This window comes from Janthinobacterium sp. 61, assembly GCF_002846335.1.
Lineage (GTDB): Bacteria > Pseudomonadota > Gammaproteobacteria > Burkholderiales > Burkholderiaceae_D > Janthinobacterium.
Map to the genome: position 1 here is coordinate 3,142,571 of NZ_PJMQ01000001.1, position 56,816 is coordinate 3,199,386.

Below are 56,816 nucleotides of genomic sequence, written 5' to 3' on the forward strand. Positions count from 1 at the left end.
GCCGATTTCACGCGCGACATCCTGGCGCAACTCGGTGACGTGGCCTTCTGGCAAATCAATATGCGCCCCGGCCGTCCCATGGCCTTTGGCCGGATTGCCAGCGAGGGCGACACGGCCTTGCTGCTGGGCTTGCCCGGCAACCCGGTGGCCGTGATGGCGGCGTTTTACTTCCTCGCGCGCCCCACCTTGCTGCGCCTGATGGGCGCCGATGCTGACACTTCCATCCTGCCCCTGCTGCAGGTGGCGGCGCAGGCACCCATCCGCAAGAAACGGGGACGCACGGAGTACCAGCGCGGCATCGTCGAACGGGCCGCGGATGGCCGCCAGCACGTGCGCGTGACGGGTGCGCAAGGCTCCGGCATCCTGCGCTCGATGACGCAAGCCAATTGCATGATCGTGCTGCATGAGGGGCAAGGCCACGTGGCGGCCGGCGATCTCGTCGATATCGTGCTGTTCCATGGACTGACCTGATGCTGCACCACCGGCCAGGCTGACGCGCTGGCCGGGGCGCATACAAAGCGCCACCATCTGCTTCCCCTTCCTCTTCACGACGGCCCGCCCTGCGCGGGCCGTTCGCATTGCCCCTTCCAATCAATTTTCGTCTACGGCAACTGTCAGCCCATCAAGATAAAAATCTTGATTACCTCCCTAAAAAAATATAAATAAACACAACAAAATTGTAATAATTTTATTTATTTGTTGATATCAGAGTTTCTTCGGTGATAACATCTCAACTCGCATAAAATTCAATTTTGATATTTTTTTTCACCGGGATACTAATAATGAGACACCGCTCATGGATCGCAGGCGCCAGCATGCTGGGGGCCGCAAGCCTGCTTGGCATGCTGTCACTGGCACCGCTGCCCGCCTATGCCAAAGGGGCCCCACGGGCCGACGTGCTGGAGCATTGCAGCTGGAACCGTCCCGGCGCCGACCCGTTCATGGGCGATGTCGTGGCAGCCGTGGACAGATACCCGGACATCGCGCCGCAGGTGCGCGAACAATTGAAGGCGCGCATGCGCGCGCGCCAGTACGATGAAATCGTCGTGATCAGCCGCGACGCGATCCGCGGCAAGGGCAATTACGATGCACGCATCAGCGACATGCATTTCGGGCCGGGCCGCGTGTGCCGCAATGTCACGCGTGCAGGTTGGAGCGAGCAGATGCAGGAAAGGGGGCTCGTGTACTGCGTGCAGGGCGCATGCATCCTGGTGCCCACCGTGTGCCGCAATGTCAGCCGCATCACGCAGGTGGCGGCGGCCGGGCCGCGCGGCGCAGGAGCGGCGCCAGCTGTGGCAGCCGCACCTGCGGCGGCGCCATACGCTCCCGTCATCGACAATCCCGGCACCGCGCATGGCGGTTCGCTCACAGGTTCGGCGCCGCCGGCCGTGCTGGCCAGCCTGCCCGTACAGGCCTTCGATGTCGTACACACCAGCAGCAACACGGTGTGGCCATCGAGCATAGGCGATGGGCGCAACGGCGGCGGACCGCCACCGCGCGGCAGCAGCATCATCGAGTCGCTTGTGCCGCCCCCCGACCTGTCCGTCCTGCCGGCCGTGCCGGAACCGCACACCTGGGCCATGCTGCTGGCGGGACTGGCGCTACTGGTCTGCGGCGCCAGAAAAACCGTGCCCACAAGCATGGCGCCTGAGGCGTAGCCACCCGCGTGCGGACTTGCTACTATGGTGCATTCCAGACAAGGATCGCCATGCCCGACATCGATAACCGTTTGACACGCATGTCTGCGCTGCGCAGGGAAGGCCGGCATGCGGAAGCGCTGCCGCTGTTGCAGCAACTGTTCGCCGATGCCGGGCAGGCAATGAAGCCGGCAAGGTCTAGCCATTTCATCATCATGTTGGAGTGGAAGTTTTTGGCCGATGCCTACGCGCCGGCGCGTGCCGCACTGCAGGCTGAACGTGATGGACAAATACGGCTGCTACTGGCAGGCGAGCATGCGTTCGGACGCCACGACAGCGGCAGGACGCAGGCCGGGGACATGTCGCGCTTCTCGCTCATCGTCGAGATGAACGACACCTTGGGCGAGGCCCGTTCCACCGCCGACCTGTTCGCCCAGCTGGACAGCAGCGCCCCCGAACTGGCGCGCCAGTACGCTTGGCAAGCCCTGCCAGCCATCGTCGAGGCGGGCAATTTCGTGCTGGCGGACCGCTATCGCCGCGCCCCGCTGGAACACCTCGAAACGGTCAATGCCCTGGCCGCCAGCCAGCCCCTGTTTCCTGCGCCGGGCATGGCACCGCGTCTGGCGACGGAGTTGATGAATCTGGTGAAAGACGTGCGGATCGCCGCTGCCGTACTGCGCGGCCGGGAACAAGCCGCCGAGGCCGACGCGCTGTACGCCGCCTTGCTGGCCGGCCTGGCAAATGACGCCATGCGCGCACTGGCGCTGCGCGAGCTCGATGTGCCAGGCAGCATCACCGCTGACATCGTCAAGCGCCAGATGGAGCAGGAACAGCTAAGCTAGCCGGCAGTGACGGCAAACAAGGCGGCCCTAGTCGCCGTCCGCCTCGGCGGACGATCCCGCGTCCGCTGCCCCCAGCAGCAAGGCGGCCGCCTCGCCCGGCAAGGCTTCCACGGATTTCAGCTTGCGCGCCATCTGCCGGCTGCGCACTTCCGCGCTTTCAATATTCTTTGCCGCTTTTTCCAGGGTCAGCCGGGTTTGCGACAGCACGTCGCCAAACTTGCCGAATTCCGTCTTGACGGCGCCCAGCACCTGCCACACTTCCGACGAACGCTTTTCCAGCGCCAGGGTGCGGAACCCCATCTGCAGGCTGTTGAGCAAGGCCGTCAGGGTGGATGGACCGGCGATGCTGACGCGGTGCACGCGCTGCAATTCGTCGGCCAGGCCTGGCCGGCGCAGCACTTCCGCATACAAGCCTTCCGTGGGCAGGAACAAAATGGCGAAATCCGTGGTCTGCGGCGGCGCCAGGTATTTCTCGGCAATGGTTTTCGCCTCGCCCCGCACGGCCCGCTCCAGCTCGCGGCCAGCCAGGGCCACGCCGTCGGCATCAGCCCGCTCGGCCGCTTCGACCAGGCGCTCGTATTGTTCTTTCGGAAATTTCGCATCGATAGGCATCCACACGGGCGGCCCGCCGTCGCTCATGCCCGGCAACTTCAGGGCGAATTCCACGCGTGCGCCGCTGCCCGGCACCGTTTCCACGTTCTTTGCATACTGGTCGACAGTGAGTACCTGCTCCAGCAGCATTTCCAGCTGCACTTCACCCCACGTTCCACGTGTCTTGACGTTGGTGAGCACTCGCTTCAGGTCGCCCACGCCCAGCGCCAGCTGCTGCATTTCGCCCAGGCCCTGGTGGACTTTTTCCAGCCGCTCCGACACTTGCTGGAACGAGGCGGAAAGCCGCGTTTCCAGGGTAGCGTGCAGTTTTTCATCGACCGTCTTGCGCATCTCTTCCAGGCGCGCGCCATTGTCAGCCTGCAAGTCGCGGATCTTGTTCTCCAGCGTGGCGCGCACTTCCAGCATGCGCTGCGCATTCGATTCCGTCAGCTGGGACAGGGTCTGGTTCGTGCTCTCGGCAAAGCGCGCCAGGCTTTGCGCCTGCTCTTCGCGCCCGACTTTCCCCTGCGCCTGCATCTGCGTGCGCAGGCTGTCGAGCTGTTGCAATGTCGCCGCCTGGAATTGCGCCAGGCCGGCCGCCAGGTCCTGCCGCGTGGCTTGCGCCGACGCCTGCAACTGCAGCCGCACTTCCCGTTCGACGCGGTCGATGCGTTCCAGGCTTTGCTGCTGGTGCTGCTGCACCAGCGCCAGCGTGGTGGCGCCATCGCCGGCAACGCCACGCGGACGCACCAGGATCAGGATCAATAGGACGATGGCGACGGCAGCGGCGCCCAGCAGGCTATAAAACTCGATTGGGCTCATGGGATCAGTCAGGTTTGTTGCGCATCCAGTCGGCTGTCTGATAGAACGATTCCATCAGGCGCACGCGCAGGGACTCTTCGATGCCCGTGTCTTCCATGGCCCAGGCCATGGCGCGCAGCCACTGGTCGCGCTCGCTGGTGCCGATGGCGTAGGGCAAGTGGCGAGCGCGCAGGCGCGGGTGGCCGAATTTCTCGATATACAGGTCCGGGCCGCCCATCCAGCCCGTCAGGAAGAAATACAGCTTGTCGCGCGAGCCGTCCGTCGAGGGAGGATGCATGACGCGGATGCCGGCGAACTCGGCTTCCAGTTCCATCAAGTCGTAAAAACGGTCGACCATTTCACGCAGCACGGTAGCGCCGCCGATGGTCTCGTACAGGGTAGGGGCAGTGGTATCAGTCATGGCCGCCATGATAGCGCAAGCGTCGCCGGCCCACGCAGCCCACGCTGCCAATGCCACAATATATGGCAATATACTTGACCACTCAAGCTTATCTCAACTACTATGCCAATTTTAAACACGGACAATACCGACCATGCCAACCACGACAGAGTCTCCTTTGCTGCGCAATAGCAACTTCCGCTGGCTGCTGGGCGGCGGCCTGGTCTCCATGCTGGGCGACCAGTTCAGCATGCTTGCCCTGCCCTGGCTGGTGCTGAGCCTGACCGGCGATAGCCTCAGCCTGGGCATCGCCGTGGCCATGATGGGCGCCCCGCGCGCCGTGTTCATTTTGTTGGGCGGCACCATCGCCGACCGCTATTCACCCCGACGCGTAATGCTGCTGAGCAAATATGCGAACGCCGCCATCCTGCTGTTGCTGGCAGCACTACTGTTGCTTGACCACGCCAGCTTGGCGCTGGCGTATGCGGCCGCGTTAGCGCTGGGCATCGCGTCCGCTTTCGGCATCCCGGCCGGCACGGCCATTCTGCCGCAGGCTGTGCCGCTGCAATCGTTGCAAAAAGCTAATGGCTTGCAGATGGGCGCGCGCCAATTGTCCTTGCTGGCCGGCCCCCTGCTGGCGGCGCTGGTCCTCAGCGCTCACGATGGCGCGCAGCAAACCGGCATGGCGGCGTTGGCTGCCGCCTTTGCCATCGATGCGTTGACGTTTCTGTTCTCCGCCTGGACCTTGCGGCAAGTCAGCCTGCGGCCACTGGCAGCGGCCGGCGCGGCACAGGGCATCTGGCGCGACACGGCGTCGGGCCTGGCCATGGTGTGGCGCGACATGCCCTTGCGCAGCTGCTATGCCTACTGGGCGGTGGTGGCGTTCTTCGTCATGGGACCGCTGCAGGTGGCCTTGCCCGTGCTGGCCAGCGAACGCCTGCACGGTGCCGCAGCGCTGGGCCTGCTGATGGGCGCGCACGGCGCCGGCACACTGGCCGGCATGCTGGCATCAAGCCTGGGCGGCGCCTGGCTGCAGCGGCGTTTCGGCGTCACCTTGCTGCTCCTCGACGCCATCGTGGGCTGCCTGTTGATGGCGCTGGGACAAATCAGCACAGCCTGGCAAGGCGCAGCCTTGTTGGCCGTCACAGGCATGCTGGGCGGCTACTTGCAGGTCGCCATCTTTACGTGGATACAGCGGCGCGTGGCGCCCGCCATGCTGGGCCGGGCCATGGCCCTGTTCATGGGCATCTTCCTGGGCCTGGCTCCGCTGTCCGCAGCGGCCACGGGGGCGCTGCTACGCCACCTGAGCGTGGGTGAGCTGTTCTGCGGCGGCGGCGCCCTGCTGCTGGCGGCAGCCGTGGTAGCCGCACTTTTCAGCGCCATCCCGCGCATCGTCGGGCCAGAAACGATTTAAACAAACGACAGGAGAAATACAATATGGACAAGACACGACAGGCAACATTGAAAGCCCACTACCGGCAACAGCCGCCGCCGCTGGGCATCATCGCCCTGCGGCACCTGCCCAGCGGACAGACCTTGCTCGAATGCAGCCGTAACGCGCCCGGCTCGCTGAACCGGCACCGTTTCGAGCTGAATCTGGGCAAGCACCGCAATGCCGCGCTGCAGGCGGATTGGCGGCGCGACGGCGCGGCGGCCTTTTCCTGCGAAATCATCGACACCGTCAGGCCGTCCGACGACCCCGCCTTCGATGCGGACGCCGAACTGGACGCCCTGCTGGCACTGCACCGTATACTGTGGCAGGAACAGGGGCAGCCACTGTATTGAGCACGATTGCTTTACACTTGCGCACTCAAGCACTTCGCAGCGAATACAATGGCAGCCATGAACGATCACACTCCCCCGTCGCCGGACAGCGATGGCGCGCTGGACTTTTGCCTGCGCCTGGCGCGCGCCCAGGCACTCATCGTGCGCCGCTTCGACAGCGCCCTGGGTAATTTGCATGGCCTGAGCTTCAGCGATTATCAATTGCTGTATCAGCTGCAGCGCGCACCCGGTGCGCGCCTGCGCCGCATCGACCTGGCCGAGCGCCTGGCGCTGACAGCCTCGGGCGTCACGCGCTCCCTGATGCCGCTGGAAAAAATCGGCCTGGTAGCACGCCAGGCGGACCAGCGCGACGCGCGCGTCGGCTATGCCGTGCTGACTGCCGCCGGCCAGGAATTGCTGGACCATGCCAGCGCCACCGCGCATGCGGTGGGCCGCGAATTGCTGCAGGACGCACCGGCAGACCAGCTGGGAGCGCTGTCCGCCGTCCTGGGCAGACTGGCCGGCTGACGCTGCCCAACGGCTGGCGCCGGCCCGCGTACCAGACCTACACCAGCGCCAGCTTGCGCAGGCGCCGCGTTGACGGCCAGTGTTCCACACCTGCTTCGGCGCGAACCGCCGCGCAAGCGGCCAGCAGCCGTGCGATGCCCGTCTCGTCGAGTCCCGCGTTGAGGGTCAGGCGCACGAGGGCGCGGTTCTTCGCCGTCGCCGGGGCACAAAACATGGCGCCATAAATGCCGTGCCGTTCCAGCGCCTGGCGCAGCGCCAGGGTGGCAGGTTCGCCGCCCGCTTCCAGCGCCACGATCTGTTCCGTGCCATCGCTGACGTTATAGCCGAGCGCGCTCAATCCCTCGCGCACCTGCACCGTGTGGCGCCGCAAAATGGCGCGGCGCGCGTCGGCGGCCATGATGAAGTCGAGCGCCGCGCCCAGCCAGGCCAGCTCGTGGGCCAGCAGGCAGGAGCTGAAGATGGCGGGACGTGATTCGGACAAAAAATACCCCTTGAAGCGGCTGGAACAGCTGATGAAACCGGCCCGGCCCGCAAACGCCTTGGCCAGCGACGCTGTGCGGAAATGCACGCGGTGGCCCAGGCCCCAGGCTTCCACCAGGCCCGCGCCCTGCGGGCCATGCGTGCCCAGCGAGTGCGACTCGTCAACCACCACCACGCAGTCGCTGCGCTCGGCGATATCGAGCAGTTCCAGCAGCGGCGCCAGGCTGCCGTTGGTACTGTAGAGGGCGTCGACGACAATCACGCCGCGGCCCTGCTTTTCCACTTGCCGCCGCAGGTGCGCCATGTCGTTGTGCAGGAAGGCGACGGCCTGCGCTTGCGCCGACAGCACGCCTTCCCACAGCGAGGCGTGGGCCTGCATGTCCAGGTAGACGGGGATGCCGGGGCCGGCGATGCACTGGATCAAACCCACGTTGGCGGCCATGCCGGACTGCGCCAGGATGCCATCTTCGCAGCCCATGAAGCGGGCCAAGCGGCTTTCCAGCCGATGCTGTTCGCTGCCTTCCTGCAAGTACACGGCCGACATCAGCATGCCGCCCGCGGTCGCCTGCAGGGAAGCCACCTGGGCCGCCACCAGCGCGGGTTCGGCGGCGATGGAAAGATAGTCATTACCCGCCAGAAAAATGGCATGGGCAGGTGTCGGTTGCCAGGCATGGGGATGCTGGCCGCCCAGCAGTTTTTCGATGCGCGTGATGTGATGCGCATCCATGCGCCGCGCGATGTAGTCTGGCAGGCGGTGTTCGGCGCGGCCGAAGGATGGGGTGTGCAAGCTGGTAGCGATGGTCATGAGTTTTCTCCTGGGGAAAGGTTTGTTGCAAATTAAAACCTTGACCGTGTCGCTAACCCATCCATTGACGTATATCAATGTCCGGCGAGATAACCGTTCAACCAGGAAAATTTACGCGATGATCGTGTTCTGAAGAGGATCAGGGCAGAGTCATGACGCAGCAATGGCAAGGACGATGGACACACTGGCGCAGGCGCCTGCTCCATTCGCTGCTGCATGAGCGCGTGCCCCATGAAAACCTGGCGGGCAGAGTCGCCATGCTGGCCGCCGTGGGCACGGTGGCGATGCCGCTGTACTACCTGCTATGGCAATTTTTTTTCCCACAGTCTTATGAAAACCTGATCCTGCGCCTGACGGGCGTGGGCATCTGCGTGGCGGGCCTGTTTGCGCGCCGCTTCTCGGCCCGCTGGCTGTCGCGCTACCTGCTGTTCGCGCTCAGCTACATCCTGCCCTTCTTCTTTACCTTCATGTTTCTGATGAATCATGCCTCGTCCATCTGGAGCCAATCGCTGCTGATCGGCCTGGTAGTGCTGTTTCATTTCGAAACGGGACTGGCTTGCCGCGCCTACCTGATCGGCACGGGCGCCGCCTGTCTGGCCGTCGTGCTGCAAGGGGAAGGCGCTTACGTGCTGCAGCGTGAAGTGCTGCAGCAATTGCCCGTGCACTGGTTCACCATCGCCGCGCTATCCGTGGTGAAAGTGGGCAGCAAAGTGCTGGAACGGGAACGCCTGGCGGGCATGGCGGCCGGGCTCGGTTCCGTGGCGCACGAACTGCGCACGCCGCTGACCAGCGTGGAAGCGAATGTGCGGGGCATGCGCCGGCTGCTGCCGCAGCTGGCCGGCCAGGCGGACACCATACCGCCGCTGCAGGATGCCCTGTCGCGCATCCAGTTTGAAGTGCGCCACATGCAGCACATGATCGATTTGTTCCTGATGAGCGCCAGTGCCGTGAACCGCAACCTGCAGCCCAGCCAGTCGCTCTCGATGCTGGCGATGGTGAACGCCGTGCTCAAGCGTTACCCGTTTACCGGCAGGCTGCAGCGGGTCAGCGTCACGGTGGATGTGCGCGCCGACTTCCAGTTTGCTGGCCAGGACGAACTGTGCGTGGTGATCCTGCTGAACCTGCTGAGAAATGCGCTGAAAGCCATCCAGCGGGCCGGCAAGGGCCGCGTGCGCATCATCGTCGACGGCGCCCGCCCCACGCCCAGGCTGCTGTTCATCGACACGGGCTGCGGTATCGCGAAGAATCGCCTGCCGCTGATCTTCGAGCGTTTCTATTCCTATCCCGTGCATAACGGCAGCGGCATCGGCCTGGCACTGTGCCGGCAGATCGTCACCGCCTGGCAGGCGCACATACGCTGCGTGTCGCGCGAACATGCGTATGCGATTTTCATCCTGGAGTTTCCCCAGCCCTGCCTGCCCGCTTCCGCCCCTCTTCTCCCGCAAGGTGATGCATGCAACTGCCCGTCTACACCCATCCGACCCTGACCGTATTGATAGACGACAGCGATTCCTTCCTGAAAAGCCTGGCGTTCCAGCTCGATCCCGGCTTGGCGCGCAAGACTTTCCGCGACACCAGCAGCGCGCTGCACTGGCTGCGCCACAGCACGCAGCCGGGCGAGACGCCGCTGCACGTCAATTTCGACACGCAAAACCTGCCGCCCGACCAGTGCAATGTGGCGCTCGATCTCGAACGCATCTGGCGCATCAGCGGCCAGGCACAGCGCTTTGCCGTGCCCTCCGTGCTGGTAGTCGATTATTCGATGCCGCAGATGAATGGCCTGGAATTCTGCCAGGCCGTGCGTGACTTGCCGTGCAAGAAGATTTTATTTACGGGCGCGGCCGATGAGAAGGTGGCCGTGACGGCCTTCAACCGCGGCTTGATCGACCGCTACATCAAGAAGAGCGACGACGATGCGCTCGACATCCTGGAACAGGAAATCCATGCCCTGCAACGCGAATTCTTCCTGCAGCAATCGGACACCGTGCGCGACTTGCTATTGCTCCACGACTACAGTTTCCTGCAAGACGAAGCCTTGGCCGCCGTCGTGTACGAGCTGTGCCAGCGCCAAGGCTACGTCGAGTTTTACATCTTTCCCAATCCCAGCGGCATCCTGTTCTTCACGCGCGACGGCCACGCCAAGCTGATGATCATCGAGACGGAACGCAGCTTGCACACGCAGTACGAAATGGCGCGCGACAGCGACGCACCGGCGTCCTTGCTGCTGGCCCTGCTGGAACTGCGCGTGATCCCGTACTTTTCCGACGCCGACAGCGACGGCATGTATGCGGCGCACATCGGCGAAAACTGGTTCCGCTACTGCGCCGCGCCCACCATCTGCCTGGGCCAGGTGACGTATTTCTGGGCCTTGTTCGACGTGCCGCCGCACCAGCTGGGGCAGCCGGTCATGTCCTACGCGCAATTTTTACGCGCCCAGGCGGGCGAGAGCGTGGGCGCTTAGCTTTCGCGCAGCGTTTGCAGCGGCGGATGTTTCAAGACATTGCGCAAGCCCAGCCAGCCGCCGGCGATGGCGCACAGGGCGCCGGCCAGTAAACCAAAGGCCCACACGCCCGGCGCGAAGCTCCAGGCGAACTTGAACTGGTATGTGGCCAGGGCCCAGCCCATGGCGGCCGCGCCCGTGGCCGCCAGCAAGCCGGCCAGCGCGCCCACGAGGGAAAATTCGATCAGCTGCGCCTGCGCCAGCTGGCGCCGCGTGGCACCCAGCGCGCGCAGCAGGCCCGCTTCGCGCGTGCGCTCGTCCTGCGACCCCATCAAGGCCGCATACAGCACCAGCAAGCCCGAGGCCAAAGTGAACGCGAAGAGAAATTCGACAGCCGTGACCACCTGGTCCAGCACGCCCTGTATCTGTTTCAGCACGCCGCCCACGTCGACCACCGTCAGGTTCGGGTAGTCGCGCAGCAAGGCATTGCCCAGGTCGGCCTGCGCGGGCGGCAAGTGAAATGCCGTGATCCACGTCTGCGGCGCGTCCGCCATGGCGGCCGGGTTGATAATGACAAAGAAATTGACGCGCATCGAGCCCCATTCCAGCTTGCGCAGGCTGGTGATCGCCGCTTCCACGGGCTGGCCGGCGATGTCGAAGCGCAGCTTGTCGCCCAGTTTCAGCTTCAGTGTCTTGGCGATCCCCTCTTCCACCGACGCTTCGGCCGGCGCACCGGGCGCATTGCCGAACCACTTGCCCGCCACCAGCTTATTTTCTGCCTGCATGGTGAGCATCCTCGACAGGTTGAATTCGCGGTCAGCCAGGCCCTTGGCGCGGTCATCCTCGTAAGTTGCTTCCGTGATGGTATTGCCATTCACGGCCACCAGGCGCCCCCGTATCATCGGATACAAAGGTGCGTTGGCCACGCCGGCCTGCGCCAGGCGCGCGGCGATGGGGTCTTTCTGTTCCGGCAGGATATTGATCATGAAGCGGTTCGGCGCATCGGGCGGCGTAGCGTTGCGCCAGGCCACCATCAAGTCGCCGCGCACCACCGTCAGCAGCAGCAAGGCCATCAGGCCCAGTGCCAGGGACACCACCTGGATGACGGTGGCGCCCGGACGGCGCTGCAAGGACGTGACGGCAAAGCGCCAGCCTTGGTGCTTGAAGGCGCCACGCAGGCTTTTCAGCGACTTGATGCCCAGCCAGCCGGCCAGACCGAACAGGGCGAAGCCGCCGAGGAAGCCGGCCGCCGTCAGCAGCGCCAGTTTCACGTCGCCCGCCTGCCACAAGAGCAGCACGACGAAGGCGACGATGCCCAGGCCATAGGTCGCCAGGGCCAGCGCCTGCGGCGGTTCCTGCTCACGGCGAATGACGCGGTTATGGGGAACATTGCGCAGTTGCAAAATCGGCGGCAGGGCAAAGCCCAGCAGCAACAGCATGCCGGTGGCCACGCCCTGCAATGCGGGCAGCATGGACACGGGCGGCAAGTCGCTCTGCACCAGCTTGCCCAGCAATTCCAGCAGCACCAGATGGCCAGCGAAACCGACGGCAACGCCTATCAGGCTGCCGGCCAGGCCGACGAGCAGGAATTCGATCACGTACATGGCCGTGACCTGGTTTTGCGTCAGCCCCAGGCAGCGCAGCATGGCGCAGGCATCCAGGTGACGCAGCATGAAGCGGCGTGCCGCCATCGCCACGGCGACGGCGGCCAGCATGGCCGACAGCAAGCCGACCAGCGACAGGAAACGGTCGGCCCGGTCCAGGGTCGATTGCATCTGCGGGCTGCCCGATTCCAGCGATTCGATGCGCACGCCCTTGATGGCCTGCGTCTTGATCTGGCTTTCCAGCCAGGCTTGATATTGCGCAAGCTCGGCCGCCTTGGCGGGTGGCGCCGACAGCAGCAAGCGGTACGATACGCGCGAGCCGTTCTGCACCAGCGCCGTGGCAGCCAGGTCGCTCAAGGGCAGCATCACCCGGGGGGCGAAATTGAGGAAGGAGGCACCGCGGTCCGGTTCGCTGGCGATCAGTTGCGTCACCGTAAATGCCTTGTCGCCCAGTGTCAGGGTGTCGCCCAGCCTGGCATTCAGGCTGGCCAGGATCGCCGCATCGACCCACAGGGTGCCCGGTGCCGGCACCTGGCTGGTTGGCTGGCCCACGGCATCCTGCGCCTCGCTCAGTTTGGTCGTGATTTTCAGCTTGCCCCGCTGCGGGTAGCCGGGCGAGACTGCCTTGATGGACGCCAGCTGCGACAGCGATTGCTCGCCCTCGCCCGCCTGCGCCATGCTGGGGAAGGTCACCGTATCGGCCAGGGTAAAACCGCGCTTGACGGCTTCGGCGCGCCAAACGGCATTGACGGGCTGGTCGGCGCTGATGACCAGGTCGGCCCCCAGCAGCTGGTGCGCGTCGCGGTTCAGGCCCGCGCGCAGGCGGTCGACAAAGAAGCCCACGGCCGACAGGGCCGCCACGGCCACGATCAGGGCGACGAGCAGGAAACGCAATTGCCCGGCGCGCCAGTCGCGGCCGGTCATTTTCAGGGAGAGGCGGAGCATGGGCGGCGGGTCTTTATGCGAATTGATTGTGATGCGTTATTGCGCGATGCCATAGGCGGCCGCGTGCTGCGCGAAATACGCATCGACGGTAGCGAGGAAGGCATCTTTTTGCGCCTGCGGCAGGAAGGCGGCGATGAAACCGTTGCGCGCCAGGCGCTGCGCATGGGACAGGCCCAGCGGCAAGGCATCGAAAATGGCGTCGAAGTTGTCGTTCATGTAGCCGCCGAAATAGGCGGGATCGTCCGAGTTGACCGTCACCAGCAGGCCCGCGTCGAGCAATTGCACCAGGTTATGGTCATGCATCTGGTCAAACACGCGCAGCTTGGTGTTCGACAAGGGGCAGACGGTCAGGGCGATCTGTTCGCGCGCCAGGCGGGCCGTCAGTTCCGCGTCTTCCAGGCAGCGCACGCCATGGTCGATGCGTTCAACCTGCAAATCATCGAGCGCCGTGCGGATGTAGGCTGGCGGGCCTTCTTCGCCCGCATGGGCCACCAGGTGCAGGCCCAGCTCGCGGCAACGGGCAAACACGCGCGAGAATTTCTCGGGCGGGTTGCCCACTTCCGAGGAATCGAGGCCAATGCCGATGAATTTGTCGCGGTGCGGCAAGGCGTCTGTCAGGGTGTCAAATGCTTCATCCTCGCTCAGGTGGCGCAGGAAACACAGGATCAAGGTCGCGCTGACAGGGCTGTCCTGGCAGGCGCGGTGTATGCCATTAATAACATCAGCCATCGCCACGCCGCGCGCCGTATGCGTTTGCGGGTCGAAGAAGATTTCCGTGTGCAAGACGTTATCGGCTTCGGCGCGGCGCAGGTAGGCTTGCGTCATGTCATAGAAATCCTGCTCTTTCAAGAGCACGCTTGCGCCAGCATAATAGATGTCGAGAAAAGACTGCAAATCCGTAAAGGCATAGGCGCTGCGCAAGTGTTCCACCGATTCATAGCCCAGCGGTACGCCATTGCGCTCGGCCAGTGCGAAAATCAGTTCGGGTTCCAGCGAACCTTCGATATGGATATGCAGCTCGGCCTTCGGCATGCCGCGGACGATCGCGCGCAATTGGGGGTTCATCATGGGTGTTCCTTATAGGGTGACGATAAAAGTGCTGGCACGCACACGCGCGGTGCGCAGGGCCATCAGACATGCAGGCATCTTAGCGCAAGATGGCCGGCCTCACCGGCGCCCGGCCGCCACGGCGCTGGCGGGTGCGGCGCCATGGCCCGCACCGGCACGCGCTGGCGAATTGTCGTATGATGATTTAAAAGGTACAAAAAGGCGCATTGAAATGGATCAAAAATTTGTTGATTTATTTAATTAAATCAAAAACTTACAACCAAGTATTAAGGATATGCTGACATATCTTTTGACTTCCTGATCCTTTAGAGCAATAATTAATTTCATGGGGTAAAGGTAGGTGCAACAAGCGCTATCAACAGTGAAAAAAAAGCCGGCTGGCCACGTCAGCGTACGGCATCAAGCGCCAGTTTTTTGGTCCGGGCAATCCGGACTCGCAAAGACAGCCGGGCTTGAAACAACAATAAAAATCGGTACGGGGTACAGGAAAAGTTCAGACGGCAAGCCCAGGCGAGTGCCAGGCGGGCGGCCATGGTGACTGGCAGTTCAGGTTTACATTAAAGGACATTGACATGACCATTTTTGATAACTATGCAGCACGCTACGAGCGCACCCGTGAAGAGGAAATGTCGCTCACCGAATACCTGGCCCTGTGCAAGAAGGACAAGCTGACGTATGCCAGCGCACCCGAACGCATGCTGGCCGCCATCGGCGAGCCGCAACTGGTCGACACGCGCAACGACACGCGCTTGTCGCGCATCTTCGCCAACAAGGTCATCAAGATCTATCCCGCCTTCCGCGAGTTCTACGGCACCGAGGAAGTGATCGAGCAAGTCGTCTCGTATTTCCGCCACGCAGCGCAAGGACTGGAAGAACGCAAGCAGATCCTGTATCTGCTGGGGCCTGTCGGCGGCGGCAAGTCGTCCATCGCGGAAAAACTCAAGTCGCTGATGGAACACGTGCCTTTCTATTGCCTGAAAGGCTCGCCCGTCAACGAATCGCCGCTGGGCCTGTTCAACGAGGAAGAGGACGGCACCATCCTGGAAGAGGATTACGGCATACCGCGCCGCTACCTGCGCAACATCCCCAGTCCGTGGGCCGTCAAGCGCCTGCATGAATACAATGGCGACATCAACCAGTTCCGCGTCGTCAAACGCTATCCGTCCGTGCTGAAGCAGATCGCCATCTCGAAAACGGAGCCGGGCGACGAGAACAACCAGGATATTTCCTCGCTCGTGGGCAAGGTCGACATCCGCAAGCTGGAAGACTACGCACAAGACGATCCGGACGCCTACAGCTATTCGGGCGGCCTGTGCCTGGCCAACCAGGGCCTGATGGAATTCGTGGAAATGTTCAAGGCCCCCATCAAGGTCTTGCACCCCTTGCTGACGGCCACGCAGGAAGGCAATTACAAGGGTACGGAAGGTTTCGGCGCGATTCCGTTCGACGGCATCATCCTGGCCCACTCGAATGAGTCGGAATGGAAGACCTTTAAAAACAACCGCAACAACGAGGCCTTCCTTGACCGTATCTATATCGTCAAGGTGCCGTACTGCCTGCGCGTGACCGATGAAATCAAGATCTACGACAAGCTGGTGGCCAACTCCTCGCTGGTCAAGGCCCCGTGTGCGCCCGGCACCCTGCGCATGATGGCGCAGTTCGCCATCCTGTCGCGCCTGAAAGACCCGGAAAACTCCAGCATTTTCTCGAAGATGCTCGTCTACGATGGCGAAAACCTCAAGGATACGGACCCGAAAGCCAAGTCCATGCATGAATACGTGGATTACGCGGGCGTGGACGAGGGCATGAACGGGCTGTCGACGCGCTTTGCCTTCAAGATCCTGTCCAAAGTGTTCAACTTTGACAATTCCGAAGTGGCCGCCAATCCCGTGCACCTACTCTATGTGCTGGAGCAGCAGGTCGAGCGCGAGCAGTTCGCGCCGGAACTCGAACAGCGCTACTTCTCCTATATTAAAGAGCACCTGGCGCAGCGCTATGTGGAATTCATCGGCAAGGAGATCCAGACGGCTTACCTGGAAAGCTATTCGGAATACGGTCAGAACATTTTCGACCGCTATGTGACGTTTGCCGATTTCTGGATACAGGACCAGGAATACCGCGATCCTGACACGGGCGAAAGCTTCGACCGCGAATCGCTGAACAATGAACTCGAGAAGATCGAGAAGCCGGCGGGCATTTCCAATCCGAAGGATTTCCGCAATGAAATTGTGAACTTCGGGCTGCGCGCGCGGGCGTCGAACGGCGGCAAGAATCCCGCCTGGACCAGTTATGAAAAGTTCCGCACCGTGATCGAAAAGAAAATGTTCTCGAATACGGAGGAATTGCTGCCCGTGATTTCCTTCAATGCCAAGGCCAGTGCCGACGACGCCAACAAGCACGCCGACTTCGTGGCCCGCATGGTGGAAAAAGGCTATACGGCCAAGCAGGTACGCCTGTTATGCGAATGGTACTTGCGCGTACGCAAGTCGTCATAGCGCGGACAGCAAAGGCGCGCTCCCGCCCGGTGACTGGCGGGGCGCGCAAGACGAGAGGCAAGGAGGCACCCTTTGACATACCTCATCGACAGGCGCTTGCAAAGCAAGAATAAATCCGCCGTCAACCGCGAGCGTTTCCTGCGGCGCTACAAGGGCCAGATCAAGGATGCCGTGGGGCGCGCCATCAAGGGGCGCTCGATCACGGACGTCGAGAATGGCGAGAAAGTCAGCATCCCCGTCAAGGATGTGGGCGAACCGTCGTTCGGCCACGCGCATGGCGGCGTATGGGAAGTGGTCAATCCCGGCAACAAGGAATACCTGAAGGGCGACCAGATTGCCCGGCCGAAAGGCGGTGGCGGCGGACGGGGCAAGGCGGGCAATAGCGACGAGACGACGGAAGACGACTTCATCTTCGAATTGTCGCGCGAAGAGTTCATGAATTATTTCTTCGAGGACCTGGAATTGCCGCACATGGTGAAAACCCAGTTGACGGCCACCACGGAATTCAAGAACCAGCGCGCCGGCTACAATATGTCGGGCACGCCATCGAACATCCATGTGCTGCGCTCCCTGCGCGGCGCGCTGGGACGTCGCATCGCCGTGGGCGGCGGCGCCCGCAAGCAATTGGCGCAGGCCGAGGAAGACCTGGCGACCCTGCTGCTGGAAGGCGTGCCCGAGGACGACATACTGGTGCAGGAACTGCGTCGCCAGATCCACCACATCCACACGCGCCTGCTGGCGATTCCCTTCATCGACCCGTTCGACTTGCGCTACAGCAATCGCATCAAGGTGCCCAAGCCGATGACGCAAGCGGTGATGTTCTGCATCATGGACGTCTCCGGTTCCATGGACGAGTCGCGCAAGGACACGGCCAAGCGCTTCTTCATCCTCTTGTATCTGTTCCTCAAGCGCGCCTACGACAAGATCGAGGTGGTCTTCATCCGCCACCATACGGCGGCGGCGGAAGTGGACGAGCATGAATTCTTCAATTCGCGCGAGTCCGGCGGCACCGTGGTGTCTTCGGCCCTGCACTTGCTCAATACCATCATCGACGAGCGCTATGGCGCGGGACAATGGAACAGCTATGTTGCGCAGGCGTCCGACGGCGATAACTGGGACAACGATTCCGTGCTGTGCCGGCAGTTGCTGATCAATACCATCATGCCCAAGGTGCAGTACTACACCTATGTCGAAATCACCGATGGCCCGCAGCAAAACCTGTGGGAGCAATATGCGGGCGTGCTCGACCATCACGCCCATTTCGCCATGCAAAAGATCGTCACGCCGGCCGATATCTACCCGGTCTTCCGCGAACTGTTCAAGAAACAGGTGAAATGATGAGTGCAGCCTTTGACCGCGCCAGCAACACCCCGGGCGAACCGTTCGTGCGCCTGCGCCACCCGAATGCCCTGCCCGAGCAGTCGGAATGGACGTTCGAACTGATCGAGCAAATCCACGAGGAAATCCGCCGCGTGGCGAAGCAGTTTGGCCTGGACACCTATCCGAACCAGCTGGAAATCATCACGGCGGAGCAAATGATGGATGCCTACACCTCGGTGGGCATGCCCGTTTCCTATAACCACTGGTCGTTCGGCAAGCATTTTTTATCGACCGAGAAAAGCTACAAGCGCGGGCAGATGGGCCTGGCCTACGAGATCGTCATCAACTCAAACCCGTGCATCGCCTATTTAATGGAGGAAAACAGCCTGACCATGCAATCGCTGGTGATCGCGCATGCGGCCTACGGCCACAACTCCTTCTTTAAAGGCAACTATCTGTTCCGCGCCTGGACGGATGCCGACGCCATCATTGACTATATGGTGTTTGCCAAGAATTACATCGCCGAATGCGAGCAGCGCCATGGCGTCGATGCGGTGGAATTGCTGCTCGACTCTTGCCACGCCATCCAGAATTATGGCGTGGACCGCTACAAGCGCCCGGCGAAACTGTCGATGGCGAAGGAATATGCGCGTCAGAAAGAGCGTGAAGCCTATGTGCAGTCGCAGATCAACCAGCTGTGGCGCACCCTGCCCCGGCGTGACGAGGACGAGGACGAGGACGACCAGCGCAAAGCCAGTCCCCGCTTTCCGCCCGAACCTGAGGAAAACCTGCTGTACTTTATAGAGAAGTACGCGCCGCTGCTGGAACCATGGCAGCGCGAGATGGTGCGCATCGTGCGCAAGATTTCCCAGTATTTCTATCCGCAGCGGCAAACCCAGGTGATGAACGAGGGTTGGGCCACCTTCTGGCACTACACCATATTGAACCAGCTCTACGACGAAGGCGTGGTGGGCGACGGCTTCATGATGGAATTTCTGAAAAGCCATACCAACGTGGTCTATCAGCCGCCCATCGACAGCCCCTATTACAACGGCATCAATCCGTATGCGCTGGGTTTTGCCATGATGAGCGACATCCGCCGCATCTGCGAGCATCCGACCGAGGAAGACCGGGCCTGGTTCCCCGACATGGCCGGCACCGACTGGCGCAAGAGCCTGGACTTTGCCATGCGCAATTTCAAGGATGAAAGCTTCATTGCCCAGTATTTGTCGCCGCAGCTGATCCGCGAATTCCATTTCTTTGCCGTGCTCGACGACGACAAGAATGAAAAACTGGCCATTTCCGCCATCCATGACGATGCCGGCTACCGCTACGTGCGCCAACAGTTGGCCGAGCAGTACAACCTGGGCAACCGCGAGCCGAATATCCAGGTCTGGTCCGTCAATACGCGCGACGACCGCGCACTGACCCTGCGTCACACGCAATTCCAGCGCCGCCCGCTGAACCAGCAGGCAGCCGAAGTGCTCAAACACGTGGCACGGCTATGGGGCTTCGACGTGCACCTCGATACACTCGATCCGCAGGGCGTTGTCCTCGGTACTCTGAATTGCCGGCGCGAGAAGCGCAATCGGCGCGACGATGCGCCGGCACGGCCATAAGTGACATTCTTGATAATTATTTTAGCAAGAACATAAGCGCATCCTATGCCACCATAGGAATTCCGTATGGCCTGGCGACGTCGAAACAGCCGCCAGGACCTCCTTTTTTGACCTGGATTAAGCACCTTTCGCACCCGATTGGTGCGCGCGCACGGCTAAGTGGTCTGGTTCCGAGGCAAAACATTTCCAAAAGGAAAGATTTTCCTCCAAATTTAGCGGTTTCCATATTGAATATCACGAAATATAATTCCGCCATATGGGCACATCGGAGAACTTAGCAGTGGTAGCCCAAAACGGCTGTAAAAAACCGATAAGACCGCCTTTTTTTATGTCCGAAAGCGTGCAAAGATGACATAAGCAAGTACGTTTTCAGGGCGCAAAAGCGCCAAAAATTTAACCGGTTTTAGGCGTTAAAAATCTGTGTAAAATAAAGAATTCGTATGTATAATTCGGCGACGTCCCGGATACGGCTGGAGCTTTGTGTCGTCATTTTGGGGTTCAGTTGCAAGACAAGAGATGGTATTTGGAGAAAGCAGGCATGAATTTTTCGAACGAGAAAAGTCCCAAGAACTACACAGGCATAACTGTCGTTGTCCTGCTGCACGTTCTCGCGGCTTACGGGATCGCGACGGGCTTGGGCAAGCGGTTAGTTACCAAAATGATGGAACCGGTTGAAACCAAGATTATCGAGGAAGTCAAACCGCCTCCACCGAAGGATCTTCCACCGCCACCACCGCCGCCAGAAATGAAGGCGCCACCGCCGCCATTCATTCCGCCAGTCGAGGTGAACGTGCAGCAGCCGCCACCACAGCAGAACGTGATTGCAAATGCGACTGCCGTGAAGCCCGCCACGAATGTATTGGCACCGCCAGCACCGCCTGCACAGCCTTCGCCAACTCCTGGACCAGCCAAATCGGTGCGCACACCGGCCGTGGTTGACTTCAGTGTCTGCGAAAAACCGGCTTATCCAAAGTCGTCGCAGCGCAATGAGGAAACCGGTGTGGTGACACTGTCGTTCCTGATCGGTGTAGACGGCAAGGTCGCTGATTCGAAGATCGTGAAGTCCAGCGGCTTCAGAGACCTGGACAAAGCTGCAGTGCAAGGTATCAGCCGCTGTACATTTAAGCCGGCAACAGTTGACGGCAAGCCGGAACAAGGCTGGCAGCAAATGCAATACGTTTGGTCGCTGGATTAAAACCCGAGACAGTTATCCCCTGTCTCACACTATGATTTCGTTGTCATTACGTTCAGCGATCTGTTATTTTTAATTTTGGAGGAAGCATGTTTAAGAATACCCGTTTGTCCGCATTTTTTGCCGCGGTTCTGTTGTCCGTCACCGCCACTACCGCTCTGGTAGCAGCACCGGCATTCGCTGACGCGCCAGCATCGGCTGCCGCTTCGGCTCCTGCGGCAGACGCTGCACCAGCACCAGTTGCCGCAGATGCAGCAGCTCCAGCAGCAGACGCAGCAGCTCCAGCCGCTGACGCAGCCGCTCCAGCCAAAACCGAAGAAGTGCACAACCCGTTCGGCCTGTCCGCAGTATGGGACGGCGGCTTCGTGCCACGCGCTACCCTGATCATCCTGTCCATCATGTCGATCGGCAGCTGGTACATCATCATCACCAAGCTGCTGGATCAAATGAAGATCTTCAAGCAAGCTAAAGAAGCCGCTTCCAAATTCTGGAAAGCTCCTTCGATCGCTGCTGGTTCGGCAACCTTGAGCGATGGCTCGCCATTCCGCTTCATCGCTGAATCGGGCACCAAGGCAACCGCACACCATGACGGCGCCCTGCTGGAACAAATCGATCTGTCGACCTGGGTGACGATGTCGATCCAGCGCGCTTCGGACAAAGTTCAGTCGCGTCTGCAAGATGGCCTGTCGTTCCTGGCAACCGTTGGTTCGACCGCACCGTTTATCGGTCTGTTCGGTACCGTTTGGGGTATTTACGGCGCGCTGACCGCTATCGGCATGACCGGTAACGCATCGATCGATAAAGTTGCAGGTCCAGTTGGTGAAGCACTGATCATGACCGCTTTCGGTCTGCTGGTCGCCGTTCCTGCCGTTCTGGGTTACAACTGGCTGGTTCGTCGTAACAAATCCGCAATGGAAGACATCCGCTCGTTCAGCGCCGACGTTCACTCGGTTCTGGTTTCCGGCGTAATGTCGACCAGCGAAGCTGGCCGTGCTGCCGGCGCTAAAAAGATCGGATAAGAATCATGTCGATGTCCGTCGGCTCCGACAGCGGAGATGAAGATCAAGTAATGTCAGAAATCAACACGACGCCGCTCGTCGACATCATGTTGGTTTTGCTGATCATTTTCTTGATTACAAGTCCAGTTGTCCTCAAGCTGCAGAAAATCGATCTGCCGATTGAGGCCAATCAAGCCCTGCAAACCAAGCCAGAGAACGTTAACATCGTTGTTAACAAGGACGGCGAGATTTACCTGGGCCAGACCAGACTGAAAGACACGAACGAACTGTTCGATTATCTTAAAGTTGAAGCAGTGAAAGTACCGCAGCCGGAAGTACACGTTCGTGGCGACCAAGAAGCACGCTACGAATCGATCGGCCGGGTTATTTACACGACCCAACGTGCCGGGATCCAGAAGGTCGGCTTCATCACCGAACCGCCTGACAAGGGCTGATAGCGGCTGGCAGCGGCGTCCCGGCAACATGGGGATGCCACTGCCGGAAGCTGACCGGGCGGCAGTTTCGCCCGGTGCTTCGTTGGACTTCTTAAAGGAAACACTATGAGTATGAATGTCGGTTCGGGAAGCGCAGCAGGCGCGGATCCGGAACCAATGATGGAACTGAACATGACGCCCCTCATCGACGTGATGCTGGTGCTGATTATCATGTTGATCATCACGATTCCTAAGCAAAACCACTCGGTGAACCTGAACATGCCGGTCGGCACCCCGCCGCCACCGACAACCGAACCAGTGGTCGTCACGATCGATGTCGATTTTGATGGCACTATCTTGTGGGACAATCAGGTAGTACCTGATCGTAATACGCTGGAAGCCAAGCTGAGCAACGTTGCTGCGCAAGCAGACCAGCCAGAAGTGCATCTGCGTCCTAACAAGCTGGTGGAATACAAAGTCGTCGCCGGTGTGATGGCGTCGGCACAGCGTCTGGGCGTGACCAAAATCGGTCTGGTCGGCAACGAGCAATTCCAGTAAGCTGTAGCAATCAGGTTATCTTTACATCCGAATAGGCAGGACTTCCTGCCTATTCGCTTTTTACTGAAAGACTTTCTCATGTCCAAGTTTCGTCTCGCTCATCTCGGCCTCGTCATGGCCGCTATCGGTTTTACCGCAGCAACTCCCGTAATCGGCCTGGGCTCGCTGGCATACGCCGCGGACACCGTGCGTGCCGAAGTGGGCAAGCCACTGCAAGAAGCGCAAAAACTCGCTAGCAGCGGCAAAAACAAGGAAGCACTGGCCAAGCTGCGCGATGCCGACAGCGTCGGCGGCAAGACCGCCTTTGAAAGCTACCAGATCGAGCGCGTGCGCGCCTCGGCCGCAGCTGCCGCCGGCGATAACGGCACCGCCATCAAGGCTTTCGAAGCCGTCATCAATTCCGGCCGCCTGAGCGCCGCCGAAGCCCCCAAATTCACGCAAGCGCTGGCAGGCATGTACTACCGCGCCAAGGACTGGCCAAATACCATTACCTGGATCAAACGCTCGCTGAAAGACCGCGACGATGCGCAGATGCGCGAATTGCTGATCCAGACCTACTACGTCAGCGGCAACTACGCCGAAGCGGCCAAGGAACTGCAAGCGCGCGGCGGCAACTCGGAAGCGAGCCTGCAAATGCTGGCCAACATCCAGATGAAGCAAAACGACAAGGGCGGCTATGTGGCCACCCTGGAAAAACTGGCCGCCAGCTATCCAAAGACCAGCTACTGGGCTGACCTGCTGAACCGCGTCTCGGGCAAACCTGGCTTCTCGCAGCGCCTGGGCCTGGATGTCCAGCGCCTGCGCCTGGCCAACGGCCTGTTCACCAAGCCGTCCGAATACATGGAAATCAGCCAGCTGGCCCTGCAAGCAGGCAATCCTGGCGAAGCTTTGGCCATCATCGACCAGGGCTACAAAAAAGGCGTGCTGGGTACCGGCACCGATGCAGCCCGTCACCAGCGCCTGAAAGACCTGGCCCTGAAAACCCAGGCTGACCTGAAGGCCAGCGCCGCCAAGTCGGAAGCGGAATACGTCAAGAACAAGGACGCTGACAGCTTGAACAAGCTGGGCTTTGCCCTGGTCTACGATGGCCAGACCGACAAGGGTCTGGGGCTGATGAATGACGCCGTGAAAATGGGCACCGCCAAGTACGCGGAAGAAGGCAAGCTGCATCTGGGCATTGCTTACATGCACGCCGGCAAGAAGTCCAATGCAACGACGGCATTCAAGGCCGTCAAGGGCACGGATGGCGCGGCTGACCTGGCCCGTTACTGGACTTTAATGAACAAGTAATTGACATCGAACCCAAGCTACTGCGCGTCGCGCTTTGCGGCCTGTGATGCTCACCGTACTACGGTACGGTTGCGCTTCTCGGCCACAAATCACTGCCGCTCGCTACGCTTGGGTTCGACGTTGAAAGTGTATTGAATCAATACTAAAGCGTTGCCAGCACACCCGCCGGCAACGCTTTTTATCATTTCAGCAGGGAAATTACCCCTGTGCCCACCCTGCCGGGTGTGCATCCCCGAAACAGTCCGTATAATCCCCCTTTTGGCACAGTTTTTCATCAGATTCCTATGAAGGTATTCCGCGGACTTCCCAATGCCCAGGCACGAGCGCCTTGCGCTCTGACCATCGGCAATTTTGACGGTGTCCACATCGGCCATCAAGCCTTGCTGGCGCGCGTGCGCGGCGCGGCGACCGAACTCGGCATTGAAGCGGCCGTGATGACGTTCGAACCGCACCCGCGTGAATTCTTCGCGCAGCGCGCGGGCGACCTGTCGAAGGCGCCGCAGCGCATCGCCAACCTGCGCGACAAGCTGCAATCGCTGGACGACGCCGGCATAGACAGAGTCGTCGTCGAGCACTTCAGCGCGCAATTCGCCGCCTTGACGCCGCAGGAATTCACGGAAAAAGTCCTCGTCAGCGGCTTGCATGTGAAATGGCTGATGGTTGGCGACGATTTCTGCTATGGCGCCCGACGCGCCGGCGACGTCGCCATGCTGCAGGAAGCGGGCCGCGAATACGGTTTCCATGTGGAAACTTTGCCGACGGTGATGAATGGCAGCACGCGCATCTCGTCGTCCGCCGTGCGCCTGGCCCTGGCCGCCGGTGATTTCCCCCTTGCCACGCAGTTGCTGGGCCACCCGTACGCCATTTCCGGCCACGTCATCCACGGCCAGAAGCTGGGCCGTACCCTGGGCTTCCCCACCTTGAACCTGCGCGTGGCGCACCGTCCCGCCCTGTCCGGCATCTTCATCGTCCAAGTGCACGGCCTGGGGCCGCTGCCGCTGCCGGCCGTGGCCAGCCTGGGCGTGCGCCCTACCGTCGACGACAGCGGCCGCGTCTTGCTGGAAGTGCATCTGTTTAACTTCAATCTATCCTGCTACGGCAAGCTGGTACGCGTGGAGTTTTTGGAAAAGCTGCGCGACGAAGAAAAGTATGACGACTTGCCCACCCTGACGGCCGCCATCGAGCGGGACTCGAACCAGGCGCGCGCCTATTTTGAGAAGCGCAGCGGCGCCATTACCGCCACCGACCGAATTTGACGCCGGCCAACTCCGCCGCCTGGCGGCGCCTGTCGCCGCAAACCCGCTGCAAAAATATACTCCATACCATTAAAGAAGATTATGTCCGATCAAAACAAGCCAGCCACGCCCAAGCAGAACAAAAAGCCTGAAAGCAAATACCCGGTCAACATGACGGAAACCCCGTTCCCGATGCGCGGCGACATGGCCAAGCGCGAGCCGCAATGGGTACAGCAATGGCAAGACAAGAAGATTTACGAGCGCGTGCGCAAGGCTGCCGCCGGCCGTCCGAAATTCATCCTGCATGACGGTCCGCCGTACGCGAATGGCGACATCCACCTGGGCCACGCCGTCAACAAGATCCTGAAGGACATGGTCGTCAAGTCGCGCTCGCTCGCCGGCTTCGATGCGCCGTATGTACCTGGCTGGGATTGCCACGGCATGCCCATCGAGATCCAGATCGAAAAACTGCACGGCAAGAACCTGCCGACGGCCGAAGTATTGGAAAAGGCCCGCGCCTATGCGAATGTGCAGGTCGAACGCCAGAAGAAGGATTTCATCCGCCTGGGCGTGCTGGGCGAGTGGGACAACCCGTATCTGACCATGGCACACGGCAATGAAGCCGACGAATTGCGCGCGCTGGGCAAGCTGCTGGAAAAAGGCTATGTCTACCGCGGCCTGAAACCCGTCAACTGGTGCTTCGACTGCCAGTCGGCGCTGGCCGAGGCGGAAGTGGAGTACGCGGAAAAGCGCGATCCCGCCATCGACGTCGGGTTCAAATTCGCCGAGCCGGAAAAGCTGGCGGCCGCCTTCGGCCTGCCTTCCCTGCCGACGGATAACGGTTTCATCGTCATCTGGACCACCACGCCGTGGACCATCCCGTCGAACCAGGCGCTCAACGTGCACCCGGAAGTGAAATATGCGCTGGTGAAGACCGAGCGCGATGGCCAGCCGCTGCTGCTGATCCTGGCGCAAGACCTGGTCGTGGCCAGCCTGGCGCGCTTCAAGCTCGATGGCACGACGATCGCCACCTGCGACGGCGCGGCCCTGGCCGGCATCAGCTTCCGCCACCCGCTGCATGCCAGCGACGCCTTCTATGACCGCTTGTCGCCTTTGTACCTGGCCGAATACGTGACCACGGAAAGCGGCACCGGCGTGGTGCACTCGGCGCCAGCCTATGGCCTGGACGACTTTATCTCGTGCAAGGCGCACGGCATGAAGGACGACGACATCATCAAGCCCGTCATGGGCGACGGCAAGTTCGCATCGACCCTGCCCCTGTTCGGCGGCATGACCATCTGGGAAGCGTCGAAACCGATCTGCAACGCCTTGCGCGAAGCGGGCGCGCTGTTCGAAGTGAAGATGTTCGACCACAGCTACATGCATTGCTGGCGTCATAAGACGCCGATCATCTACCGCGCCACGTCGCAGTGGTTCGCCGGCATGGACGTGACGCCGAAGGACGGCGGAGCGACCCTGCGCGAGACGGCATTGAAAGGCATCGCCGACACCGAGTTCTTCCCGGACTGGGGCCAGGCGCGCCTGCACGGCATGATCGCCAACCGCCCTGACTGGACCTTGTCGCGCCAACGCCAGTGGGGCGTGCCAATGGCCTTCATCGTGCACAAGGAAACGGGCGACCTGCATCCGCGCACGCCGGAATTGCTCGAGCAGGTGGCCAAGCTGATCGAAAAGAACGGCATCGAGGCATGGCAGGCGCTGGACTTGCAAGACCTGATCGGCGACGAAGCGGTTATCTACGCCAAGAACAAGGACACGCTGGACGTGTGGTTCGATTCCGGCGCCACGCACCAGACGGTGCTGGGCGGCCCGCAAGGCCACGGTTCGCACTCGACGCAGCTGCAATTCCCGGCCGACCTGTACCTGGAAGGCTCGGACCAGCATCGCGGCTGGTTCCACTCGTCCCTGCTGGTGTCATCGATGCTGAATGGCCGTCCGCCGTACAAGGCCCTGTTGACGCACGGCTTCACGGTCGATGGCGAAGGCAAGAAGATGTCCAAGTCGCTGGGCAACACGCTGGCGCCGCAAAAAATCTCGGACACCCTGGGCGCGGACATCCTGCGCCTGTGGATCGCCTCGACCGACTACACGGGCGAACTGTCGATCTCCGACGAGATCCTCAAGCGCGTGACCGAATCGTACCGTCGCATCCGCAACACGCTGCGTTTCCTGCTGGCGAACACCTCGGATTTCAATCCGGCCACGGACGCCGTGCCGACGGCGGAGATGTTCGAGATCGACCGCTATGCGCTGGCCAACATGGCCTCGCTGCAAACGCAGATCGAGAACAACTACGCGCGCTACGAGTTCCACCCGGTGGTGTCGAAGCTGCAAACGTACTGTTCGGAAGACCTGGGCGGCTTCTACCTGGATATCCTGAAGGACCGTTTGTACACCTCCGGCCTGACGTCGCACGCGCGCCGCTCCGCGCAGACGGCTCTGTGGCACATCACGCAAAGCCTGCTGCGCCTGATGGCCCCGGCCCTGTCGTTCACGGCCGAAGAAGCGTGGGCCGTCTTCGCCGGCAGCGAAGCGTATGCTGCCAGCGATGAAACCATCTTCACGCAAACCTGGTGGCAACTGCCGGAAGTGTCGGATGCCGCCGACCTGCTGGAGAAATACACGGCCCTGCGCGCAGTCCGCACGGACGTCACAAAACAGCTGGAGGACTTGCGCACCTCGGGCGCCATCGGCTCCTCGCTGCAGGCGGAACTGACGATCAAGGCCGCGCCGATGAAGTACAAGCTCTTGACCACCCTGGGCGACGACTTGAAATTCGTCTTCATCACCTCGCAGGCAACGGTAGCCGAAGTGGCCGACGAAGCGGCCGAAGAGGTGGTCGTGACCGCGTCGACGGCGCAGAAGTGCGAGCGCTGCTGGCATTACCGCGCAGACGTGGGCACGGACGCCGCGCATGCCACCCTGTGCGGCCGCTGCGTCAGCAACCTGTTTGGCAAGGGCGAGGTTCGCCGCTTCGCTTAAAACGGTGCGGGGCGGGAATTCTTACCCGCTCCCGCACCGCTTCCCACCGCCGCTGCCCGCAAGAGTAGCGGCGGCTTTATCTTCCCTGGAAAAATATGGCCACTAAAAACCGTTTTTCATCGAAATCGTCATCCTCTTCGTCGCTGGTGCCCTGGCTGGGCATTGCCGCCATCGTCATCCTGTTCGACCAGATCACCAAGATCACGATCCTGAAGACTTTCCGCTATGCGCAAGAGATGGTCATCACCTCGTATTTCAACCTGGTGCTCGCGTATAACAAGGGCGCCGCGTTCAGCTTCCTGTCCGACCAGGGTGGCTGGCAGCGCTATTTCTTCACCGGCATCGCCCTCGCGGCGGCCATCTACATCATTTATTTGCTGAAAAAGCACGCCGGCCAGCGCATGTTTTGCTGGGCCCTGGCGCTGATCCTTGGCGGCGCACTGGGCAACGCCATCGACCGCCTGATCTACGGCCATGTGGTCGACTTCCTCGACTTCCACTGGAAAAGCTGGGGCCACTTCCCCGCCTTCAATATCGCCGACAGCGCCATCTGCATCGGCGCGGCCCTGTTCATCATCGATGAACTGCGCCGGGTAAACAAATAAACAAGCAGGAGAACGGCATGGAATTGTCCGGCAAAAAAATCGTCCTGGGACTTTCGGGCGGCGTCGCCTGCTACAAGGCGGCGGAACTGTGCCGCGCCCTGACCAAGGCAGGCGCCTCGGTGCAGGTGGTGATGACGGATGCGGCCAGCCATTTCATCACGGCCGTGACGATGCAGGCCCTGTCGGGCCACCCCGTGCACACGAGCCAGTGGGATGCGCGCATCGACAACAACATGGCGCATATCGATTTGACGCGCCATGCGGATGCCATCCTGATCGCACCGTGTTCGGCCGATTTTCTGCGCAAACTGGCGCATGGCGTGTGCGACGACCTGCTGTCGACCCTGTGCCTGGCACGTCCCTCCCACCTGCCTTTGCTGGTGGCGCCGGCGATGAACGTGGAGATGTGGCAGAACCCCGCCACGCAGCGCAATGTGCAGCAGCTGCGCGACGACGGCATCAAGCTGTTCGGCCCGGCCGCTGGCGAACAGGCGTGCGGCGAAACGGGCCTGGGCCGCATGCTGGAGCCGGAACAGCTCTTGACGGAGCTGATCGCCGCCTTCCAGCCGAAAGTGCTGGCGGGCAAGCGCGTGCTGGTCACGGCCGGTCCCACCTTTGAAGCCATCGACCCTGTGCGCGGCATCACCAATCTGTCCTCGGGCAAGATGGGCTATGCGGTGGCGCGGGCGGCGCGCGAAGCGGGCGCCGAAGTGCTGCTCATTTCCGGCCCCACAGCCCTGGACGCGCCTTTCGGCGTGCGCCGCATCGATGTGCAAAGCGCGCAGCAGATGCATGATGCGGTGCTGGCCCACGTCGACGGCCAGCATGTCTTCGTCGCCGTCGCCGCCGTGGCCGACTGGCGCGTGGCCAACGCCAGCGAACAGAAGATGAAAAAGCAGGCTGACGGCTCCGTGCCCGAACTGAAGTTTGCGCAAAATCCCGATATCTTGGCCACTGTAGCGGCACGCACCAACCTGGCCGGCTATCCCTACTGTGTGGGCTTTGCGGCCGAATCGGAAAACCTGGTGGAATTCGGCTCGACCAAGCGCGAAAAAAAGGGTATCCCTTTGCTGGTCGGCAATATCGGCCAGAATACGTTTGGCCAGGACGACAACACCATTATCCTGTTCGATGAAGATGGCCATACCGTGCTGCCGCGCGCCTCGAAACTGAACCTGGCGCGCCAGCTGATTTCGGAAATCTCGAAACGCCTCGCAAAAAATTCGCTCCTCAAGTAACCCTTTATACGACTTAGCTTAGTTAGTTAGATTAATGAAAAATATCGACATCAAGATCCTCGACGCCCGCATGAAAGAACTGCTGCCAGCCTACGCCACGCCCGGCAGCGCCGGCCTGGACCTGCGTGCCTGCATAGACGAGGCCATCACCATCGAAGCGGGACAGACGGTGCTCATTCCCACCGGCCTGTCCATCCACATCGGCGACCCGTCGTATGCGGCCATGATCCTGCCGCGCAGCGGCATGGGCCACAAAAACGGCATTGTATTGGGGAATCTGGTAGGCTTGATCGACTCCGATTATCAGGGCCAGTTGATGGTATCGACCTGGAACCGGGGCCAGAGCGCTTTCACGCTCAATCCCATGGAACGCCTGGCACAGCTGATTATCGTGCCGGTGCTGCAAGTGGGCTTTAACGTCGTCGAGGAATTCGGCGACAGCGAACGCGGTGTTGGCGGTTTCGGCAGCACCGGCAAACATTAAGGATTGTCTTATGCCAGGTTTTCGCCATCTGATCCCAGTCACGACTTCGCTGCGCCATCTGGCCTCGCCATTGCTGGTCGCTTGCGTTGCGCTTCTCTCTGCCTGCACCACGCCGACGACGAATGGCAACGGCCCGTTCAACGTCGTGCCGGCACCCGATGCGCCGGCCCTGACGGCGCAGCAAAGGGCGGCGCAGGAAGAACTGGTGAAGATGGTGGCGCTGCAGGACCGCCTGTCGAAAGTCTCGGCGCCCCTGCTGATCAACAATGCGGACCTGTGCAAGACGTATGCGCGCAACCTGCTGGGCTTCACGGCGCAGAATAAGTATTCCTACCCGGGCATCTATGCCGACGCGGCACAGGCAGCCCTCGGCTACGGCGAACAGATGCAGGTTTCGGGCGTGCTGCCAGGCAGCGGCGCCGCGCGCGCCGGCTTGCGCAAGGGCGACGGCTTGCTTGCCGCCGAAGGCAAGCCGCTGCCCGCCGGCCCGAAAGCGGAAGGCCCGTTCGGCGCCATCGTCGGCCCGCTGGCCTCCAAGAGCGCCAGCCTGAACATGACCATCGCCCGCGACGGCCAGCAGCAGGATCTGAAAATTCCCGTCACGCGCGCCTGCGCCTTCCGCGTCGCCCTGGGCAATGCGGACAATATCAACGCGTATTCGGACGGCGCGCGCATCATGCTTACGCGTGGCATGGTCAATGCGGCGCAAAATGACGAAGGCATCGCCTTCGTCATCGCCCGCGAAATGGCGCACAACATCCTCGACCACGCGCGCAGCCAGCGTTCGGCCGGCACGGCCGGCAGCATCATCGACAGCCTGGGCGCCGTGCAGCCCGACGTATCGATGCTGACGGGCGCCGCCGGTATCAAGGCCATGCCGCAGGAACTTGACGTGCAAGCCGACACCCTGGCCATCTACCTGCTGGCGCGCGCCGGCTACAACGTCGACAACGCCGCCCGCTTCTGGCAGCGCATGGCCACGCAAGTGCCGGCCTCGGTCGCCAACGGCTACACGGCCCTGCATCCGGGCACCAACTCGCGCATGGCTGCCATCAACCGCGCCGTCACCGACGTGCGCGCCAAGCAAGCGGCAAAGAAGCCGCTCAAACCTTAAGCACGGAGGCGCCTGACAAAACCAAGTTTGCTCAGGCGCCGGGGAAATTCGGGAAGTAGGTGCCCATGATCCAAGTAAGGGCGCCGCAGAACACCACGGCTAAAAACAGGACTATGAGCAGCTTGCCGAACTTGGGAATACCCTCTTCTTGCGTCTTGACTTCATTTGACATGAAAATTCTCCGCAGGGTGGTGGAACAGGTAGTATATCCACAATCTTGAATACTATTCCATACTTTGCCGCAAACATGCGGCATCACTCTCGCGGCCCATGGACAGCATCGACCTTGAAGTTCTGAAAACCAGCGCCGCCTGGCTCGCCGCCGGCCACCGCTGCGAACTCGTCACCGTCATCAAGACCTGGGGCTCCAGCCCCCGCCCCGTTGGCGCCACGCTAGCCATCTGCGACGATGGCACGGTGGTCGGTTCCGTGTCCGGCGGCTGTATCGAGGATGACCTGATCGACACCGTCCGCGTGCACGGCATCGTGCGCACGCTGCCGGACGTCGTCAGCTACGGCATCAGCGCCGACGAGGCGCACCGCTTTGGCCTGCCCTGTGGCGGCACCATCGAACTGGCCATCGAGCCGCTGCATGCGGGCAGCGGCGTGGCCGAACTGCTGGCGCGCCTGGAAGCGCATGAACTGGTCGAGCGCCGCCTCGACTTGCGCAGCGGCGTCGTCACCCTGCAGCGCGCTACACCGGGCGCCGTGCTGGCCCTGGAAGATGGCATACTCACCACGCAGCACGGCCCGCGCTGGCGCTTGCTGATCATCGGCGCCAGCCAGCTGTCGCGCTTCGTGGCGCAAATCGCCACGGCCATGGATTACCACGTCATCGTCTGCGACCCCCGCGAGGAATACAGCGGCGGCTGGAACGTGCCCGGCGTACCGCTGCTGCACGCCATGCCTGACGACCTCGTGCTGGATTTGAAGCTCGACAGCCGCAGCGCCGTCGTCGCCCTCACGCACGATCCCAAGCTCGACGACCTGGCCCTGATGGAAGCGCTCAAATCCCCGGCCTTCTATGTCGGCGCCATCGGCTCGCGCGCCAACAACGCCAAGCGCCGCGAGCGGCTGCTGCAGTTCGACGTCAGCGCGGAACAGCTGGCGCGCCTGCACGGCCCCATCGGCCTGTATATCGGCAGCAAGACCCCGGCCGAAATCGCCATTTCCATCCTGGCCGAGCTGACTGCAATCAAAAACGGCGTGCCCGACGCCCTGCAGATCCAGCACGCGGCGGCCTTGACGCCACCCGGCACCGATATCTGTGCGCGCTAAGGCAGAAAGCAAGAAACGGGATGCCCCAGCATCGCCCTCCTGATACCGTCCCTGACTTTGGCCCACCATGACCCTGCTGCACTGGACCCTCCCCCTGCCCGCCGGCTACCGCCGCGACGATGTCATCGCCTTCCACAGCCGTGACACGGAAGCCGTGGCCGAACAGCTCACGCCGACGGGCCTGCGCAAGGGCATCCTGCTGCAAGGGGTGCCTGTCGTGCTGGATGTGGCGTTCACGGACGATGCCGCTATCTGCCAGGCCGAGATTGACGACAACGACAATACCGTCGCCGATCTTCGAGCGCCCCTGCACGGCGCGCTGCTCAACATCCTCGGCCTGCGCATCGATCCGCAGCCATTCGCCCAACTGGCCGCCAGCGATCCGCTGCTGGCACCTTTGATCCGCGTCAACCCAGGCTTGCGCATCGTGCAGTCGGCCAGCCCCTTCGAGGCGCTGACCTGGGCCATCATCGGCCAGCAGATCAACCTGTCGTTCGCCATTTCCCTGCGCCGCACCTTCATTTTGCAGGCGGGCCGCAGGCACGGCAGCGGTTTGTGGTGCTACCCGGAGGCGCGCGACGTGGCGCAACTATCCGTCGAGGACTTGACGAGCCGCAAATTTTCGCGCGCCAAGGCGGAAACCGTGCTGCGCCTGGCGCGCCTGGTCGATGAGGGCGCACTGTCGCTTGAGTTGCCGGCGTCCGGCGACGTGGCGGCGATCTCGCAGGCACTGCTGGCCGTGAAGGGCATTGGCCCGTGGACCGTCAATTACGCGCTGCTGCGCGGCTACGGCTACGCCGACTGCTCGCTGCATGGCGACGTGGCCATTCGCGCTGCCCTGCAAAAGCTGCTCGGCGAAGAGAGCAAGCCGGACATGGCGCGCACGGAACAATGGCTGCGCCAGTACGCGCCGCACCGCACCATGGCCGCGGCCCACCTGTGGGCCAGCCTGCATGCGCCGGAAAAAAATAATTCACCAGAGCGGGAATAAACGGCGAGCGGCCAACGTCTATCCCTTGCAAGCCCTCAAAACCTCAAGGAGACCATCATGCGCTTTACTTCTTTTGCCGCCACCGCCCTGTTTACCGCCTTGTCCGCACCGCTGGCTTTCGCCGCCGACGTCATGCCCGCCAACGGCATGCTGGTCAACGCCACAGGCATGACCGTGTACGTCTTCGACAAGGATGTCGCCGACAGCGGCAAGAGCGCCTGCAGCGGCGGCTGCCTGGTCGCCTGGCCCGCCGTCATCGCCACCGACGCGACGCCCGCCGCGCCGTATGGCAGCATCAAGCGTGAAGACAACGGCGCCATGCAGCTGACCTACAAGGGCAAGCCCCTGTACCTGTACAAGGAAGACAAGAAGCCGGGCGACGTCGCAGGCGACAATTTCAAGAACGTGTGGCACGTCGTCAAGCCTTAAGCTACCCGCCCCCTCTCCACGATGACCATGCAAGAGGACAGCCGCCAGCTGCAAGCGTGCCTGCCAGGCCTGCGTCGCTATGCGCGCGCGCTGGTCGGTCCCCTGCACGCGGACGACCTGGTGCAGGACACCGTGGAGCGGGCCTGGCGCAGGCTGGCACAGTGGCAGCGGGGCAGCGAAATGCGCCCCTGGCTATTCTCCATCATGCACAATCTGCACGTGGATCACTTGCGCCGCCCCGGCCTGGCGCTGCAGGAGCTGGACGATGACACCGTGCTGCACGCCCCGGAGCACGCGCCGGGGCAAGCGATCGCCATCGGTGAAATGGATGCGGCGCTGGCTCGCTTGCCGCTGGGGCAGCGCGAGGTTATCCTGCTCGTCGCGCTCGAACAGATGCCGTATGAGCAGGTGGCGACTACCCTGGACATCCCCGTCGGCACCGTGATGTCGCGCCTTTCGCGCGGACGCGACAAACTGCGCACCCTGCTCGATGGCCGCCCTGCCGGCAGCCAAGGCAGCGGCCCACCCACCCTGAAAGTCGTGAAATGACAACGCAAGCCATCAGCGAAGCGCAATTGCACGCCCTGGCCGACGGCGTCCTGCCAGAAGACCAGCGCGCGGCCATCGACGCCCACCTGCGCGCGCACCCCGAGGACGCCGCCAGGGTGCACGCCTGGCGTGAACAGAACCAGCAATTGCGCGCCCTGTTCGACCCGGTGCTGGAAGAAACCTTTCCGCCGGCCTTGCTGCAAGCAGCGGCCCCGCCGGCGGCCAACCAAGCCTGGTACAGCCACGCCATGCAGGCGGCAGCAGCCATCGTGCTGGTGTTTGCTGGCGGCATGGGCGGCTGGCTGCTGCGCGGCGATGGAGGCGACATGCGGGTCGCCAGCGCCAGCCCCCTGACCCTGGCGCGCAGCGCCGCCATCGCCCATGCCGTCTACACGCCCGAGGTGCGCCACCCCGTGGAAGTGGGGGTCGAGCAAGAGGCACACCTGGTGCAATGGCTGTCGAAACGCCTGGGCAGCACCTTGCGGCCGCCTGTGCTGTCGCCGCTCGGCTATCACCTGATCGGCGGCCGCTTGCTGCCCGGCGATGGCGACGGCCCCGTGGCGCAATTCATGTATGAAGAGGGCACTGGCAAGCGCCTGACCCTGTACGTGGCCAAGGAGCGGGCCGGCAAGCAGGAAACGGCTTTCCGCTACACGCAAGAAAAGGACTTGAGCGTTTTTTACTGGATTGACGGCCAGCTCGGTTATGCCCTCTCGGCGAGCCTTCCCAAACAGGCGCTGGGCAAGATAGCCGACGCCGTGTATACGCAGTTGGAACAGCCTCGATAAGTACAGGTTAGCCCTTATGACAGCACCGGCGCGCGCCGTTGTGCGCGTGCGCCGGCCAGGTGGATGCAGCCGGCCACCAGGCCCAGTACGACACCAAACACCGCCACCCCCATCCAGCCATAACGCTGCATCAGCCAACCGCTGGCCGCGACGCCGGCGGCGCCGCCGATGAAGGTGGCCGTCATGTACAGGCTGTTGATGCGGCCCTGTGCAGTCGGATCGACGGCAAAGGCGCGCGTCTGGTTCGCTACCAGCGCAGCCTGCACGCCGATGTCGAGCACGATCACGCCGATCACCAGCAAGGCCAGCGACGAGGCGGCGCCCGCCAGCAGCAGGTAGGACAGCGTCACAATGGCGATGCTCAGGCCGATGACCGTGCGCGAACCCAGTCTGTCAGCGGCCCTGCCACCGAGGGTGGCGGCCAGCGCGCCGGCCGCGCCGATGATGCCGAAGGCGCCGGCCCAGGCGCTGCCCAGGTGCCATGGGCCGTTGGCCAGCAACGACGCCAGGTTGACCCAGAACGCATTGAAGCATGCCCACAACAGCGCCTGGATCAGCATGGCTTCGCGCAGGGGGCGATGGTCGCGCGCCAGTGGCCACAGCGATGCCAGCAAGCGCCCGTAAGACAGGTCCGTGCCGGGTTTCCCGCGTGGCAGCAAGGCGGCGGCCGCGATCCACACGGGCACCATGAACGCTGCTTCCATGGCGTACACGACGCGCCAGCCCCAGGAATCGCCCACCACGCCGGCGACCGTGCGTCCCAGCAGGATGCCCACCATGATGCCGCTGACCACCGTCCCGACGGAACGGCCGCGCTCACCGGGTGGCGACATGCTCGCGGCGAGCGGCACCAGTTGCTGCGGCACGCAGCTGACGATACCCAGGCCAAACGATGCAACGATCAGCGCCCAGATGCCGGGCGCCAGCGCCGCCGCCAGGGCGCAAACGAAGGCCAGCGCGATCTGCCCCAGTACCAGGGTGCTCCGGTCGAATCGGTCGCCCAACGGCAGGAGCAGGGCCAACCCCGTGGCAAAGCCCAGCAGCGCCGCGCCGGCGACCAGATTGACGGCCGCCAGGTCGACGCCCAGGCCGGACTGGATCAGGGGCAGGATAGGCTGGGTGCAATAGATGTTAGTGATCACCGCGCCGGCGATCACCGCCATCATGAGGATCTTGCCGCGCGGCGCGGGCGTCACAGTGTGTACATTGGGCGGGGGATTGGGCGTGGGGCGCATGGCGCTGTCCTTTCTAATTGCCGCGGCAACATGCCGCAGCGAAGGAGACCAGCTTATCTACTTGCACCTGCAAAGAGAATCCCATAAGATTGAGAATCATTCTTCCAAATATTGATAGGCTGTCTATGAGAACAGGATGAGAACAAACCATGGATAGGTTGGAATCGATGAGCATCTTGCTGGCGGTGGTGGACGCGGGCAGCCTGTCGGCCGCCGCGCGCCGCCTCGGCATGCCGCTGGCCACTGTCAGCCGCAAGGTGGCGGCGCTGGAAACGCACCTCAACACGCGCTTGCTGCACCGTACGACACGCCAGTTGTCGCTGACGGAGGCCGGCCTGTCCTACGTGGCCGCGTGCCGCCGCATCCTCGAAGAGATCAGCGAAGCGGAGCGCACGGCGACGGGCGAATATGCGGCCCCGAAAGGCGAGCTGACGATCACGGCACCCGTCGTATTCGGACGCCTGCACATCGTGCCCGTAGTGGCGGCGTTTCTCGCCCACTATCCGGATATCGAGATCAAGCTCGTACTGACCGACCGCGTCCTGCATCTGATGGAAGAGCAGGTCGACGTGGCAGTGCGCATCGGCGACCTGCCCGACAGCAGCTTCATGGCGACGCGGGTCGGCACCGTGCGCCGGGTCGTCTGCGCCAGTCCCGGCTACCTGGCCACGCATGGCGCGCCAACTGCGCCGGGCGACCTGGCGGCGCATGCCTGCATTAGCTTCGAGGTGCTGGAATCGCGGCGCGCCTGGGTCTTCGGCACGGGCAAGGCTACGCAGTCCGTGCCCGTGCACTCGCGACTCGCCGTCAATACGGTGGACGCGGCGATTGCCGCAGCCACCCTGGGCGCGGGCGTGATCCGCGTGCTATCGTATCAGGTCATGGACGCCCTGCGCGACGACAGGCTGCGCATCGTGCTCGCACCGTTCGAAGCGGCGCCCTTGCCCGTCAGCCTGCTGCACAAGGGACAAACGCCGCTGCCGTTGAAATTGCGCGCCTTCCTCGATTTCGTCACGCCGCTGTTGCGCGCGGTGGAACTGAACTTCAGCCCAGCGCGCGTTTGAGTTCCGCATACGCGTCGACCAGTCGCTCCTTTGAATAGCAGCGATTGAGGCCACTGGGATTGGGCAATATCCACACGCGCGCTCCGCCGAAGCGCTCTGGCTGTTCGCCCCACTCCAGCTGGCGTTTTCCCGTCATCGCCGCGTAGGCAGCCTTGCCCAGGAAGGCGATCCACTGCGGCTGCATCAATACCAGTTTATGCTGCAGGCCCGCCGCCGCTTGCGCGAACTCCTCCACCCCCACCTGGTCCGCGCGGCTGGTCGGGCGCCCGACGGCCGCAGTCAAACCCAGTCCGAAACCGAGCACACTGGCATCGTCTTGCGGCGACACCAGGTGCGGCGTGAAGCCGGCCAAGTGCAGCACGGGCCAGAAGCGGTTACCACGGCCGAGAAAATGGTGGCCGGCCGCCGCCGCGTCCACGCCGGGATTGAGGCCGCAAAAAACCACTTGCAAGCCGGGCGCCAGGATGTCCGGCAATCCTTGCGCCGGTGTCATGTGTACCATAGAAAATTCCAATATCAGGAGCCGCAGTATAGAAGACCTTGCGCCGGCATGTGCCAGCCTGGCCTGCCGCCACCGGTCCCACGCCCTGCAGCGCAGGACGGCTGGTGCTACCATCCCGTACTGATGCGCTCATCCGTTTGGCGGATGGCCGTCGCGCTTCCCCGTACCATCCCCACCCCGAGGAATAAACATGACGACCCTGACCATCAATGGCAAGCAGCACGATCTTGCCCTGCCTGACGACACGCCCCTGCTGTGGGCCCTGCGCGACGAACTGGGCATGACCGGCACCAAATTCGGCTGCGGCATGGCCCTGTGCGGCGCCTGCACCGTGCACCTCGATGGCGACGCCATCCGCTCCTGCGTGACGCCCGTATCGGCCGCTGCAGGCAGGAAGATCACCACCATCGAAGCGGTGGGCGAAGACAAGGTCGGCCTGGCCCTGCAGCAAGCCTGGCAGGAACACGGCGTGCCTCAATGTGGCTACTGTCAGGCTGGGCAGATCATGTCGGCCACGGCCCTGCTGCACAAGACGCCAGCGCCGAACGACCGGCAGATCCGCGAAGCGATGAGCGGCAACATCTGCCGCTGCGGCACTTACACGCGCATCCACGCGGCCATCAAGCAGGCCGCGACCAGCATCAATGCGAAAGGAGCGGCCAAATGAGCATCCTTGAGAATATCTCCGTCCCCGCTTCGCCTGCGCGGCGCAACTGGCTCAAGGCCGCTGGCGCGCTGGCCGGTTTGAGCCTGGTGGCCGGCCCCTCCGGCCTGGTGATGGCGGCCGACGCCGTCAAATACGGCGGCGACAATATGGCTGGCGGCGTGGTCGACGACACCCTTGTCTTCCTGTCGGTCGGTGCCGACGGCATTGTCACCATCGTGGCGCACCGCTCCGAAATGGGCCAGGGCATCCGCACCAGCCTGCCCATGGTCGCTGCCGACGAACTGGGCGCCGACTGGGCGCAGGTGCGCGTGCAGCAGGCGCCCGCCGACGAGGCGCGCTACGGCAGCCAGGATACGGACGGTTCGCGCAGCATGCGCCACTCGTTCCGCGCCATGCGTCACGTGGGCGCCACGGCGCGCCTGATGCTGGAAACGGCGGCGGCCGTGCGCTGGGACGTGCCCGTGACGCAAGTCAAAGCCGCCAACCACGCGGTCGTGCATGCAGCCAGCGGACGCTCGCTGTCCTTCGGCGCGCTGGCCGAAGAAGCGGCCAAATTGCCAGTGCCGCCGCGCGCGCGCATCAGCCTGAAAACGGCGGGCGAGTTGCGCTACATCGGACAAACCAGCACGCGCGGCATCGACCTGCATGACATTGTCACAGGCAACACCCACTTCGGCATTGACACGCGCCTTGATGGCATGGCGTATGCCGTCATCGCCCGTCCTCCCGTATTTGGCGGCAAGCTGAAAAGCGTGGACAAGACGGCGGCGCTGAAAGTGCCTGGCGTGCTGCGCATCGTCGAACTGGCGGGCAGTCCGCCGCCGGCCATGTTCAATCCGCTGGGCGGCGTGGCCGTCATCGCCAGCAACACCTGGGCTGCCATCAAGGGCCGCGAAGCGCTGGTGCTGGAATGGGAGGATGGCCCGAACGGCAGCTACGATTCAAAGGCATTCCGCAAGACGCTGGAAGCGGCCGTGCGCCAGCCGGCCAACCCCGCGCGCGACCAGGGCAAGACTGTGGACACCCTGGCCGCCGCTCCCGCCGCGCGCAAATTCAGTGCCGAATACTATCTGCCACACCTGGCCCACGCCACCATGGAGCCACCCGCCGCCACCGTGCGCATCGCCAACGGCAAGGCCGAAGTGTGGGCCTGCGTGCAGGCGCCGCAGGCCACGCGCAGCAACGTGGCCAAGGCACTGGGCCTGGCGTACGACGACGTGACCGTGCACGTGACCCTGCTGGGCGGCGGCTTCGGGCGCAAGTCGAAACCCGATTTCGCCGTCGAGGCGGCGCTGCTGTCCAAGGCCATGGACGGCGCGCCCGTCAAGCTGACGTGGACGCGCGACGACGACCTGCAGCATGATTACCTGCATACGGTGTCCGTCGAACGGCTGGAAGCAGCGCTGGACGCCAAAGGCATGCCGACGGCCTGGCTGCACCGCACGGCCGCGCCCACCATCACCTCGACCTTTGCCGCCGGCGCGAACAAGCAGGCGCCGTTCGAGCTGGGCATGTCGGCCATCAACGTGCCGTTCGCCATTGCGAACATCCGCGTCGAAGTGCCGGAAGTGCCGGCCCACACGCGCATCGGCTGGTTCCGGTCCGTGTCGAATATCCCGCACGCGTTTGCCATCCAGTCGTTCACGGCCGAACTGGCGCATGCGGCAAAGAGGGACCACCGCGACTACCTGCTGGCATTGCTGGGCCCTGCGCGCAAGATCAAACCGGCCGACCTTTCCGATGCCTGGAACTATGGCGAAGACCCGGCGAAGTATCCGGTAGACATCGGCCGCATGCGCCACGTGATCGAGCTGGCGACAGCCAAGGCGGGCTGGGGCCGCAAACTGCCCAAGGGACGGGGACTGGGCCTGGCCGTGTCCTACAGCTTTGTCACCTATGTGGCGGCCGTGATCGAAGTGGAGATCAACGCGGCCGGTGAAGTCATCGTGCCCAGGGTCGATATCGCCATGGATTGCGGACCGCAGATCAACCCGGACCGCGTGCGCTCGCAGATCGAGGGGGCCTGCATCATGGGCCTGTCCCTGGCCATGAGCGGCGAGATCAGCTTCAAGAATGGCCGGGTCGAGCAAAGCAATTTCCACGACTATAGCGTGCTGCGGGCCGCCGACGCGCCACACGTGATCCACACGCACCTGGTACCGGGCACCCTGGACATGGAGCTGGGCGGCGTGGGCGAACCGGCCACGCCGCCCATCGCGCCCGCCCTTTGCAACGCCATCTTCGCGGCCACGGGCAAGCGCATCCGCGCCCTGCCTGTGGGCATGCAGCTGGCGAAGAAAGCCTAGGACCTAGACGCGCCGCGCGGCGGGCAACTGCAACAACAGCGCTAGGGCGGCGACAAAAGCGGCGCCCGCCGCCAGCAGCCACATGGGCCAGTCCAGCAGGAGCAGCAAGCCGCCTGCGGCGGCGCCGATGGCGCTGCCCAGGTACAGCGCCGATTCATTGAGGGCGATGGCCAGGTTGCCATCGCCCTGCCGCGTGCGCGCGGCCAGCAACTGCTGGTTCTGCGGCACTTGCAGGGCCCAGCCAGCCGCGCCCCACAGCGCAATCGGCGCCAGCATCAGCCACGCCGACCAGCTGGCCGCCAGCGGGAGCGCGCACAGGGCCAGCGCCAGCAGCAGCAAAATGAACCAGCTCAGCTTCGGCGCCGCCATCTTGTCCGCCCACGGCCCCACCAGCACGCTGCCCGCGATGCCACCCGCGCCCCAGGCCCACAGGAAGGGCGTGGCGGAGATCGGCGCACCGTGCGCGGACCATGCCAGCAGCGGCGCAATAAACGTGTACATGCCCAGGCTGGCAATGGCCGCCAGCAGCGACACGAGCAGGATGGCCAGCACCTGCCCGTCGGCAAGCAAGGCCAGCTTGCGGCGCAGCGAGATCGCCGGCACTGCCGGCAACGCGGGCAGCTTCCACAACAAGCCCGCCAGCGCCAGCGCGCCGAGGATGGCGACCAGCCACAGGGCCGCGGCCCAGCCCAGCTGCTGCGCCAGCAACAAGCTCAATGGCACGCCCAGCACCGTGCCGCCCGCCATGCCGCCCATGATCACACCGATGGCCTTGCCCCGCTGCTGCGGCGCCGACACGCCCGCCGCCGCCGCGATGCCCAGCGCCAGATAGACGCCCGCACCGATGCCGGCGATGGCGCGCCATGCCAGCAAACCGCTGAAACCAGGCGCCAGCGCGCTGGCACCATTCGCCAGCGCGAACACGGCCAACGCCCACAACAGGCCGGCGCGCTGCGCGCGCGCCGGCAGCAGGGCCACGGCCAGGGGCGAACCGAGGCCATAGGCCAAAGTAAACGCCGTCACCAGTTGCGCGGCCATCGCCAGGGAGACTGAAAATGCGCTGGCAAGCATCGGCATCAGGCCCGCCGTCACATACGACGCCATGCCCAGCGCGAACGCGCCCATGGCAATCAGGTAGACGGTGGCGGGCAGCGCGGTGGTGGCAGGCGCTACGGCACCGGAGGAGGAAGAATCAGACATGGGCACGCTTTCAGGAAGAAAGCTGGCATTCTGGAATACAATATAAACAATTACAATTTAACTGTTTATGCTATTACTGATAGCAACAGGCTCACAGGAAAGACCGCACCATGCGCACTTTGGCCCGCACCCGCCACGAACTGGCCGCCTACCTGCAGGCGCGGCGTGCGCGGCTGTCGCCCGAAGATGTCGGCCTGCCCGGCGGCGGGCGGCGCAGGACGCCAGGTTTGCGCCGCGAAGAGGTGGCGGCGCTGGCCGGCGTGGGGCTGACCTGGTACACCTGGCTGGAGCAGGGGCGCGACATCGGCGTCTCCAGCACCTTCCTCGACAAGCTGGCGCAGGTGCTCAAGCTGGATGCGGGCGAGCGCCGCCACCTGTTCCTGCTGGCGCATGCGCGTCCACCGGCAGAAGAGGGCAAGACATTTTGCGTGGTGCCACCGCTGGTGCGCCGCTTGATGCACGAACTGGCGCATCCGGCCTATGTGCTCAACCTGCGCTGGGACGTGCTGGCGTTTAACGGGGGAGCCGATGCCCTGTTTGGCTTCGGCGCGCATGCTGCCTCAGGCCGCAATCTGCTGTGGCTGCTGTTTACCGATCCGCTGCTGCGCTCTCGCATCGCCGGCTGGGAAGAGCAGGCGCCGCTGATGCTGTCGAGCTTTCGCCGCGACTACGCGCGCGCCACACAGGAAGCCGATATCCACGCGCTGGTGGAAGACCTGGAAAAAGTGTCGCCCGAGTTCAAGCTATGGTGGCGCCGCCACGACGTGCACGCGCCGTGCGCCGGCGTGCGCCAGCTGAACATCGACGGCGAGGAGCTTGCCTATGAGCACACTTCGCTGACCATCGATGCGGACCGCCATTTGAGGCTGGTGGTGTATGCACGCCAGGCGCAGGAGTAAACACTAGCGCACAACGAAAAAACCGCTGACCCTCTTGCGAGGAGCCAGCGGCTTCGAATTGGTTGCGGGGACAGGATTTGAACCTGTGACCTTCGGGTTATGAGCCCGACGAGCTGCCAGACTGCTCCACCCCGCACTTGAATTATATACCAGATTGTTGCGCGGCGTAAAGGGCATGATTTGACAATGTCATTCCCGCCCCGCCCCGCCTCGCAGAGTGTGGCTTGGGCTAGAAATGGAAAAAGCCGCTGATCTTTTGCAAGAGTCAGCGGCTTTCCGGTATTGGTTGCGCGGACAGGATTTGAACCTGTGACCTTCGGGTTATGAGCCCGACGAGCTGCCAGACTGCTCCACCCCGCACTCGAATTATAAGGGCAAACGGGCGACTTAGGCAATAGCTATCTCACCTTGGACTGCAATAGAGCCATTAAATTAAAAGTGCGTGAAAAAATCCGGCCAATTGCCGGTTGGCATTGTGTCCGCCCGCCACGCCACGGCGCACGCAATCGGTGTACAGTAAGCGTTACACTAGCGTCTAAGCCCATGCCATCCCTTTTCCAAGCCAGCCCATGAAATTCTGCTCCGAATGCGCCCATCCTGTCAGCCTGTCCATTCCGGAAGGCGACAACCGTCCGCGCTACGTCTGCACCAACTGCGACGCCATCCATTACCAGAACCCGAAAATGGTGGTCGGCTCGATTCCCGTATGGGAAGAGGATGGCCAGCTGCAGGTCTTGCTGTGCAAGCGGGCCATCGAGCCACGCCTCGGTTACTGGACGCTGCCGGCCGGCTTCATGGAAAACGATGAAACGACGTCCGACGCGGCCGAGCGCGAAACGGTGGAGGAAGCGGGCGCCAATATCGAGCTGGGCCCCCTGTTTTCGCTGCTCAACGTGCAGCGCGTGCACCAGGTGCATTTGTTCTACCTGGCGCGTTTGCGCGACCTCGATTTCGCACCGGGCATCGAAAGCCTGGAGGTGCAGCTGTTTACGGAAGCGCAAATTCCCTGGGATGACCTGGCCTTCCCCACCATCCGCGCCACCCTGGAACTGTACTTTGCCGACCGCGTGAAAATCCGCGAAGGCGGCAGCTACGGTGTCCATACAGGCGACATCACGCGCCCGATGGCGCGTACGGATGCCGAGTAAGCCTCCACCAACTGCCACCTTTATCGCCGCATGATTCCCTGGCTCGACATCCACACCCCGTTCCCCGACGTCTCGCGCGCCCTCACCGATGAAGCGCCCGGCCTGCTGGCGGCCGGCGCCGACCTGTCGCCCGCGCGCCTGCTCGACGCCTACCGGCACGGCATCTTCCCCTGGTTTTCCGAAGGCCAGCCCATACTCTGGTGGAGCACCGATCCGCGCATGGTGCTGATGACGGAGGATTTCAAGGTCTCCGACAGCCTGCACAAGGCCATCCGCAGGGTCGAGCGCAGCGCCGCCACGGACGGGCGCTGGCAGCTGCGCTTCGACGGCGATTTCGACGCCGTCATGCGCGCCTGTGCGGCGCCGCGCAAGGATGGCCCGGGCACCTGGATTTCCGAAGAGATCATCGCCGGCTACACGGGCTTGCACAAACTGGGTTACGCGCATTCGTCGGAACTGTGGCTGGACGGCGAACTGGTGGGCGGCGCCTATGGCGTATCGATCGGGCGCATGTTCTATGGCGAATCGATGTTCGCGCGCGTCTCGGATGGCTCGAAGATTGCGCTGGCGCAACTGGTACGCTTTTTAAAAGCACGCGGCGTGACCATGATTGACTGCCAGCAAGAAACAAAACACCTGGCCTCGCTGGGCGCAGCGCCCATTTCGCGCGCGCGCTTCCTGGCCCATGTACGCGTCGCCATTGAAGCAGCGCAAATCACCGACTGGCATGCTGCACCACCGGCATAAAAAAGTTATGATAGCTTCACACAGACATCCATTGCTGCGGCCAGACCAGACAGGATCAGCATGACGCACCTGAACGAACTACCGTTTGCCACCTTGCAGTTCTACACGACGGCGCCCTACCCGTGCAGCTACCTGGACGACCGCCAGGCCCGCTCGCAGGTGGCCACGCCTTCGCACCTGATCAACAGCGACGTGTATTCGGAACTGGTGCGTAACGGCTTTCGCCGCAGCGGCATTTTCACCTACCGCCCGTATTGCGACGGCTGCCAGGCCTGCATCCCCGTGCGCGTGGTGGCGCAATCATTCACGCCCAACCGCAACCAGCGCCGCGCCTGGAGCCGGCATGCCGACCTGCAGGCGGGCGTGGCCACCCTGTCCTTTCTTGACGAGCACTACGAGCTGTACCTGCGCTACCAGAGCACGCGCCACGCGGGCGGCGGCATGGACCAGGACAGCCGCGACCAGTACGCGCAATTTTTGCTGCAAAGCCGTGTCAACACGCGCCTGGTGGAATTCCGCGAGCCCGATGGCACGCTGCGCATGGTCAGCATCATCGACGTGCTGGCCGACGGCCTGTCGTCCGTCTACACTTTTTTTGATCCCGACGTGCCGGGTGCCTCATACGGCACCTACAACGTGCTGTGGCAAATCGCCCAGGCGCGCGAACTGAACCTGCCGTATATCTACCTGGGTTACTGGATCGCGCAAAGCCCGAAGATGGCCTATAAAATCAACTTCAAGCCACTGGAAGCGCGCATCAAGGGGCAGTGGGTAATCCTGTAACCCCGGGGTCAAGCAATGGTGTCGGATTACGCTTCGCTCATCCGACCTACAGGGTGAATCGAACAGTGCAAGGCAGGTCGGATTAGCGCAAGGCGCGTAATCCGACACATTGTTGGCGGCACACGTCGGATTACGGTGCTTCGCGCCTAATCCGACCTACTTGCTCTTGTCCGGAAACGCAGGACGTGCAGGCTGCACGGGCGGGTTCTTCGCCAGTTCGGCCTGGATCACCTCGATCGCCTTATCCAGCTGCGGATCGCGGCCGGCGATGACGTCGGCTGGCGTCTGCTCGACTTCGATATCGGGTGGCACGCCTTCGTTTTCCACGCCCCAGCCGTTTTCGCGCGTCCAGAAGGCCAGGTTCGGTGCCGTGATGAAGCCGCCGTCCATCAGTACGGGGAAGCCCAGCACGCCCACCAGGCCGCCCCAGGTGGCCTTGCCGATCAGCGGGCCCATGTTGTTTTTGCGGAACATCCACGGCAGCAGGTCGCCGCCCGAGCCGGCCGTCTCGTCGATCAGCATGGCGCGCGGCCCCTGGATGGAGGCCGACGGCGTCTTCATGTCGGCGCCGTAACGCATGGTCCACCAGGCGATTTCCTTCTTCTGCAGGATCTCGATATAGTAATCGGCCACGCTGCCGCCGCCATTGAAACGCTCGTCGACGATGATGGCCTGCTTGTCCGCCTGCGGGAAGAAATAGCGCTTGAAGTAGGTGTGGCCCAGGCCTGCCGTATTGGGTACGTACACGTACGCCACCTTGCCGCCGGTTGCCGCATTGACCTTGCGCATATTGCCTTCGATCCAGTCGCGGTTGCGCAAGGCATCCTCCGTCGGCACGGGCACCACGGTAATCGTGCGCGCGCCCTTGCCGTCGGCCGATGGCCCCACCGTCAGGTCGATGGCTTTGCCAGCCGTGTTTTCAAACGCGCTGTACAGATTGGTGGGCGGCAACAAAGGACGGCTATCGACGGCCAGCAGGTATTCGCCCGCCTTCACATTCAGGCCAGGCTCCGTCAGCGGCGCGCGCAGGGCCGGGTTCCAGTTCAAGCCGCCATACACCTTCTTGAAACGGTAATGGCCGTCGCTGACCTCGTAATCGGCGCCCAGCAATCCCCCCGGCACCTTCTTCGCCTCGATAAAATCGTCGCCGCCGCCACCGCGGTGGTGGCCCACGGCCAGTTCGCTGCACATCCACTGGATCAGGCGGTTCAGGTCGGCGCGGCTGGACAGCTCGGGCAGGAAGACGGCGTACTTGTCGCGCATGGCCTTCCAATCCACGCCATGCATGCCCGGATCATAGAAATAGTCGCGGTTGATGCGCCACACTTCATTGAAAATCTGCGTCCATTCGGCGCGCGGGTCGGCTTTCACTTCGATGGCGTCGACCTTGATCTTGCCCTCCCCCGGCGCCAGCAGCTTGCCCGTGGCGGAGCCCATGGCCCAGTTGTCCTTTTGACGGTACAGCAGCTTCTTGCCGTCGGCCGACACTTCGAAATCATCGGCCTCGGCCACCACAGTTTCCGCCTTGCGCTCCTTCAAATCAAAGCGCTGCACGGCCTTCTTGCCGTCGCTTTCGCGCAGCAGGAATATCTGCCCCGCAGCGCCAGCGGCCAGGCTGGAGAACTGCGCGGCCGGAAGCGGCAGGTCGACGATGCGCGTGGCGATGCCGTCAAAATCGATGACTATCGGCGCCACCGGTGCCACGGCCACTTTCGGATCGTCGCGGCCCGTCTTCGGATCGACCTTCGGTTCGCTCTTCGCTTCCGGTTCCGCCTTCGCCGTGTCTTTTTTGTTCTCTGCGCTGGCGGCCTTTTCCTCGTCGCTTTCCTTGATCAGCGGCGACGGCAAATCGCGCCGCAGCACGGCCATCCATACGGTGCGCGTCACCAGGTTGTCTTCATTCTGCTGCGAGAACCAGTTGTTGCTGGGGCCTGCATTCGTCGAAGCGAAGAAGTACAGGTATTTGCCGCTCTTGTCGAACACGGGCTGGGCCACGTCGGACAGGCCATCGGTCACGGGCATCGACTTGTTCTGCTCGATGGAATAGATATACGCGCTGCGCGTGTAGGTGGGCGAATTGAGCGTGTAGGCCAGCCAGCGCGAATCGGGCGCCCACGAGGCGCGCATGCTCTTGTCGACGCCATACATCGGTTCTGTGGCGACCTTTTGCAGCTTGCCCGTGCCGACGTCGATCACGTACATGCTCCAGCCATTGTCGGCAAAGGCAATCTTCTTGCTGTCGGGCGACCAGACGGCGTTGTCGTAAAAGCCGCTGCCATTGAGCTTGAATTTTTTCACCGCGCCCTTGCCGTCCTGGGCCCGCACATGCAGCGCGTATTCGCCCGACTCGTCCGAGAAATACGCGACAGAGCGGCCATCGGGCGACCAGATGGGCGTGCGCTCGTGGGCGCCGGCCGTCTGCGTCAGGTTGCGCACGTCGCCCTTGTCGGCGGGGATGGTGACGATCTCGCCCCGATACTCGAAGGCGACCCTGGCGCCCGATGGCGAAATCGAGGCGTCGCGGATGTATTTCGCGTTCTTGACCCAGCGCGGGCGTGTCTGCCCCAGGTCGCTGGCCACGGCGATACTCAGCTTGCGCGCCTGGCCGCTGGCGATGTCAAACGAGTGCAGATAGCCAGCCTGCTCGTAGACGATGGTGCCATTCGCCGCCGAGGCATTCAGTACGGGGAAATCCGCATGCTGCGTCAGCTGGCGCACGGCCTTGGTCTTCACGTCGTACGCAAACAGGTTGAATTCGCCGTTGCGGTCGGAGCGGAAGTACACGGTGTCCTTGATCCAGATCGGGTCGACGTCGTTCGAGCGCGTGGTCGGCTGGGGGATTTTCTCGATGGATTTATCGCTGGAGGAAAACAGCCACAGCCAGGAATTGGTGCCGCCCCGATAACGCTTCCACTGCTTGAAAGCGGGCATCAGGGGGTTGTACGCAATGCGCTTGCCGTCCGGAGAATACGTGGCGCGCGATGCGTTGGGGATTTCCAGCTGGGTTTCTACTCCGCCCGTCACCGGCACCGTAAACAGCTTCTGGAAGCGGTTGTTGAAGGCGGCGCGGGGCGAAGTGAACATTACGGCCTGGCCATCGGGCGTGAACGATTGCGCCAGGTCAACGCCTGGGTGGAAAGTCAGGCGGCGTGGCACGCCGCCCGCCGCCGCGATCACATACACGTCGACATTGCCGTCGATGTTCGCGCTATACGCGATCTGGCTGCCGTCGGGCGAGAAGACGGGATTGGACTTGTCGCCCAGGTCGGAAGTGAGGCGCCGCGCGCCGCCGCCGTCCAGGTTGGACAGCCACAGATCGCCCGCATAGATGAAGGCGATATGCCGGCTGGAAACGGCCGGTTCGCTCAGCATGCGGGTGTCTTGCGTATTGGGCAGGGCCAGGGCCGGGTGGCTCAGCAGCAGTGCGCTGGCGGCCGCGATGGCCGTCAAGATGCGTGTCTTTTTCAATCGATGTCTCGCTTATGAAGTCAACAGAACAGAGAAGAAACAGGAAAGTCCAAGGTCGAATGCAAATTATCAAGATCTCAATATTGCATTTCACCAACAGGAACTATACACCCGGCAGCCGCGCGGAACACGGTAAAATACGGCACTTATTTCGCGCGCAGCCAGCCCTCCCCGGTAGCCCGCACACCTACTCAAAGCGCCCCATGTCTGAAAAATTCCTGTACTCCCTCGCCCGCCCGCTGCTGTTTTCGATGGATGCCGAAGCGGCCCACCATCTCACCCTGCCCGCCCTGAAACGCGCTAGCGCGCTGGGCCTGACGAAGCTGGCCGGCAAACCTGCCGCCGACCCGCGCACGGTGATGGGCATCACCTTCCCGAATCCCGTGGGCCTGGCAGCCGGCTTGGACAAGGATGGCGCCTACATCGACGCGCTGGCCGACCTGGGTTTCGGCTCCATCGAAGTCGGTACCGTCACACCGCGCGCGCAAGCGGGAAATCCGAAACCGCGCATGTTCCGCCTGCCGCAGGCGCAAGGCATCATCAACCGCATGGGTTTTAACAATGGCGGCGTGGACGCCTTTGTGGCGAATGTGCAGGCGTCGAAGTTTTACCAGGACCGCGCCGGCGTGCTGGGCCTGAACATCGGCAAGAACGCCGACACGCCCATCGAGCGGGCGGCCGACGACTACCTGCTGTGCCTGGAAAAAGTCTACCCCTACGCCAGCTATGTGACGGTGAATATCTCCTCGCCGAACACCAAGAATCTGCGCCAGCTGCAGGGCGCGTCCGAACTCGACGCCCTGCTGTCGCAACTGAAGGAAGCGCAGGCGCGCCTGGCGGACAAGCACAAGCGCTACGTGCCGCTGGCCCTCAAAATCGCGCCGGACATGGATGGCGAGCAGGTGAAAAGCATCGCCGAGTCGCTCACGCGCCACCGCATCGACGGTGTCATCGCCACCAACACGACCCTGTCGCGCAGCGCAGTGGAAGGCATGCCGCACGGTGCGGAAGCGGGCGGCCTGTCGGGCGCGCCCGTGTTTGAGCTATCGAACAATGTCATCCGCCTGCTGAAGGCGGAACTGGGCGACGCCCTGCCCATCATCGGCGTGGGCGGCATCATGCAAGGCAAGGATGCCTTGGCCAAGTTCGAGGCGGGCGCGCAGCTGGTGCAGTTGTACAGCGGCCTGATTTACGCGGGCCCGGCACTGATCAAGGATTGCGCGCGCGCGCTGCGCGGCAAACAGCCAGCATGATGGATAAGGTCAGACTCGGCTCCAGCAGCCTGGAAGTCAGCAGGATCTGCCTGGGCACGATGACCTTCGGCGAACAGAATTCGGAAGCCGAAGCGCACAGCCAGCTCGATTACGCGCTGGAACGGGGCATCAACTTCATCGACACGGCCGAGATGTACCCGGTGATGGCCAGCGCGCAGACGCAAGGCAGCACGGAACGCCATATCGGCAGCTGGCTGAAGAAAAGCGGCAGGCGGGGCGACATCGTCCTGGCCAGCAAGGTGGCCGGGCCGAACTCGCGCATGCACTGGATACGCAAGGGCAAGACGGACCACGACGCGGTCAACATCCGCGCCGCCGTCGAAGACAGCTTGCGCCGGCTGCAGACGGAGCACATAGATCTGTATCAATTGCACTGGCCCAGCCGCAACCTGCCCATCTTCGGCGCCAGTGTGTATAACCCCCGCAAGGAACATGCCTCGGTGGCCATCGAAGACACGCTGGCCGTGCTGGGCAAGCTGGTCGAGGAAGGCAAGATCGGCCACATCGGCGTGTCGAACGAATCGTCGTGGGGCGTGTGCGAATACATCAAGCAGGCGGAACTGAAAGGCTTGCCGCGCATCGTATCCATCCAGAACCTGTACAACTTGACGGCGCGCCATTTCGAGACAAGCCTGCTCGACGAAACCTGCCACCGGGAAAATGTAAGCTTGCTGGCATACAGCCCGCTGGCGTTCGGTCAGCTGACGGCGAAATACCTCGACGATCCACAGGCCAAGGGCCGCCTGACGCGCTTCCCGGCCGGCTGGAGTCCCCGCTACGTGCGCCCCGCTACCATAGCGGCAGCCAGCCAGTATGCGGCGCTGGCCCGCGCGCATGGCTTGAGTCCGGCGCAACTGGCGCTGGCCTGGTGCTACTCGCGCTGGTTCGTGGCCTCGACCATCATCGGCGCCACCAGCGTGGAGCAGTTGCAGCAAAATATCGATGCCCATCAAGTCACCTTGTCGCCGGAACTGGTGGCGGCCGTCGACGCCATCCACGCCAGAGCGCCCAATCCGGGACAGTAAGCAAGCGCCCTCCGCCTGGCGGTGCATGCCGCCGCCAGACTACCCTCTCTCATCGCACATAGTCGTATTTATACAACAGCCAGCAATTTACTGCTGTGCAGCATTGCAGCCTTGCCATGCCCGGTCGTATGCTGGAAATGAGGCCATATGCGCTACTCGCGCCATTTCGACGTCTTTCAGATATTTATTACATATCGATAGACAGAACGATTCGTAAGCACGCCGCGTGCCCACTGTTAATCTGATTGCATCACCGGACCGCCATGGTTCGCGCAACCACCAACCGAAGAGATATTGTCGATGAGTTCAAGCACCGCCCGCTCCCAGCTTCCCGCCCTCCCCGTAAAAACCGTTATCGCCGCCAGCCTGATCGCCTGCTTCAGCCTGCCAATGCAAGCGCAAGCGCAGCAAGAACTGCCGGCCGAAGGCGAATTGCAATCGGTGGTGGTCACCGGCACCTTCGCCAAGAACCGCCGCACCATCGATTCCGAATCGCCGATCGACATCCTTACCTCGCGCGACCTGCAAAGCACGGGTTCGGGCGAGCTGGCCACCGTGCTGGCGCGCCTGCTGCCATCGCTGAACTTCGCCCGCGCCACAGGCGCCGACGCCAGCGACGCCGTGCGTCCGGCCCAGCTGCGCGGCCTGTCGCCCGACCAGACGCTGGTGCTGGTGAACGGCAAGCGCCGCTATACCTCGGCAGTCGTCAACGTCAACGGTTCCCTGGGCCGCGGCTCGGCGCCCGTGGACCTGAACGCCATTCCCCTGGCCGCCATCGACCACGTGGAAGTGCTGCGCGATGGTGCGGCGGCCCAGTACGGCTCTGACGCGATTGCCGGCGTGATCAACATCATCCTGAAAAAAGGCGCGGCCGGCGGCGATATCGAAGTAGGCTATGGCCAGACGCAGGAACGCGACGGCAAGCAAAAATCCATCAAGGGTTCGGCCGGCTTCGCCCTGGGCGACGACGGCTGGGTGCGTGTCTCGGCGGAAGTGGCCGAACGCGATCCGACCAACCGCGCCGGCGCCGATTTCCGCAATCCGCTGGAGCCGCGCTATGGCAAGGTCAACCAGCGCTATGGCGACCCGGAAAGCAAGCCGGCAACGATTTTCCTCAACAGCGAATACCACATCAATGACAATGTGGACTGGTACGCCTTCGGCAACTACGGCAAGCGCGACACCTCGGCCGCCGCCACCTGGCGCACGGCCCTGATCCAGGACCCGAATAATTCCAAGCTGTTCGTCCAGCGCACGCCGCTCTTCCCGGAAGGCTTCTTGCCGTTGCAAAACAGCACTCTGACCGACCAGTCCATCGTCACGGGCTTGCGCGGCGAGGCGGCCGGCTGGCGCTGGGATGCCAGCATCAATTACGGCAGCAACAAGTTCGAACTGGACCTGGACAATACGGTCAACCAGTCGCTGGGCGCAAACAGCCCCACGCATTTCTATGCCGGTTCGCTGAAAAATGAGCAGACCGTGTTCAACCTCGATGCGGCGCGCGAATTTCCCGTCTCTTACTTTACGGGACCGCTGACTGTGGCTGTCGGTGCCGAAGCGCGCCATGAAAAGTACAGCATCGGTGCCGGCGACGAAGCGTCGTACACGGGTGGCGGCTCGCAAGGCTTTGCCGGCTTCCGTCCTGCCAACGCAGGCAGCCACTCGCGCCACAACGAGTCGATCTATGTGAACCTGGAAGCGGAAGCGACGAAAAACCTGTCCGGTGGCGTAGCCCTGCGCCATGAGCGCTACAGCGACTTCGGCAGCACCACCTCGGCCAAGGGTTCGGCGCGCTACGCGTTCAGCGATGCCCTGTCGCTGCGCGGCACCGTGTCGAGCGGTTTCCGCGCGCCATCGCTGGCGCAGCAGTACTACACCATTACCACCACCAACTTCCAGGTCGTCAACGGCGTCAACACGCCGATCGAGACGGGCACCTTCGCCGTCAACACGCCGCAGGCGCGCGCCCTGGGCGCACAGGATCTGAAACCGGAAAAGGCCCGCAACTACAGCCTGGGCCTGCAGTTCCAGCCTAGCCGCAACTTCACGACGACAGTGGACGCCTACCGCATCGACATCGACAACCGCATCCTGTTCTCAGCCAATCTGGTCCTCAGCAATGCCTTGAAAAACGTCCTTGCTGCGCAGGGCACGCCGGTGGGTTCGGGTCGCTATTTCACCAACGCCGTCGATACGCGCACGGAAGGCGTGGACATCGTCAGCACCTACCGCATCGACCTGCAGGACAAGGACCGCCTGGACCTCACCGTGGCGTACAACCATAACAAGAGCACGGTACAGAAAATCGCCGACAATCCGGCCATCCTGACGGCCAACAACCTGAAACTGATCGACCGCCAGAGCATCGACCGCATCACGGTGGCGTCGCCAAAGGACAAGTTCAGCCTGGCCGCCGACTACGGCTTCGGCATCTGGAATGCACACGGTGTCGTGACGCGCTACGGCAGTTTCACCGTGCCGCAAAACGATGTCAAGCTGGACCAGACGTATGATCCGCAATGGGTGCTGGACGTGTCCGGTTCCGTGAAACTGGGCAAGAACTGGCGCCTGGTGGCCGGCATCGACAACGTCACCAACCGCTACCCGGCGCAAGTGACCAGCAACGGCAACCTGAACGTCAACGGCACCCAGCCCTACAGTATCTTCGCGCCGAACGGTTTCAACGGCCGCTATTACTACGCCAAGGCGGGTTATAGCTGGTAATAGCTGCTGACAGCAACGCAGCATATAGAACGGGAGGCATTTGCCTCCCGTTTTTTATTGCGGCCTATGACATCAAATAAAGCACTGGCGTACGGGTGGCCATCCTGGCAGGCAATCGGCTACCATGGACATTCCCCCAACTCTGACGACGGAATACCATGCCCAGCTGGCATCTGACCGACGCCGCCGATCTGGCAGCGCGCCACCCTTACACCTTCTATAAATCGCCGCCCGAGGCCATCGCCCAGGTACGCCCCGGCGACGTGGTCAAGCTGATCTTCGCCTTCCACAGCGACGATCCGCAGGCACCGGGCGCCGAGCGCATGTGGGTGCTGGTGGAGACGATCGAGCCGCATGGGCATTTCACGGGCAAGCTCGACAACATGCCCGGCTACATCGCCGACTTGCACGCCAAGGACCCCGTCGACTTCGAAGCGCGCCACATCATCAATACGCAGCACGACGATGACGATAACCTCGTCAACCGCTATGCGGGCCTGTGCTTCGTCACCAAACGCGTGCTGGAAGATGGCGCGCCCGTCGGCTATCTGTACCGAGAAGAACCGGACAATGACGACGACAGCGGCTGGCGCTTCACGGCCAACGACGAAAGCGATGACTACATCAACGACAGCGCCAACGTGGCCCTCGTGTCGCTGGGCGCCGTGCTCAGCGTGGACGACCGTTTCATCCGCCTGCTGGATTCTCCGGCCGGGTCAGCCTATGCTTTCGACCACAAGACGCAACAATTCATGGCGGTTGACGAATGACTAGCGATGAACTGAAAGATTTTTGCGCAGCCCTGCCCGGCGCGCAAGCCGTGCTGTACGGTGCGCCGTCGAACATCCTCGTGGTTGAAGTGGGCGGCAAGAAGTTTGCCTATTTCAAGACCAGCATGCCCGAGCAGTGGCGCTTCAGCCTGCGCGTCAGCGCGGAGCGCTTTATCGAACTGACGGACATGCCGGGAGTGAAACCGGCCCGCTACATGGGCCGCTTTCACTGGGTCACGATCGTTGATGTAGTGCGCTTCCCGCCTGATTACCTGGCGGAACTGGTACAGGCTAGCTATGCGCGCGCCGTCGCCAGCCTGACGCGCGCGCAAAGGGCGGCGATCGCCTAGAGGGCGTCTTCTCCCGCCATGGCGCGGTCGATATCTTCGCGCGTCAGGTCCGGCGCCAGCTGCAGGATGAACTCGTAGGCATAGGCGCGCAGATAGGCGCCGCGGCGCACGGCCAGGCGCGTCGTGTTGGTGGCGAACAGATGCGACGCTTCCACTGCCCTTAAACCCTTGTCGCGGCCATGGTCGAAGGCCATCGAGGCCACGATGCCCACGCCAAGGCCCAGCGCCACGTATTGCTTGATGACGTCGGAATCCATGGCCGTGAGGATGATGTCGGTGGCCACGCCCGCCTTGGTGAACGCATCGTCGATATGGCCCCGTCCCGTGAAACCCTTGTCGTAGGTAATCAAGGGATATTTCGCCAGGTCTTCCAGGCGGATGGGCGAGTGCTCGAGCAGCGGGTGGCCGTCCGGCACGACGATCAGATGGCTCCAGCGGTAGCATGGGAACGACACCAGGTCGGGGAACTGGCTCAGGCCTTCGGTGGCGATGCCGATATCGGTCTTGCCCGACAGCACCCACTCAGCGATGTGCTCGGGCGCGCTTTGTTGTAGCGCAATACGCACGTCGGGGAAGGCGGCACGGAAGCCCTGCACCACTTTCGGCAGCGCATAGCGCGCCTGCGTGTGCGTGGCCGCCACGGACAAAGTCCCGCTGGTCTGGCCGCTGTATTCGAGGCTGGCCTGCTGCAGGTTTTCCGCCTCGATCAAGAGACGGTCGACGATTTTCAGAATGCCCTTGCCCGGCTCCGTCAAGCCAGTCAAGCGCTTGCCGTTGCGCTCGAAAATCACCACGCCCAGCTCATCCTCGAGTTCGCGGATCTGCCGGCTCACGCCCGGCTGCGACGTGAACAGGGCGTTCGCCACTTCCGTCAGGTTATAGCCGCGGCGGGCCGCTTCGCGGATCGATCGCAGTTGTTGAAAATTCATAGTGTTCCAGCCTCTTAGGTTCTTGTCGGTTCAACGAACACGTGTAATCGTTTCGGGCGCACGACCAGGGTCTCGCCCTCTTTCAGCTGCAGATGGGTGAAGCGCTCGTTCGACATCACCGCTTCGATCAGTTCGCTGTTATCGATGCGCTGCAAGTCCAGCTGGGCCAGCGGGCCGATGGCATGCGCGCGGCTCAGCTT

Annotated in this window: 52 protein-coding genes and 2 tRNA genes (2 of these 54 running past the window's edge); 40 read left to right on the forward strand and 14 right to left on the reverse strand. The window is 62.7% G+C overall.

What is annotated here, in order from left to right; all coding sequences use genetic code 11:
* The 3 genes from glp to CLU92_RS14405 form a co-directional block, all read left to right on the forward strand.
* Positions 1-471 carry the 3' end of a gephyrin-like molybdotransferase Glp gene (gene glp, locus CLU92_RS14395; protein WP_257561086.1) on the forward strand. Its footprint begins 1,377 nt before the window's first position, so only the last 471 of its 1,848 coding nucleotides appear in the window; its start codon lies off the left edge, out of view; its stop codon occupies positions 469-471.
* A gap of 344 nt (positions 472-815) precedes the next feature.
* Complete coding sequence (locus CLU92_RS14400; protein WP_101482427.1) at positions 816-1,658, forward strand: MHFG family PEP-CTERM protein; 843 nt, start codon at positions 816-818, stop codon at positions 1,656-1,658.
* 50 nt (positions 1,659-1,708) lie between these two features.
* Positions 1,709-2,479: a hypothetical protein gene (locus tag CLU92_RS14405; protein ID WP_101482428.1), complete on the forward strand. Its 771-nt coding sequence runs from the start codon at positions 1,709-1,711 to the stop codon at positions 2,477-2,479.
* Between the two features lie 27 nt (positions 2,480-2,506).
* On the opposite strand, the gene rmuC is transcribed toward CLU92_RS14405, so the two are convergent.
* Together rmuC and CLU92_RS14415 are read right to left on the reverse strand one after the other, a co-directional pair.
* Complete coding sequence (gene rmuC, locus CLU92_RS14410) at positions 2,507-3,892, reverse strand: DNA recombination protein RmuC (protein ID WP_101482429.1); 1,386 nt, start codon at positions 3,890-3,892, stop codon at positions 2,507-2,509.
* Positions 3,893-3,896: 4 nt separating this feature from the next.
* On the reverse strand, positions 3,897-4,292 hold the full coding sequence (locus tag CLU92_RS14415; protein WP_101484691.1) for a group II truncated hemoglobin: 396 nt from the start codon (positions 4,290-4,292) through the stop codon (positions 3,897-3,899).
* 133 nt (positions 4,293-4,425) lie between these two features.
* On the opposite strand from CLU92_RS14415, the gene CLU92_RS14420 reads away from it, so the two are divergent.
* From CLU92_RS14420 to CLU92_RS14430, 3 genes are read left to right on the forward strand one after another with little or no spacing between them, the layout of a single operon-like run.
* Positions 4,426-5,685, forward strand: coding sequence for an MFS transporter (locus CLU92_RS14420; protein WP_101482430.1), 1,260 nt, complete (start codon positions 4,426-4,428; stop codon positions 5,683-5,685).
* A gap of 23 nt (positions 5,686-5,708) precedes the next feature.
* The gene (locus CLU92_RS14425; protein ID WP_143452609.1) at positions 5,709-6,056 is read left to right on the forward strand and encodes a GIY-YIG nuclease family protein; all 348 of its coding nucleotides are present in this window, start codon (positions 5,709-5,711) and stop codon (positions 6,054-6,056) included.
* Positions 6,057-6,113: 57 nt separating this feature from the next.
* Positions 6,114-6,563, forward strand: coding sequence for a MarR family winged helix-turn-helix transcriptional regulator (locus CLU92_RS14430; RefSeq protein WP_306821366.1), 450 nt, complete (start codon positions 6,114-6,116; stop codon positions 6,561-6,563).
* Between the two features lie 37 nt (positions 6,564-6,600).
* On the opposite strand, the gene cqsA is transcribed toward CLU92_RS14430, so the two are convergent.
* Complete coding sequence (cqsA, locus tag CLU92_RS14435; RefSeq protein WP_101482433.1) at positions 6,601-7,848, reverse strand: alpha-hydroxyketone-type quorum-sensing autoinducer synthase; 1,248 nt, start codon at positions 7,846-7,848, stop codon at positions 6,601-6,603.
* A 152-nt stretch (positions 7,849-8,000) separates the two neighbouring features.
* Between cqsA and CLU92_RS14440 the strand changes: the two genes are divergently transcribed.
* Complete coding sequence (locus tag CLU92_RS14440) at positions 8,001-9,335, forward strand: HAMP domain-containing sensor histidine kinase (RefSeq protein ID WP_101482434.1); 1,335 nt, start codon at positions 8,001-8,003, stop codon at positions 9,333-9,335.
* Positions 9,302-10,309 (forward strand): response regulator, encoded by a 1,008-nt coding sequence (locus tag CLU92_RS14445; protein WP_101482435.1) that lies wholly within the window; start codon positions 9,302-9,304, stop codon positions 10,307-10,309. The genes CLU92_RS14440 and CLU92_RS14445 overlap by 34 nt, the downstream gene beginning before the upstream one ends.
* On the opposite strand, the gene CLU92_RS14450 is transcribed toward CLU92_RS14445, so the two are convergent.
* Positions 10,306-12,837, reverse strand: coding sequence for an ABC transporter permease (locus CLU92_RS14450; protein WP_101482436.1), 2,532 nt, complete (start codon positions 12,835-12,837; stop codon positions 10,306-10,308). The genes CLU92_RS14445 and CLU92_RS14450 overlap by 4 nt on opposite strands.
* Positions 12,838-12,873: 36 nt before the next feature.
* Complete coding sequence (locus CLU92_RS14455; protein WP_101482437.1) at positions 12,874-13,905, reverse strand: adenosine deaminase; 1,032 nt, start codon at positions 13,903-13,905, stop codon at positions 12,874-12,876.
* Here CLU92_RS14455 and CLU92_RS27495 point away from each other — a divergent pair.
* The 15 genes from CLU92_RS27495 to CLU92_RS14525 all read left to right on the forward strand — a co-directional run bounded on the left by CLU92_RS27495 (position 13,904) and on the right by CLU92_RS14525 (position 31,490).
* Positions 13,904-14,149 (forward strand): hypothetical protein, encoded by a 246-nt coding sequence (locus tag CLU92_RS27495; protein ID WP_133989714.1) that lies wholly within the window; start codon positions 13,904-13,906, stop codon positions 14,147-14,149. The genes CLU92_RS14455 and CLU92_RS27495 overlap by 2 nt on opposite strands.
* Positions 14,150-14,477: 328 nt before the next feature.
* On the forward strand, positions 14,478-16,400 hold the full coding sequence (locus tag CLU92_RS14460; protein ID WP_101482438.1) for a PrkA family serine protein kinase: 1,923 nt from the start codon (positions 14,478-14,480) through the stop codon (positions 16,398-16,400).
* Between the two features lie 72 nt (positions 16,401-16,472).
* Positions 16,473-17,738, forward strand: coding sequence for a YeaH/YhbH family protein (locus CLU92_RS14465; RefSeq protein ID WP_101482439.1), 1,266 nt, complete (start codon positions 16,473-16,475; stop codon positions 17,736-17,738).
* Positions 17,738-19,339 carry a SpoVR family protein gene (locus CLU92_RS14470; RefSeq protein ID WP_101484692.1) on the forward strand — a complete coding sequence of 534 codons (1,602 nt, stop codon included), beginning with the start codon at positions 17,738-17,740 and terminating at the stop codon, positions 19,337-19,339. Before CLU92_RS14465 ends, CLU92_RS14470 begins: the two co-directional genes overlap by 1 nt.
* A 538-nt stretch (positions 19,340-19,877) precedes the next feature.
* Positions 19,878-20,534: an energy transducer TonB gene (locus CLU92_RS14475; RefSeq protein WP_101482440.1), complete on the forward strand. Its 657-nt coding sequence runs from the start codon at positions 19,878-19,880 to the stop codon at positions 20,532-20,534.
* Between the two features lie 86 nt (positions 20,535-20,620).
* Positions 20,621-21,550 (forward strand): MotA/TolQ/ExbB proton channel family protein, encoded by a 930-nt coding sequence (locus CLU92_RS14480; RefSeq protein ID WP_166674703.1) that lies wholly within the window; start codon positions 20,621-20,623, stop codon positions 21,548-21,550.
* A gap of 5 nt (positions 21,551-21,555) precedes the next feature.
* A complete protein-coding gene (locus CLU92_RS14485; protein WP_101482442.1) occupies positions 21,556-21,984 on the forward strand; it encodes a biopolymer transporter ExbD in 429 nt (142 codons plus the stop codon).
* Positions 21,985-22,089: 105 nt separating this feature from the next.
* Positions 22,090-22,521, forward strand: a complete 432-nt coding sequence (locus CLU92_RS14490) for a biopolymer transporter ExbD (RefSeq protein ID WP_170840419.1) — start codon at positions 22,090-22,092, stop codon at positions 22,519-22,521.
* A gap of 78 nt (positions 22,522-22,599) precedes the next feature.
* On the forward strand, positions 22,600-23,811 hold the full coding sequence (locus tag CLU92_RS14495; protein WP_101482443.1) for a hypothetical protein: 1,212 nt from the start codon (positions 22,600-22,602) through the stop codon (positions 23,809-23,811).
* 284 nt (positions 23,812-24,095) lie between these two features.
* Entirely contained in the window at positions 24,096-25,067 is a 972-nt protein-coding gene (locus tag CLU92_RS14500; protein WP_101482444.1) for a bifunctional riboflavin kinase/FAD synthetase, read from the forward strand.
* An 81-nt stretch (positions 25,068-25,148) separates the two neighbouring features.
* Positions 25,149-28,049 (forward strand): isoleucine--tRNA ligase, encoded by a 2,901-nt coding sequence (ileS, locus tag CLU92_RS14505; protein WP_101482445.1) that lies wholly within the window; start codon positions 25,149-25,151, stop codon positions 28,047-28,049.
* A 95-nt stretch (positions 28,050-28,144) separates the two neighbouring features.
* Positions 28,145-28,654 (forward strand): signal peptidase II, encoded by a 510-nt coding sequence (lspA, locus tag CLU92_RS14510; RefSeq protein WP_101482446.1) that lies wholly within the window; start codon positions 28,145-28,147, stop codon positions 28,652-28,654.
* A 17-nt stretch (positions 28,655-28,671) separates the two neighbouring features.
* Positions 28,672-29,892: a bifunctional phosphopantothenoylcysteine decarboxylase/phosphopantothenate--cysteine ligase CoaBC gene (gene coaBC, locus CLU92_RS14515; RefSeq protein WP_101482447.1), complete on the forward strand. Its 1,221-nt coding sequence runs from the start codon at positions 28,672-28,674 to the stop codon at positions 29,890-29,892.
* A 34-nt stretch (positions 29,893-29,926) separates the two neighbouring features.
* Entirely contained in the window at positions 29,927-30,376 is a 450-nt protein-coding gene (dut, locus tag CLU92_RS14520) for a dUTP diphosphatase (RefSeq protein WP_101482448.1), read from the forward strand.
* 10 nt (positions 30,377-30,386) lie between these two features.
* Positions 30,387-31,490 (forward strand): M48 family metallopeptidase, encoded by a 1,104-nt coding sequence (locus tag CLU92_RS14525; protein ID WP_101482449.1) that lies wholly within the window; start codon positions 30,387-30,389, stop codon positions 31,488-31,490.
* Between the two features lie 31 nt (positions 31,491-31,521).
* Here the strand turns inward: CLU92_RS14525 and CLU92_RS27815 are convergent, their stop codons facing one another.
* Positions 31,522-31,662, reverse strand: coding sequence for a hypothetical protein (locus CLU92_RS27815; protein ID WP_162835767.1), 141 nt, complete (start codon positions 31,660-31,662; stop codon positions 31,522-31,524).
* Positions 31,663-31,760: 98 nt separating this feature from the next.
* Here CLU92_RS27815 and CLU92_RS14530 point away from each other — a divergent pair, with 98 nt between their 5' ends.
* The 5 genes from CLU92_RS14530 (at position 31,761) to CLU92_RS14550 (ending at position 35,525) form a co-directional block, all read left to right on the forward strand.
* Positions 31,761-32,768: an XdhC family protein gene (locus CLU92_RS14530; protein ID WP_101482450.1), complete on the forward strand. Its 1,008-nt coding sequence runs from the start codon at positions 31,761-31,763 to the stop codon at positions 32,766-32,768.
* Positions 32,769-32,835: 67 nt separating this feature from the next.
* Positions 32,836-33,759 carry a DNA-3-methyladenine glycosylase gene (locus CLU92_RS14535; protein WP_101482451.1) on the forward strand — a complete coding sequence of 308 codons (924 nt, stop codon included), beginning with the start codon at positions 32,836-32,838 and terminating at the stop codon, positions 33,757-33,759.
* Between the two features lie 57 nt (positions 33,760-33,816).
* The gene (locus CLU92_RS14540) at positions 33,817-34,188 is read left to right on the forward strand and encodes a hypothetical protein (RefSeq protein WP_101482452.1); all 372 of its coding nucleotides are present in this window, start codon (positions 33,817-33,819) and stop codon (positions 34,186-34,188) included.
* A gap of 27 nt (positions 34,189-34,215) precedes the next feature.
* Complete coding sequence (locus tag CLU92_RS14545; protein WP_101484693.1) at positions 34,216-34,737, forward strand: RNA polymerase sigma factor; 522 nt, start codon at positions 34,216-34,218, stop codon at positions 34,735-34,737.
* Complete coding sequence (locus CLU92_RS14550; protein WP_101482453.1) at positions 34,734-35,525, forward strand: anti-sigma factor; 792 nt, start codon at positions 34,734-34,736, stop codon at positions 35,523-35,525. Before CLU92_RS14545 ends, CLU92_RS14550 begins: the two co-directional genes overlap by 4 nt.
* Positions 35,526-35,539: 14 nt before the next feature.
* Here the strand turns inward: CLU92_RS14550 and CLU92_RS14555 are convergent, their stop codons facing one another.
* Entirely contained in the window at positions 35,540-36,760 is a 1,221-nt protein-coding gene (locus CLU92_RS14555; protein ID WP_101482454.1) for an MFS transporter, read from the reverse strand.
* A 149-nt stretch (positions 36,761-36,909) separates the two neighbouring features.
* Here CLU92_RS14555 and CLU92_RS14560 point away from each other — a divergent pair, with 149 nt between their 5' ends.
* Positions 36,910-37,824, forward strand: a complete 915-nt coding sequence (locus CLU92_RS14560) for a LysR family transcriptional regulator (protein WP_180338520.1) — start codon at positions 36,910-36,912, stop codon at positions 37,822-37,824.
* On the opposite strand, the gene mug is transcribed toward CLU92_RS14560, so the two are convergent.
* On the reverse strand, positions 37,805-38,326 hold the full coding sequence (mug, locus tag CLU92_RS14565; RefSeq protein ID WP_373918056.1) for a G/U mismatch-specific DNA glycosylase: 522 nt from the start codon (positions 38,324-38,326) through the stop codon (positions 37,805-37,807). The genes CLU92_RS14560 and mug overlap by 20 nt on opposite strands.
* Positions 38,327-38,516: 190 nt before the next feature.
* Here mug and CLU92_RS14570 point away from each other — a divergent pair, with 190 nt between their 5' ends.
* Positions 38,517-38,993, forward strand: coding sequence for a (2Fe-2S)-binding protein (locus tag CLU92_RS14570; protein WP_101482456.1), 477 nt, complete (start codon positions 38,517-38,519; stop codon positions 38,991-38,993).
* Entirely contained in the window at positions 38,990-41,299 is a 2,310-nt protein-coding gene (locus CLU92_RS14575) for a xanthine dehydrogenase family protein molybdopterin-binding subunit (RefSeq protein WP_101482457.1), read from the forward strand. Before CLU92_RS14570 ends, CLU92_RS14575 begins: the two co-directional genes overlap by 4 nt.
* Before the next feature lie 3 nt (positions 41,300-41,302).
* Here the strand turns inward: CLU92_RS14575 and CLU92_RS14580 are convergent, their stop codons facing one another.
* Positions 41,303-42,499: an MFS transporter gene (locus CLU92_RS14580; RefSeq protein ID WP_101482458.1), complete on the reverse strand. Its 1,197-nt coding sequence runs from the start codon at positions 42,497-42,499 to the stop codon at positions 41,303-41,305.
* 110 nt (positions 42,500-42,609) lie between these two features.
* Between CLU92_RS14580 and CLU92_RS14585 the strand changes: the two genes are divergently transcribed.
* Entirely contained in the window at positions 42,610-43,398 is a 789-nt protein-coding gene (locus CLU92_RS14585) for a helix-turn-helix transcriptional regulator (protein WP_101482459.1), read from the forward strand.
* A 59-nt stretch (positions 43,399-43,457) separates the two neighbouring features.
* On the opposite strand, the gene CLU92_RS14590 is transcribed toward CLU92_RS14585, so the two are convergent.
* Together CLU92_RS14590 and CLU92_RS14595 are read right to left on the reverse strand one after the other, a co-directional pair.
* A tRNA-Met gene (locus CLU92_RS14590) sits at positions 43,458-43,534 on the reverse strand.
* Between the two features lie 147 nt (positions 43,535-43,681).
* A tRNA-Met gene (locus tag CLU92_RS14595) sits at positions 43,682-43,758 on the reverse strand.
* 209 nt (positions 43,759-43,967) lie between these two features.
* Here CLU92_RS14595 and CLU92_RS14600 point away from each other — a divergent pair.
* Genes CLU92_RS14600 through CLU92_RS14610 form a run of 3 tightly spaced genes read left to right on the forward strand, consistent with a single transcriptional unit; the run spans position 43,968 to position 46,076 of the window.
* Positions 43,968-44,546, forward strand: a complete 579-nt coding sequence (locus CLU92_RS14600) for an NUDIX hydrolase (RefSeq protein ID WP_101482460.1) — start codon at positions 43,968-43,970, stop codon at positions 44,544-44,546.
* A gap of 30 nt (positions 44,547-44,576) precedes the next feature.
* Positions 44,577-45,293 (forward strand): leucyl/phenylalanyl-tRNA--protein transferase, encoded by a 717-nt coding sequence (gene aat, locus CLU92_RS14605; RefSeq protein WP_101482461.1) that lies wholly within the window; start codon positions 44,577-44,579, stop codon positions 45,291-45,293.
* Positions 45,294-45,353: 60 nt separating this feature from the next.
* Positions 45,354-46,076, forward strand: a complete 723-nt coding sequence (locus CLU92_RS14610; protein WP_101482462.1) for an arginyltransferase — start codon at positions 45,354-45,356, stop codon at positions 46,074-46,076.
* A gap of 156 nt (positions 46,077-46,232) precedes the next feature.
* Here the strand turns inward: CLU92_RS14610 and CLU92_RS14615 are convergent, their stop codons facing one another.
* Positions 46,233-49,544: a S41 family peptidase gene (locus CLU92_RS14615; RefSeq protein WP_101482463.1), complete on the reverse strand. Its 3,312-nt coding sequence runs from the start codon at positions 49,542-49,544 to the stop codon at positions 46,233-46,235.
* Positions 49,545-49,747: 203 nt separating this feature from the next.
* On the opposite strand from CLU92_RS14615, the gene CLU92_RS14620 reads away from it, so the two are divergent.
* The 5 genes from CLU92_RS14620 to CLU92_RS14640 all read left to right on the forward strand — a co-directional run bounded on the left by CLU92_RS14620 (position 49,748) and on the right by CLU92_RS14640 (position 55,687).
* Positions 49,748-50,797, forward strand: coding sequence for a quinone-dependent dihydroorotate dehydrogenase (locus CLU92_RS14620; protein WP_101482464.1), 1,050 nt, complete (start codon positions 49,748-49,750; stop codon positions 50,795-50,797).
* Entirely contained in the window at positions 50,797-51,843 is a 1,047-nt protein-coding gene (locus CLU92_RS14625) for an aldo/keto reductase (RefSeq protein ID WP_101484695.1), read from the forward strand. Before CLU92_RS14620 ends, CLU92_RS14625 begins: the two co-directional genes overlap by 1 nt.
* A 300-nt stretch (positions 51,844-52,143) precedes the next feature.
* Positions 52,144-54,567 (forward strand): TonB-dependent siderophore receptor, encoded by a 2,424-nt coding sequence (locus CLU92_RS14630; protein WP_101482465.1) that lies wholly within the window; start codon positions 52,144-52,146, stop codon positions 54,565-54,567.
* 158 nt (positions 54,568-54,725) lie between these two features.
* The gene (locus tag CLU92_RS14635) at positions 54,726-55,337 is read left to right on the forward strand and encodes a DUF2185 domain-containing protein (RefSeq protein ID WP_101482466.1); all 612 of its coding nucleotides are present in this window, start codon (positions 54,726-54,728) and stop codon (positions 55,335-55,337) included.
* Positions 55,334-55,687, forward strand: a complete 354-nt coding sequence (locus CLU92_RS14640; RefSeq protein WP_101482467.1) for an MmcQ/YjbR family DNA-binding protein — start codon at positions 55,334-55,336, stop codon at positions 55,685-55,687. Before CLU92_RS14635 ends, CLU92_RS14640 begins: the two co-directional genes overlap by 4 nt.
* Here the strand turns inward: CLU92_RS14640 and CLU92_RS14645 are convergent.
* Both CLU92_RS14645 and CLU92_RS14650 read right to left on the reverse strand, forming a co-directional pair.
* Positions 55,684-56,616 carry a CysB family HTH-type transcriptional regulator gene (locus CLU92_RS14645; protein ID WP_101482468.1) on the reverse strand — a complete coding sequence of 311 codons (933 nt, stop codon included), beginning with the start codon at positions 56,614-56,616 and terminating at the stop codon, positions 55,684-55,686. The genes CLU92_RS14640 and CLU92_RS14645 overlap by 4 nt on opposite strands.
* A gap of 14 nt (positions 56,617-56,630) precedes the next feature.
* Positions 56,631-56,816, reverse strand: partial view of a sulfate/molybdate ABC transporter ATP-binding protein gene (locus CLU92_RS14650; protein ID WP_096237561.1) — the 3' end only. It continues 885 nt past the right edge of the window; the window shows 186 of its 1,071 coding nt (coding positions 886-1,071); its start codon lies beyond the right edge, outside the window — the gene reads right to left on this strand; it ends in the stop codon at positions 56,631-56,633.

Coding starts and splice junctions, on each gene's coding strand:
- CLU92_RS14600 (WP_101482460.1), top strand. CDS start 43,968: ATGAAATTCTGCTCCGAATGCGCCCATCCTGTCAGCCTGTCCATTCCG.
- CLU92_RS14450 (WP_101482436.1), bottom strand. CDS start 12,837: ATGCTCCGCCTCTCCCTGAAAATGACCGGCCGCGACTGGCGCGCCGGG.
- CLU92_RS14460 (WP_101482438.1), top strand. CDS start 14,478: ATGACCATTTTTGATAACTATGCAGCACGCTACGAGCGCACCCGTGAA.
- CLU92_RS14420 (WP_101482430.1), top strand. CDS start 4,426: ATGCCAACCACGACAGAGTCTCCTTTGCTGCGCAATAGCAACTTCCGC.
- CLU92_RS14400 (WP_101482427.1), top strand. CDS start 816: ATGCTGGGGGCCGCAAGCCTGCTTGGCATGCTGTCACTGGCACCGCTG.
- CLU92_RS14640 (WP_101482467.1), top strand. CDS start 55,334: ATGACTAGCGATGAACTGAAAGATTTTTGCGCAGCCCTGCCCGGCGCG.
- CLU92_RS14580 (WP_101482458.1), bottom strand. CDS start 42,499: ATGTCTGATTCTTCCTCCTCCGGTGCCGTAGCGCCTGCCACCACCGCG.
- mug (WP_373918056.1), bottom strand. CDS start 38,326: ATGGTACACATGACACCGGCGCAAGGATTGCCGGACATCCTGGCGCCC.
- dut (WP_101482448.1), top strand. CDS start 29,927: ATGAAAAATATCGACATCAAGATCCTCGACGCCCGCATGAAAGAACTG.
- CLU92_RS14445 (WP_101482435.1), top strand. CDS start 9,302: ATGCAACTGCCCGTCTACACCCATCCGACCCTGACCGTATTGATAGAC.
- CLU92_RS14620 (WP_101482464.1), top strand. CDS start 49,748: ATGTCTGAAAAATTCCTGTACTCCCTCGCCCGCCCGCTGCTGTTTTCG.
- CLU92_RS14635 (WP_101482466.1), top strand. CDS start 54,726: ATGCCCAGCTGGCATCTGACCGACGCCGCCGATCTGGCAGCGCGCCAC.
- CLU92_RS27815 (WP_162835767.1), bottom strand. CDS start 31,662: ATGTCAAATGAAGTCAAGACGCAAGAAGAGGGTATTCCCAAGTTCGGC.
- CLU92_RS14575 (WP_101482457.1), top strand. CDS start 38,990: ATGAGCATCCTTGAGAATATCTCCGTCCCCGCTTCGCCTGCGCGGCGC.
- CLU92_RS14545 (WP_101484693.1), top strand. CDS start 34,216: ATGCAAGAGGACAGCCGCCAGCTGCAAGCGTGCCTGCCAGGCCTGCGT.
- CLU92_RS14610 (WP_101482462.1), top strand. CDS start 45,354: ATGACGCACCTGAACGAACTACCGTTTGCCACCTTGCAGTTCTACACG.
- CLU92_RS14645 (WP_101482468.1), bottom strand. CDS start 56,616: ATGAATTTTCAACAACTGCGATCGATCCGCGAAGCGGCCCGCCGCGGC.
- coaBC (WP_101482447.1), top strand. CDS start 28,672: ATGGAATTGTCCGGCAAAAAAATCGTCCTGGGACTTTCGGGCGGCGTC.
- CLU92_RS14470 (WP_101484692.1), top strand. CDS start 17,738: ATGAGTGCAGCCTTTGACCGCGCCAGCAACACCCCGGGCGAACCGTTC.
- CLU92_RS14540 (WP_101482452.1), top strand. CDS start 33,817: ATGCGCTTTACTTCTTTTGCCGCCACCGCCCTGTTTACCGCCTTGTCC.
- CLU92_RS14625 (WP_101484695.1), top strand. CDS start 50,797: ATGGATAAGGTCAGACTCGGCTCCAGCAGCCTGGAAGTCAGCAGGATC.
- CLU92_RS14570 (WP_101482456.1), top strand. CDS start 38,517: ATGACGACCCTGACCATCAATGGCAAGCAGCACGATCTTGCCCTGCCT.
- CLU92_RS14495 (WP_101482443.1), top strand. CDS start 22,600: ATGTCCAAGTTTCGTCTCGCTCATCTCGGCCTCGTCATGGCCGCTATC.
- rmuC (WP_101482429.1), bottom strand. CDS start 3,892: ATGAGCCCAATCGAGTTTTATAGCCTGCTGGGCGCCGCTGCCGTCGCC.
- CLU92_RS14490 (WP_170840419.1), top strand. CDS start 22,090: ATGAGTATGAATGTCGGTTCGGGAAGCGCAGCAGGCGCGGATCCGGAA.
- CLU92_RS14455 (WP_101482437.1), bottom strand. CDS start 13,905: ATGATGAACCCCCAATTGCGCGCGATCGTCCGCGGCATGCCGAAGGCC.
- CLU92_RS14560 (WP_180338520.1), top strand. CDS start 36,910: ATGGATAGGTTGGAATCGATGAGCATCTTGCTGGCGGTGGTGGACGCG.
- CLU92_RS14485 (WP_101482442.1), top strand. CDS start 21,556: ATGTCGATGTCCGTCGGCTCCGACAGCGGAGATGAAGATCAAGTAATG.
- CLU92_RS14440 (WP_101482434.1), top strand. CDS start 8,001: ATGACGCAGCAATGGCAAGGACGATGGACACACTGGCGCAGGCGCCTG.
- CLU92_RS27495 (WP_133989714.1), top strand. CDS start 13,904: ATGGGTGTTCCTTATAGGGTGACGATAAAAGTGCTGGCACGCACACGC.
- CLU92_RS14550 (WP_101482453.1), top strand. CDS start 34,734: ATGACAACGCAAGCCATCAGCGAAGCGCAATTGCACGCCCTGGCCGAC.
- CLU92_RS14525 (WP_101482449.1), top strand. CDS start 30,387: ATGCCAGGTTTTCGCCATCTGATCCCAGTCACGACTTCGCTGCGCCAT.
- CLU92_RS14530 (WP_101482450.1), top strand. CDS start 31,761: ATGGACAGCATCGACCTTGAAGTTCTGAAAACCAGCGCCGCCTGGCTC.
- CLU92_RS14585 (WP_101482459.1), top strand. CDS start 42,610: ATGCGCACTTTGGCCCGCACCCGCCACGAACTGGCCGCCTACCTGCAG.
- ileS (WP_101482445.1), top strand. CDS start 25,149: ATGTCCGATCAAAACAAGCCAGCCACGCCCAAGCAGAACAAAAAGCCT.
- CLU92_RS14405 (WP_101482428.1), top strand. CDS start 1,709: ATGCCCGACATCGATAACCGTTTGACACGCATGTCTGCGCTGCGCAGG.
- aat (WP_101482461.1), top strand. CDS start 44,577: ATGATTCCCTGGCTCGACATCCACACCCCGTTCCCCGACGTCTCGCGC.
- CLU92_RS14480 (WP_166674703.1), top strand. CDS start 20,621: ATGTTTAAGAATACCCGTTTGTCCGCATTTTTTGCCGCGGTTCTGTTG.
- CLU92_RS14500 (WP_101482444.1), top strand. CDS start 24,096: ATGAAGGTATTCCGCGGACTTCCCAATGCCCAGGCACGAGCGCCTTGC.
- CLU92_RS14425 (WP_143452609.1), top strand. CDS start 5,709: ATGGACAAGACACGACAGGCAACATTGAAAGCCCACTACCGGCAACAG.
- CLU92_RS14475 (WP_101482440.1), top strand. CDS start 19,878: ATGAATTTTTCGAACGAGAAAAGTCCCAAGAACTACACAGGCATAACT.
- CLU92_RS14535 (WP_101482451.1), top strand. CDS start 32,836: ATGACCCTGCTGCACTGGACCCTCCCCCTGCCCGCCGGCTACCGCCGC.
- CLU92_RS14630 (WP_101482465.1), top strand. CDS start 52,144: ATGAGTTCAAGCACCGCCCGCTCCCAGCTTCCCGCCCTCCCCGTAAAA.
- CLU92_RS14430 (WP_306821366.1), top strand. CDS start 6,114: ATGAACGATCACACTCCCCCGTCGCCGGACAGCGATGGCGCGCTGGAC.
- CLU92_RS14415 (WP_101484691.1), bottom strand. CDS start 4,292: ATGACTGATACCACTGCCCCTACCCTGTACGAGACCATCGGCGGCGCT.
- lspA (WP_101482446.1), top strand. CDS start 28,145: ATGGCCACTAAAAACCGTTTTTCATCGAAATCGTCATCCTCTTCGTCG.
- cqsA (WP_101482433.1), bottom strand. CDS start 7,848: ATGACCATCGCTACCAGCTTGCACACCCCATCCTTCGGCCGCGCCGAA.
- CLU92_RS14555 (WP_101482454.1), bottom strand. CDS start 36,760: ATGCGCCCCACGCCCAATCCCCCGCCCAATGTACACACTGTGACGCCC.